The 50,059-nt window shown below is 63.5% G+C and carries 51 protein-coding genes; 25 read left to right on the forward strand and 26 right to left on the reverse strand.

Going from position 1 to position 50,059, the window contains the following annotated elements:
• Nucleotides 1–47 precede the first annotated feature (47 nt).
• The 3 genes from LB523_RS20010 to LB523_RS20020 all read left to right on the forward strand — a co-directional run bounded on the left by LB523_RS20010 (nt 48) and on the right by LB523_RS20020 (nt 2,118).
• Entirely contained in the window at nt 48–803 is a 756-nt protein-coding gene (locus LB523_RS20010) for a DUF899 family protein (RefSeq protein ID WP_224606228.1), read from the forward strand.
• A 114-nt stretch (nt 804–917) separates the two neighbouring features.
• Nucleotides 918–1,472: a DUF4142 domain-containing protein gene (locus LB523_RS20015; RefSeq protein WP_224606230.1), complete on the forward strand. Its 555-nt coding sequence runs from the start codon at nt 918–920 to the stop codon at nt 1,470–1,472.
• A 253-nt stretch (nt 1,473–1,725) separates the two neighbouring features.
• Nucleotides 1,726–2,118, forward strand: a complete 393-nt coding sequence (locus LB523_RS20020; protein WP_224606232.1) for a RidA family protein — start codon at nt 1,726–1,728, stop codon at nt 2,116–2,118.
• A gap of 69 nt (nt 2,119–2,187) precedes the next feature.
• On the opposite strand, the gene LB523_RS20025 is transcribed toward LB523_RS20020, so the two are convergent.
• The 6 genes from LB523_RS20025 to LB523_RS20050 all read right to left on the reverse strand — a co-directional run bounded on the left by LB523_RS20025 (nt 2,188) and on the right by LB523_RS20050 (nt 10,802).
• The gene (locus LB523_RS20025; protein ID WP_224606234.1) at nt 2,188–3,957 is read right to left on the reverse strand and encodes a hypothetical protein; all 1,770 of its coding nucleotides are present in this window, start codon (nt 3,955–3,957) and stop codon (nt 2,188–2,190) included.
• Nucleotides 3,941–4,897 (reverse strand): HTH domain-containing protein, encoded by a 957-nt coding sequence (locus LB523_RS20030; protein ID WP_224606237.1) that lies wholly within the window; start codon nt 4,895–4,897, stop codon nt 3,941–3,943. Before LB523_RS20030 ends, LB523_RS20025 begins: the two co-directional genes overlap by 17 nt.
• Before the next feature lie 99 nt (nt 4,898–4,996).
• Complete coding sequence (carB, locus tag LB523_RS20035; protein ID WP_224606238.1) at nt 4,997–8,500, reverse strand: carbamoyl-phosphate synthase large subunit; 3,504 nt, start codon at nt 8,498–8,500, stop codon at nt 4,997–4,999.
• Between the two features lie 296 nt (nt 8,501–8,796).
• Entirely contained in the window at nt 8,797–9,543 is a 747-nt protein-coding gene (locus LB523_RS20040; protein ID WP_224606241.1) for an SH3 domain-containing protein, read from the reverse strand.
• Between the two features lie 55 nt (nt 9,544–9,598).
• Nucleotides 9,599–10,408 carry a metallophosphoesterase family protein gene (locus LB523_RS20045; RefSeq protein ID WP_224606244.1) on the reverse strand — a complete coding sequence of 270 codons (810 nt, stop codon included), beginning with the start codon at nt 10,406–10,408 and terminating at the stop codon, nt 9,599–9,601.
• Between the two features lie 37 nt (nt 10,409–10,445).
• On the reverse strand, nt 10,446–10,802 hold the full coding sequence (locus LB523_RS20050; protein WP_095766606.1) for an ArsR/SmtB family transcription factor: 357 nt from the start codon (nt 10,800–10,802) through the stop codon (nt 10,446–10,448).
• 192 nt (nt 10,803–10,994) lie between these two features.
• On the opposite strand from LB523_RS20050, the gene LB523_RS20055 reads away from it, so the two are divergent.
• Complete coding sequence (locus LB523_RS20055) at nt 10,995–12,173, forward strand: MFS transporter (RefSeq protein ID WP_224543111.1); 1,179 nt, start codon at nt 10,995–10,997, stop codon at nt 12,171–12,173.
• Nucleotides 12,174–12,204: 31 nt separating this feature from the next.
• Here the strand turns inward: LB523_RS20055 and LB523_RS20060 are convergent, their stop codons facing one another.
• A complete protein-coding gene (locus LB523_RS20060) occupies nt 12,205–12,669 on the reverse strand; it encodes a MarR family winged helix-turn-helix transcriptional regulator (RefSeq protein ID WP_224606247.1) in 465 nt (154 codons plus the stop codon).
• Between the two features lie 188 nt (nt 12,670–12,857).
• On the opposite strand from LB523_RS20060, the gene LB523_RS20065 reads away from it, so the two are divergent.
• Nucleotides 12,858–13,652, forward strand: coding sequence for an SDR family NAD(P)-dependent oxidoreductase (locus LB523_RS20065; protein WP_224606250.1), 795 nt, complete (start codon nt 12,858–12,860; stop codon nt 13,650–13,652).
• 45 nt (nt 13,653–13,697) lie between these two features.
• Here the strand turns inward: LB523_RS20065 and LB523_RS20070 are convergent, their stop codons facing one another.
• Nucleotides 13,698–14,297: a LysE family translocator gene (locus tag LB523_RS20070; RefSeq protein WP_224530528.1), complete on the reverse strand. Its 600-nt coding sequence runs from the start codon at nt 14,295–14,297 to the stop codon at nt 13,698–13,700.
• Between the two features lie 99 nt (nt 14,298–14,396).
• Here LB523_RS20070 and LB523_RS20075 point away from each other — a divergent pair, with 99 nt between their 5' ends.
• Complete coding sequence (locus LB523_RS20075) at nt 14,397–15,263, forward strand: LysR family transcriptional regulator (RefSeq protein WP_224606253.1); 867 nt, start codon at nt 14,397–14,399, stop codon at nt 15,261–15,263.
• Nucleotides 15,264–15,270: 7 nt separating this feature from the next.
• Here LB523_RS20075 and LB523_RS20080 read toward each other — a convergent pair whose 3' ends face one another.
• The 4 genes from LB523_RS20080 to LB523_RS20095 all read right to left on the reverse strand — a co-directional run bounded on the left by LB523_RS20080 (nt 15,271) and on the right by LB523_RS20095 (nt 19,038).
• Entirely contained in the window at nt 15,271–15,918 is a 648-nt protein-coding gene (locus tag LB523_RS20080) for a glutathione S-transferase family protein (protein ID WP_224606256.1), read from the reverse strand.
• Nucleotides 15,919–15,997: 79 nt separating this feature from the next.
• Nucleotides 15,998–16,648, reverse strand: a complete 651-nt coding sequence (locus LB523_RS20085; RefSeq protein WP_140629975.1) for a dihydrofolate reductase family protein — start codon at nt 16,646–16,648, stop codon at nt 15,998–16,000.
• Nucleotides 16,649–16,800: 152 nt separating this feature from the next.
• Nucleotides 16,801–17,601 carry a protein-L-isoaspartate O-methyltransferase family protein gene (locus LB523_RS20090; RefSeq protein ID WP_411966484.1) on the reverse strand — a complete coding sequence of 267 codons (801 nt, stop codon included), beginning with the start codon at nt 17,599–17,601 and terminating at the stop codon, nt 16,801–16,803.
• Between the two features lie 78 nt (nt 17,602–17,679).
• On the reverse strand, nt 17,680–19,038 hold the full coding sequence (locus tag LB523_RS20095; protein ID WP_095766614.1) for an Nramp family divalent metal transporter: 1,359 nt from the start codon (nt 19,036–19,038) through the stop codon (nt 17,680–17,682).
• 224 nt (nt 19,039–19,262) lie between these two features.
• On the opposite strand from LB523_RS20095, the gene mntR reads away from it, so the two are divergent.
• The 3 genes from mntR to LB523_RS20110 all read left to right on the forward strand — a co-directional run bounded on the left by mntR (nt 19,263) and on the right by LB523_RS20110 (nt 22,227).
• Complete coding sequence (gene mntR, locus LB523_RS20100) at nt 19,263–19,718, forward strand: manganese-binding transcriptional regulator MntR (RefSeq protein WP_224543103.1); 456 nt, start codon at nt 19,263–19,265, stop codon at nt 19,716–19,718.
• 155 nt (nt 19,719–19,873) lie between these two features.
• On the forward strand, nt 19,874–20,794 hold the full coding sequence (locus LB523_RS20105; RefSeq protein ID WP_224606262.1) for a neutral zinc metallopeptidase: 921 nt from the start codon (nt 19,874–19,876) through the stop codon (nt 20,792–20,794).
• A gap of 164 nt (nt 20,795–20,958) precedes the next feature.
• On the forward strand, nt 20,959–22,227 hold the full coding sequence (locus tag LB523_RS20110; protein ID WP_224606266.1) for a TCR/Tet family MFS transporter: 1,269 nt from the start codon (nt 20,959–20,961) through the stop codon (nt 22,225–22,227).
• A gap of 14 nt (nt 22,228–22,241) precedes the next feature.
• On the opposite strand, the gene carA is transcribed toward LB523_RS20110, so the two are convergent.
• Nucleotides 22,242–23,447 carry a glutamine-hydrolyzing carbamoyl-phosphate synthase small subunit gene (carA, locus tag LB523_RS20115; RefSeq protein ID WP_224606269.1) on the reverse strand — a complete coding sequence of 402 codons (1,206 nt, stop codon included), beginning with the start codon at nt 23,445–23,447 and terminating at the stop codon, nt 22,242–22,244.
• Nucleotides 23,448–23,707: 260 nt separating this feature from the next.
• Between carA and LB523_RS20120 the strand changes: the two genes are divergently transcribed.
• On the forward strand, nt 23,708–24,157 hold the full coding sequence (locus LB523_RS20120) for a GatB/YqeY domain-containing protein (protein ID WP_224606272.1): 450 nt from the start codon (nt 23,708–23,710) through the stop codon (nt 24,155–24,157).
• 9 nt (nt 24,158–24,166) lie between these two features.
• Here the strand turns inward: LB523_RS20120 and LB523_RS20125 are convergent, their stop codons facing one another.
• Nucleotides 24,167–25,165 carry a murein L,D-transpeptidase catalytic domain family protein gene (locus tag LB523_RS20125; protein ID WP_224606275.1) on the reverse strand — a complete coding sequence of 333 codons (999 nt, stop codon included), beginning with the start codon at nt 25,163–25,165 and terminating at the stop codon, nt 24,167–24,169.
• Nucleotides 25,166–25,448: 283 nt separating this feature from the next.
• Here LB523_RS20125 and LB523_RS20130 point away from each other — a divergent pair, with 283 nt between their 5' ends.
• Both LB523_RS20130 and LB523_RS20135 read left to right on the forward strand, forming a co-directional pair.
• On the forward strand, nt 25,449–26,159 hold the full coding sequence (locus tag LB523_RS20130) for a DNA helicase (RefSeq protein WP_224543098.1): 711 nt from the start codon (nt 25,449–25,451) through the stop codon (nt 26,157–26,159).
• A gap of 47 nt (nt 26,160–26,206) precedes the next feature.
• Nucleotides 26,207–26,764, forward strand: a complete 558-nt coding sequence (locus LB523_RS20135; RefSeq protein ID WP_224543097.1) for a GNAT family N-acetyltransferase — start codon at nt 26,207–26,209, stop codon at nt 26,762–26,764.
• Nucleotides 26,765–26,869: 105 nt separating this feature from the next.
• Here LB523_RS20135 and LB523_RS20140 read toward each other — a convergent pair whose 3' ends face one another.
• The 3 genes from LB523_RS20140 to LB523_RS20150 all read right to left on the reverse strand — a co-directional run bounded on the left by LB523_RS20140 (nt 26,870) and on the right by LB523_RS20150 (nt 30,146).
• Nucleotides 26,870–28,051 (reverse strand): MFS transporter, encoded by a 1,182-nt coding sequence (locus tag LB523_RS20140; RefSeq protein WP_224606326.1) that lies wholly within the window; start codon nt 28,049–28,051, stop codon nt 26,870–26,872.
• 126 nt (nt 28,052–28,177) lie between these two features.
• A complete protein-coding gene (locus LB523_RS20145; protein ID WP_095766624.1) occupies nt 28,178–28,387 on the reverse strand; it encodes a DUF2061 domain-containing protein in 210 nt (69 codons plus the stop codon).
• Nucleotides 28,388–28,481: 94 nt separating this feature from the next.
• Nucleotides 28,482–30,146, reverse strand: a complete 1,665-nt coding sequence (locus LB523_RS20150) for a Na/Pi cotransporter family protein (RefSeq protein ID WP_224543096.1) — start codon at nt 30,144–30,146, stop codon at nt 28,482–28,484.
• A 352-nt stretch (nt 30,147–30,498) separates the two neighbouring features.
• On the opposite strand from LB523_RS20150, the gene LB523_RS20155 reads away from it, so the two are divergent.
• The 6 genes from LB523_RS20155 (at nt 30,499) to LB523_RS20180 (ending at nt 37,126) form a co-directional block, all read left to right on the forward strand.
• Nucleotides 30,499–30,861, forward strand: coding sequence for an RcnB family protein (locus LB523_RS20155; RefSeq protein ID WP_224606278.1), 363 nt, complete (start codon nt 30,499–30,501; stop codon nt 30,859–30,861).
• A 137-nt stretch (nt 30,862–30,998) separates the two neighbouring features.
• Nucleotides 30,999–32,939 (forward strand): DNA primase, encoded by a 1,941-nt coding sequence (gene dnaG, locus LB523_RS20160; protein WP_224606281.1) that lies wholly within the window; start codon nt 30,999–31,001, stop codon nt 32,937–32,939.
• A gap of 424 nt (nt 32,940–33,363) precedes the next feature.
• Nucleotides 33,364–35,391 (forward strand): RNA polymerase sigma factor RpoD, encoded by a 2,028-nt coding sequence (rpoD, locus tag LB523_RS20165; RefSeq protein WP_224606283.1) that lies wholly within the window; start codon nt 33,364–33,366, stop codon nt 35,389–35,391.
• A gap of 207 nt (nt 35,392–35,598) precedes the next feature.
• Complete coding sequence (locus LB523_RS20170; RefSeq protein ID WP_095766734.1) at nt 35,599–35,892, forward strand: GYD domain-containing protein; 294 nt, start codon at nt 35,599–35,601, stop codon at nt 35,890–35,892.
• 61 nt (nt 35,893–35,953) lie between these two features.
• Nucleotides 35,954–36,334, forward strand: coding sequence for a thiol-disulfide oxidoreductase DCC family protein (locus tag LB523_RS20175; RefSeq protein ID WP_224606285.1), 381 nt, complete (start codon nt 35,954–35,956; stop codon nt 36,332–36,334).
• Between the two features lie 135 nt (nt 36,335–36,469).
• Nucleotides 36,470–37,126 carry a PadR family transcriptional regulator gene (locus LB523_RS20180; protein ID WP_224606287.1) on the forward strand — a complete coding sequence of 219 codons (657 nt, stop codon included), beginning with the start codon at nt 36,470–36,472 and terminating at the stop codon, nt 37,124–37,126.
• A gap of 78 nt (nt 37,127–37,204) precedes the next feature.
• On the opposite strand, the gene LB523_RS20185 is transcribed toward LB523_RS20180, so the two are convergent.
• Nucleotides 37,205–37,465, reverse strand: coding sequence for a YiaA/YiaB family inner membrane protein (locus LB523_RS20185; protein WP_095766630.1), 261 nt, complete (start codon nt 37,463–37,465; stop codon nt 37,205–37,207).
• 42 nt (nt 37,466–37,507) lie between these two features.
• Nucleotides 37,508–38,185: a PspA/IM30 family protein gene (locus LB523_RS20190; RefSeq protein ID WP_224606289.1), complete on the reverse strand. Its 678-nt coding sequence runs from the start codon at nt 38,183–38,185 to the stop codon at nt 37,508–37,510.
• 178 nt (nt 38,186–38,363) lie between these two features.
• Here LB523_RS20190 and LB523_RS20195 point away from each other — a divergent pair, with 178 nt between their 5' ends.
• Both LB523_RS20195 and LB523_RS20200 read left to right on the forward strand, forming a co-directional pair.
• Complete coding sequence (locus LB523_RS20195; protein WP_140838490.1) at nt 38,364–39,005, forward strand: TetR/AcrR family transcriptional regulator; 642 nt, start codon at nt 38,364–38,366, stop codon at nt 39,003–39,005.
• Between the two features lie 51 nt (nt 39,006–39,056).
• On the forward strand, nt 39,057–39,347 hold the full coding sequence (locus LB523_RS20200; protein ID WP_095766632.1) for an HlyU family transcriptional regulator: 291 nt from the start codon (nt 39,057–39,059) through the stop codon (nt 39,345–39,347).
• A gap of 35 nt (nt 39,348–39,382) precedes the next feature.
• On the opposite strand, the gene LB523_RS20205 is transcribed toward LB523_RS20200, so the two are convergent.
• The 3 genes from LB523_RS20205 to LB523_RS20215 all read right to left on the reverse strand — a co-directional run bounded on the left by LB523_RS20205 (nt 39,383) and on the right by LB523_RS20215 (nt 41,389).
• Nucleotides 39,383–40,315: a 3-keto-5-aminohexanoate cleavage protein gene (locus LB523_RS20205; RefSeq protein WP_224517565.1), complete on the reverse strand. Its 933-nt coding sequence runs from the start codon at nt 40,313–40,315 to the stop codon at nt 39,383–39,385.
• Nucleotides 40,316–40,352: 37 nt separating this feature from the next.
• Nucleotides 40,353–40,655, reverse strand: a complete 303-nt coding sequence (locus LB523_RS20210; protein ID WP_224606291.1) for a hypothetical protein — start codon at nt 40,653–40,655, stop codon at nt 40,353–40,355.
• Nucleotides 40,656–40,750: 95 nt separating this feature from the next.
• On the reverse strand, nt 40,751–41,389 hold the full coding sequence (locus tag LB523_RS20215; RefSeq protein ID WP_224606293.1) for an FMN-dependent NADH-azoreductase: 639 nt from the start codon (nt 41,387–41,389) through the stop codon (nt 40,751–40,753).
• Nucleotides 41,390–41,502: 113 nt separating this feature from the next.
• Between LB523_RS20215 and LB523_RS20220 the strand changes: the two genes are divergently transcribed.
• A complete protein-coding gene (locus LB523_RS20220; protein ID WP_095766737.1) occupies nt 41,503–42,450 on the forward strand; it encodes a LysR family transcriptional regulator in 948 nt (315 codons plus the stop codon).
• On the opposite strand, the gene LB523_RS20225 is transcribed toward LB523_RS20220, so the two are convergent.
• Nucleotides 42,392–43,018 (reverse strand): TetR/AcrR family transcriptional regulator, encoded by a 627-nt coding sequence (locus LB523_RS20225; RefSeq protein ID WP_224606296.1) that lies wholly within the window; start codon nt 43,016–43,018, stop codon nt 42,392–42,394. The genes LB523_RS20220 and LB523_RS20225 overlap by 59 nt on opposite strands.
• Nucleotides 43,019–43,084: 66 nt before the next feature.
• Between LB523_RS20225 and LB523_RS20230 the strand changes: the two genes are divergently transcribed.
• Nucleotides 43,085–43,510 carry a VOC family protein gene (locus LB523_RS20230; protein WP_224606299.1) on the forward strand — a complete coding sequence of 142 codons (426 nt, stop codon included), beginning with the start codon at nt 43,085–43,087 and terminating at the stop codon, nt 43,508–43,510.
• Between the two features lie 15 nt (nt 43,511–43,525).
• Here LB523_RS20230 and LB523_RS20235 read toward each other — a convergent pair whose 3' ends face one another.
• Nucleotides 43,526–44,473, reverse strand: a complete 948-nt coding sequence (locus tag LB523_RS20235; protein WP_224606302.1) for a S1C family serine protease — start codon at nt 44,471–44,473, stop codon at nt 43,526–43,528.
• 160 nt (nt 44,474–44,633) lie between these two features.
• On the opposite strand from LB523_RS20235, the gene LB523_RS20240 reads away from it, so the two are divergent.
• The 3 genes from LB523_RS20240 (at nt 44,634) to LB523_RS20250 (ending at nt 47,134) form a co-directional block, all read left to right on the forward strand.
• Complete coding sequence (locus tag LB523_RS20240) at nt 44,634–45,509, forward strand: S1C family serine protease (RefSeq protein ID WP_224606305.1); 876 nt, start codon at nt 44,634–44,636, stop codon at nt 45,507–45,509.
• Between the two features lie 8 nt (nt 45,510–45,517).
• A complete protein-coding gene (locus LB523_RS20245) occupies nt 45,518–46,162 on the forward strand; it encodes a helix-turn-helix transcriptional regulator (protein WP_224606308.1) in 645 nt (214 codons plus the stop codon).
• 105 nt (nt 46,163–46,267) lie between these two features.
• On the forward strand, nt 46,268–47,134 hold the full coding sequence (locus tag LB523_RS20250) for an SDR family oxidoreductase (RefSeq protein WP_224606311.1): 867 nt from the start codon (nt 46,268–46,270) through the stop codon (nt 47,132–47,134).
• Here the strand turns inward: LB523_RS20250 and LB523_RS20255 are convergent.
• Together LB523_RS20255 and LB523_RS20260 are read right to left on the reverse strand one after the other, a co-directional pair.
• Nucleotides 47,128–47,667, reverse strand: coding sequence for a TIGR00645 family protein (locus tag LB523_RS20255; protein WP_095766641.1), 540 nt, complete (start codon nt 47,665–47,667; stop codon nt 47,128–47,130). The genes LB523_RS20250 and LB523_RS20255 overlap by 7 nt on opposite strands.
• Nucleotides 47,668–48,088: 421 nt before the next feature.
• A partial coding sequence (locus LB523_RS20260; protein WP_224606314.1) for an OmpA family protein occupies nt 48,089–50,059 on the reverse strand: 1,971 nt, incomplete at its 5' end.

The raw sequence follows: 50,059 nt of genomic DNA on the forward strand, positions 1-50,059 counted from the left end.
GGATCGTAGAGCAACCCGCGCCGGGACGCCGGCGCCAGGAGACGATCATGATCACCTTTCCCAATGAATCCGCCAAATATCGCACCGCGCGCGAAAAATTGCTGCGCAAGGAAATCGAGCTGCGCCGCGCCATGGAAGCGGTGGCGGAGGCAAGGCGCGCTTTGCCGCCGGGTGGTTTGGTACCGCAGGACTATGTGTTCGACGCCCTGGACGACCAGGGCCAGACGGCGAAAGTCAAGCTGTCGGACCTGTTCGCGCCGGGCAAGGATACGCTGATCCTCTATCAGATGATGTTCCCGCGCCATCCGCAGGAGACGCGCGAGGTGGCGGCGAGCGGCGAGACGGCGAAGCTTGCCCGGCAGGACCAGCCATGCCCGTCCTGCACGGCCCTGCTCGACCAGTTCGACGGCGCGATCGGCCATCTCGAAGCGGCGGGCTTCAACTTTGCCGTGGTGGCGAAGACCGCGCTCGACAATCTGGTAGCGCTCGGCCGCGACCGCGGCTGGAAAAACATGCGGCTCGTCTCGTCGGCCGGCAACGCTTTCAAGCGCGACTACAACTCCGAAACCGCCGAGGGCGCGCAGATACCGCTGCTTTCGGTGTTCCACCGCGATGGTGACGGCATCCGGCATTTCTGGTCGTCGGAGCTAGACTTCGCGCCATCGGACCCGGGACAGGACCCGCGCGGCATCGGCACCTGCGAGATCCTGTGGAACCTGATGGATTTCACGCCCGAAGGCCGGCCGAACTGGCACGAGCAGCTGCAATATGCCGGGCACGCCGCCGGCGCGCACTGCCACTGATGGCGATGCGGGCGCTCGGCCCGCGCGCTTCTTTTCGAGGCAACCTCTTAGGCAACCCTGGGGCCGGTGCCGCGTTGGGGAAGGCGGAGGGGCTGTTTCGGATCGGAGATCGAGATGAAAACGCTGCTGCCCCTGGTTGCCGTCGCGCTTCTTGCCGGCGCGCCCGCCGCGTTCGCCCAGTCGGACAATTCAGATGCCGTGGGACCGATGGTGACCGAGAACAAGGTCGACACCCAGACCTTCGTCACGACGGTGCCGAATGCCAACATGTTCGAGATCGAGTCGAGCAAGCTGGCGCAAGAGAAGTCGGCGTCCGCCGATGTCAAGGCTTTCGCCGCGCAGATGATCAAGGATCACAGCAAGGCGGCCGAGGATTTCAAGACGGCGCTGAGCCAGGGCCAGACCACGGCGTCGATCAAGCCGGCCGGCCCCGCCCTGCAGCCGAAGGAACAGCAGTTGCTCGACGAGTTGAAGGGAGCGAGCGGCAAGGAATTCGACGCCAAATACATCAAGATGCAGGCCGACGCGCATAAGGACGCGGTGGCGCTGTTTTCCACCTATGCCAATTCCGGCGACGACCCGGCGATGAAGGAATTCGCCAAGAAGACGCTGCCGGTGCTGAAGATGCACGAGAAGCATGTGAAGGAACTGGCGGTCGCGCATCAGTGAGGCCGCCCTTGCCTTCTCCCCTTGTGGGAGAAGGTGGCCGCGAAGCGGCCGGATGAGGGGTGTTCCAGCGGAGTGAGACGCTGGCAATAAGCCATACGGTCACGGTTGGACGAGCGGTTTTGCCAGGCTGGAACACCCCTCATCCGTCTCGGCGCTGCGCGCCGATCCACCTTCCCCCACAAGGGGGGAAGGGAAACCGCTGGCGTTCCCTCGCTGCCGCGATAAGCTCGCGCGCAACAAAGGGCGGGCCGCCATGGACAAGGAAGTCATCGAAGTACCCGTGATGTCGGCAAAAGTGCGCTCGCTCGGCCTGCCGTGCTCGACGGCGGTGCGGGCCAACGGCTTCGTGTTCATCTCGGCGACGCCGCCGGTCGACATGGCGACCGGCGAGATGGTGCGCGGCGACATCGAGACCCAGACCGAAGCGTCGCTGAAGGCGCTGAAACATTGCCTGGAAGCGGCCGGCAGCTCGCTGGACAAGGTGGTGATGGTGCGCATCTACGCCGTCAATTCCGGCTTCTACAACGCCATCAACCGGGTCTATGCGAAGTACTTCAGCGTCAATCCGCCGGCACGAAGTTTTGTGCCGGTGGCATCGTGGCCGATGGAGTTCGATATTGAGATCGAGTGTGTGGCGGTGGCGTGAAATTGGCGCCGCCACACCGCGACGTGATCAGGACCGAGTTGGATGGAAAGGGCTAGGAATCTTACGTGTCTATTTCTTTGACCAACGCGAACCGATCATTCCGATCGCGAGGCGGGACGCGTTTTTAGCCGCAAGCTCTTGATATTTATCCTCTTTTGCTTCTGCGAAATCGCAAATGCCCTTGAACATTACGAAAGGAACTTTTCTGTCCATAGATGTGGCGGCTAGGCCAGCACATTCCATTTCCCCACCAATCGCTTTTGGAAAGAGCGACGTTAATTTCTTTTTGAAATCCGGATCATCTACAAGCTTTTCGCCAGATAGGACTGGGCCAACGTGGATACCAAACTCACCACGGAATTGAGCACGCGCACTTCGAGCGTAAGTCACGCCCATGTTGTCAGAGGGGATTGGGATTCCCCTGGGCTGGAGTGTTCCACCTCGAGCAGCCGCTAGCTCATACGGCAGCACGCTCTCAGAGACAATCACGTCTCCAAACTTTTGTTTGGTGGCGTCGATTCCAAAACAAATACCCACCGATATTGCATAATTCAAATTTGGCATTGCGAGGAACTTGAGGGACGAAATAGTGCTCCCGTGAACTCCACCTGATCCGGCGCTCGTTCGAACGTGATAAATGTGTATTGTGTCATAGTAGGTGTAGATACTAAAAGCGACATCTTCAAAAAAGTCAGTTCCGCCCGGCTTATACCCGGCGGCCAACAATTCGGAATATACGACTTCGTCTTCAATGTCTGTTGCTGTAAATACAGCTATTCTGCTGCGCTCCATGCTTCTTAATCCATCTTTTCCGAGCGCCGCTGCAATTTCCTGGCTAGTCTCAGTGGCTTTAGACAGAGACGTTGTTATAATCTCCGCAAAACGTTCTGGTTCGAAGGAGGAGGCCCTCTCGGGTAAAATAAAGTTAAACCCCCTTATGAACTTTTTATAAGGCTCACAATGCCCGATGTCCTGCTTCCGCGTCTCCAAAAAATTGATCATTGTTTTGAAAAAAAGCCGCTTCATCTCACAGAAGGCGTAGTACTTTTTGTCGCTTATAAACCTTAGATAATCCCTCTCATAATGCTTGTGTAGTACAAGATTATCTAATCCAAGCTTTGACAAAAATGAAAAGTTAACATGCACATCAAAATGAGGGAAATAATCGAAATCCTCTATAAGACGATCGTTGTATATCCCTGTTGGTGAAACAAGACTGTGTTGGGTAGTGTAGTGATTGCAAAAAAGCCGCGTCGATATCTCTCCCATCACCCGCGCATCCTTATCTGTTCGAGTAAGAAGTATCTTCTCGTACACGGAAAACGTGGCGGCCACCTTTGGATCGGGGAGTTGATCTCGAAGAAAATTTTCGTTGTCTTTCAAGATAGCTCTCTCATCGGAGCTAATCAAATTTGAGCCGCTATATGGATTTAGAGCGTTTATCAATTGACCTTTGATGTGATCGGTAGTGTGTAACTTTTGCGACCGCTCATATACGCCTCCTAGCGGCTGACTCTTGGCAAAGTAATTTTGGTATTTTTGTCGGTCTATCGAATATAAATCGCGCCGTTTTTCCAAGAAGATATGAAAATCTGGCTCTGCATTTATGAGCTTTAGCTGGCCAATTCGTGAAAGCTCGCCAACTAAATGGCTAAATGTCCTTGAGTTATTACTTAGCTCATGGGCCTGGGCAAACGAAGCGTAAAGCTCCGCCTCGTTCATCATGGAGCATATCTTTATAAATTTTGTGTATTCATCTTCAGAAAGATCTCTCCTGCGTATAAACGCTAATTCTCTATTTAAAAACGATAAATAAATACTTTTACTTGTGTCGATCAAAGGAGTGCTCGTTCAGCATGCGAAAAACATACTGGGACCAAGGTTCAAATTTAAAAAAGCTGTTCGGAATCTCATCGTAGCACTTCCAGTGCATATTTTTGACTCCAAGCTTTATGTTATCAGTATCGAATTTTTCGGCGGTTTGCACCAAGGAAACAAGGGCTAATCGCATCTTCCGCTCATCAGAAAAATCATCATAGAGCACGCCCGCGTAGCGCACCGAGCTTATTAGCTTATGAGCGTCTTTGTATAAGAAATGGAAAAAGTCATAAAACTCCCGGGTGACGGCATTTTTGAACCCGATCCCGGTTTCATCAAATAAGTCCGCGTCGTCGTGGTAAAGATATCCAGTTATTCCTACTGTATCCTTATTTTTTATTCTTTCGTTATCCTGCATGTATGACGTTGGCTCAAAGCATAAAACTTGATTATCGTGAAGTATGGTTATGAACGTATTAATTACTATTACGCTCTGTTTCCTCAGAGCTTCTCGCCTAGGCATGTAGCGGAGGGGCAGGTGCTTAAAGAAGCGCAATGGAATATATTCAGCTTCTGAAAACCCTACGCTGGGTCGGAATTTTGTAGTCTCCAGGTCAATGGAACAAATCGCCGAATTGTCCAATTGGCGTGACCGGTTAAATCCAATGTAAATCCGCTTAGGTGCTGGATTGTATTTTCCTTGGTCGGAAAGTTGCCTTAGCGCAAATATTGCTGGAGCTGTTCGAAAAAAACGTGAATTAGGTCCGTTCTTCTTGATGTCTGTCGCTATCCTTGCTTGAATCGTCTTCTGCGGTGTGGCTCCAACTATCCGTGCCTCGAACTTGGGATTCGATTTCAGAAAGTGGCATATTTCAAGCGCGGACGCAGGTCGTTGAAGCTGCTTCAGAGCGTACGCAGCTGCATCGATGTACGTGCTGTCATTGGTGTGCTTCGCGGGCATTTTTGGAAAGCTATATCCGAACGCCAAGGAAAGAAAGAACGCTGTGAAATTTGCCACAGGAGGTAAGAGATTTGCTGAACGGCGTTCCGCCGGTCGCCCTCACCCAAAATACTCCTGCAGCGGCCGCACCTCGAGGTTCCCCGCACGCAGCGCCGCAATCGCTTCCGCCACCGCGGCCGCGCCCGACAGCGTCGTGTAATACGGCACCTTCTGCATCAGCGTTGCCCTGCGCAGCGACTTCGAGTCCGACACCGCCTTTTGGCCGTCGGTGGTGTTGAAGACGATCTGGACCTGGCGGTTGCGGATGGCGTCCTCGATGTGGGGGCGGCCTTCGAGCACCTTGTTGATCTTCTCGGCCACCACTCCGTTCTCGGCGAGGAAGCGGGCGGTGCCGGAGGTGGCGAGCACTTTAAAACCCTGGCCGGCGAGGCGTTTTACGGCCGGCAAGATGCCCTTCTTGTCCTCGTCGCGCACCGAGACGAACAGCGTGCCGGAGCGCGGCAGGTCGACGCCGGCGCCGAGCTGGCTCTTGGCGAAGGCGAGCGCAAAGTCGCGGTCGAGGCCCATCACCTCGCCGGTCGAGCGCATCTCCGGGCCGAGCAGGATGTCGACGCCGGGGAAGCGGGCGAAGGGGAAGACGGCTTCCTTGACCGCGATGTGGCCCGGGTTGCGCGCGTCGGGCATGGCGCCGTAATGGGCGAAGGCGTTTTCAAGCGTCTCGCCGGCCATGATCCGGGCGGCGATCTTGGCGATCGGACGCCCGATGGTCTTGGCGACGAAGGGCACGGTGCGCGAGGCGCGGGGGTTCACCTCCAGCACATAGACCGTGCCGTCCTTGATCGCATATTGCACGTTCATCAAGCCGCCGACATTGAGCGCGCGGGCCAAGGCCGCCGTCTGGCGCTCCAGCTCGTCGACGAGGTCGGAGGGCAGCGAGTGCACCGGCAGCGAGCAGGCCGAGTCGCCCGAATGGATGCCGGCTTCCTCGATGTGCTCCAGAATGCCGGAGACGAAGGTATCCTTGCCGTCGCACAGGCAATCGACATCGACTTCGATGGCGCCGGAGAGATAGGTGTCGAACAGCAGCGGGTTCTTGCCCAGCAGCGTGTTGATCTGGCCAGTCTTGTCGTTGGGGTATTTCTGCTTGATGTCCTCCGGCACCAGGCCGGGCACGGTGTCGAGCAGGTAGGTCTGCAGCATGCCTTCGTCATGGATGATCTGCATGGCGCGGCCGCCGAGCACATAGGACGGGCGCACCACCAGCGGGAAGCCGAGCTCGCCGGCGACGAGGCGGGCCTGCTCGACCGAATAGGCGATGCCGTTCTTCGGCTGGCTGAGGTTCAGCTTGTGCAAGAGCTTCTGGAAGCGGTCGCGGTCCTCCGCCAGGTCGATCATGTCGGGCGAGGTGCCGAGGATCGGGATGCCGGCCTTCTCCAGCGCGTCAGCCAGCTTCAGCGGCGTCTGGCCGCCGAACTGGACGATGACGCCGACGAGCTCGCCCGACGCCCGCTCGGCGCGCAGGATCTCCAGCACGTCCTCCGCCGTCAGCGGATCGAAATAGAGCCGGTCCGACGTGTCGTAGTCGGTCGAGACCGTCTCCGGGTTGCAGTTGATCATGATCGCTTCATAGCCGGCGTCGCGCAGGGCGAAGGCGGCGTGGCAGCAGCAATAGTCGAACTCGATGCCCTGGCCGATACGGTTCGGGCCGCCGCCGAGGATCACGACCTTCTTGCGCGACGACACGCGCGCCTCGTTGGCGGGCTCGCCGACGAAGGGCACTTCATAGGTCGAGTACATATAGGCGGTCGGCGAGGCGAATTCGGCCGCGCAGGTGTCGATGCGCTTGTAGACCGGATGAACGTCGAGCTTTTCTCGAGCCTTCTGAATCGCTTCCGCGTCGGTCTTCGTCAGCGAGGCGAGGCGGGCGTCGGAAAAGCCCATCGCCTTCAGCATACGCAGATTGACGGCATCCTGCGGCAGGCCGTGCTCGCGCACGCGCTCTTCCATGGCGATGATGCCGGCGATCTGCTCGAGGAACCACGGGTCGATCTTGCACATGGCGTGCACGTCTTCCAGCGAGGTGCCCATACGGATCGCCTGCGCCACCATGCGCAGCCGATCCGGCGTCGGCGTGCCGAGCGCGGCGCGGATCGCGTTTCGGTCGTCGGTGTGGCTGGCGGCGGTGCTCCCGTGGCCAAGGCCCGGAATCTCGATCTCATCCAATCCGGTGAGGCCGGTTTCCAGTCCGCGCAAAGCCTTCTGCAGCGATTCCTGAAAAGTGCGGCCGATGGCCATCACTTCGCCCACCGACTTCATGGCGGTGGTCAGCACCGGCTCGGCGCCGGGGAATTTCTCGAAGGCAAAGCGCGGGATCTTCGTCACCACATAGTCGATGGTCGGCTCGAACGAGGCGGGCGTCGCGCCGCCGGTGATGTCGTTCTCCAGCTCGTCCAGCGTGTAGCCGACGGCAAGCTTGGCCGCGACCTTGGCGATCGGGAAGCCGGTGGCCTTGGAGGCAAGCGCCGACGAGCGCGAGACGCGCGGGTTCATCTCGATGACCACCAGGCGGCCGTCGGCCGGGTTGACGGCGAACTGCACGTTGGAGCCGCCGGTCTCGACGCCGATCTCGCGCAGCACCGCGATCGAGGCGTTGCGCATCATCTGATATTCCTTGTCAGTCAGCGTCAGCGCCGGCGCGACGGTGATGGAATCGCCGGTATGCACGCCCATCGGATCGAGGTTCTCGATCGAGCAGATGATGATGCAGTTGTCCGCCCTGTCGCGGACGACCTCCATCTCGTACTCCTTCCAGCCGAGCACGCTCTCCTCGATCAGCACCTCGGTGGTGGGCGAGGCGTCGAGGCCGGACTGGACGATGTCGTAGAATTCGGCGCGGTTGTAGGCGATGCCGCCGCCGGTGCCGCCCATGGTGAAGGAGGGGCGGATGATGGCCGGCAGGCCGACATGGTCGAGCGCCTGGGCGGCGATCGCCATGGCGTGGCTGATATAGCGCTGCTTGCGGTCGCCTTCGCCGAGGTTCCAGCGGGTTTCCAGCGCATCGAGGGCGGCGTCGAGGTTTTCGGGATGTTCCGCCTTCAGCGCGGCGCGCTCGGCCTCATGCGTCTTGCGGTCGGCGTTCTTGACGTCGGTGGCGTTGGCCAGCATCGACTTCGGCGTTTCGAGGCCGATCTTGCTCATCGCCTCGCGGAACAGCGCGCGGTCCTCGGCCTTGTCGATGGCGGCCGCGTCGGCGCCGATCATCTCCACTTGATAGCGCTCGAGCACGCCCATGCGGCGCAGCGACAGCGCGGTGTTGAGCGCGGTCTGGCCGCCCATGGTCGGCAGCAGCGCATCCGGCCGCTCCTTGGCGATGATCTTGGCCACCACTTCGGGCGTGATCGGCTCGATATAGGTGGCGTCGGCCAGCTCCGGATCGGTCATGATGGTGGCCGGATTGGAGTTGACCAGGATGACGCGGAAGCCCTCTTCCTTCAGCGCCTTGCAGGCCTGGGTGCCGGAATAGTCGAACTCGCAAGCCTGGCCGATGACGATGGGGCCGGCCCCGATGATCAGGATCGACTTGATGTCGGTGCGTCTTGGCATGTCTACGGGTTCCGTTCGGCGAGCAGCTTGCACGAAAAACCGGGCGGGAAGGACCCGGCCGGTTGTGCTTGCGATTCTGGTATCAGGCTAGGAGGGCCTTATAGGGAAGAGTTTTGGCGGATGTAACCCCGAAAATGAGGGGAGTAGGGGAGTAGGGGAGTAGGGCAGTAGGGCAGTAGGCAGTAGGGCAGTAGGGCAGTAGGGCAGTAGGGCAGTAGGGCAGTAGGGCAGTAGGGCAGTAGGGCAGTAGGGCAGTAGGGGGCCTCTCTTCCCTATTGCCTTACTGCCCCACTGCCTTATTCCCCTGTATCAGTACCCAACGCCACTGCGTCCGTGATCTCAAAGCGCTCGGACACGCCAATGCGGATCATGTTGAGGCTGCCTTCGCGGGTGAAGCGGAATTCGTCGGAGGAGTCGGAGCCGGCGGGCTTGCCGTCGTGGAAATTGATGAGGCGCGTGCCGCCGTCCGGCCAGGCCACGGTCACGACGCTGTCGCCGCCCTCATGCGCGACACTGATTTCGCAGCGGGTCATCGGCTGGCCGACATGGCGGGCGCAGGGGATGCCGGCGTCCGGGGTGTCGGACCCGGCGCTGGCCGAGGCCGCGAAGGCGAGGGCGTAGGCATCCCGCATGGCGATTGCGCTGATATCGATTGCCGTTGGCGGAGCGGCCGGCTCGCTGCGGCCCAGGCGCGCCGCAATGTCCGGCTGCGGTTCTTCGGAAGACTCGGGCGCATTGGCTTCCCGTGGCAGGTTTGCATCCGTCGCCGGCGCGGCGGCATCTTCAGGCGCCGGCGCAGGGTTGTTTGGGCTGAGATAGCGGGCGGGCGCCCAACCGACGATATGCGCGTCCTGCGTATCCTCGACCTTGCACCAGGGATAGCCGTTGACGACGTTGCAGCCGAAATTCTTGACGGCCGTGCCGTTGGGAAGCCGCGCCGCCACCTTTCCACTCGGCGAAGCGGTGACGCGGATGTTGAGGAGATCGTCCGGTGCCAGGCCGCCGATAATCGAAACGATCGGTCCCGGCGCATCCTGGGCCACGGCCGGCAGGGGCGCCGCCAGCAGTGGAGCGACGAAGAGCAGCGTGGATGGGAGCCTAACCCTGCGCTTCATGCATAGGCTCCGCTCGATCGGGATATGAACTCCGCTCAATCCTCATAAATCCGGTCCGCAGCGCGTGTGCCCATTCCGGCCGTTCCGCCTGTTCGGCCTGCTTTGCGGCGGCTTCATGGTCGTAGTCCACCGCGATCGCCTCGAAGCGGTCGGCGCGGCCGGGCACGTCCAGCTCGACGATGCCGTAGCGGGCATACGGCGAGCCTTGCTCGGAGACATGCGCCGGCGGCGTGTCATCGTCATAGGCGGGGCAGCCGACGCTGCCGGGGTTGAAGATGACCGGACCGTCGGGGATGCGGATCAGCTCGTTGCGATGGCTGTGGCCGCACAGCACGAGGCGGCAGGCCGGATCGAGCGGCTTCAGCCGGCGCCTGATCGCGGCGAGTGGCGCGCGCACCAACTGGCCGTCGACAATGGCGTCGGCGAGGTATTTTTCGTCATGGTCCGGCCGGGCGTGGAAGGCTATGACGCCGGGCACGATCTCCAATGTGAGCGGCAGGGCGAGCAACGCCGCGCGCTGCGGCGCGGTCAACCGCTCCTGGGCGTAGCGGTCGGACGGCCACATGGCTTCATCGGCCACGTCCTGGGCGACGCGGCGGTCGTGATTGCCGCGCACCGTCGGAAGATTGAGCGCCTGCAGCCGTTCCATCGTCTGGCGCGGCCAGAGCGGGCCAGACACGCAGTCGCCGAGATTGACGATGATGTCGGCGCCGCCTCGCTGGTTCAGATCGTCGAGCACAGCGTCCAAGGCGAGCACGTTGCCGTGGATGTCGGCCACTACGGCGATGCGCATGAGAGCTCCATGACAGGCAATTTCGTCAGCGCCGCAATCAGGCCTCGAGTTCCATCTCGGACGTGCCGACCGCCGGCAGATCCTTGTCGCCGTCAGCCGCGGCGATCACGCTGTCGAGCAGGCCGGGAAAGCGCTTGTCGAGGTCGTCGCGGCGCAGCGTGATCAACCGGCTGGTGCCGACCGCTTCGCTGCGGGTGACGCCCGCCTCGCGCAGCTTGGCGAGGTGGTAGCTGAGATTGGTCTTGGAGGCGAGGTCGAGGAACTTGCTGCAGTTCATCGGCACGCCTTCCTTGCGAGCCAGATAGCGGACAATGGCAAGCCGGGTCGGGTCGCCGAGCACGGCGAGCACGATCGGCAGGCTGATCTGGTCGGCGGTTGGATGGGGCAGGCTCATGGCCCAGAATTAAGCACAAACGGCACGAACTTCAACGCGGCTTCCTTTTCTGCCGACAGACATAGCCTCTTCCTTTCGGCCGTCCTGACACAGGGCTGTCAGCAGGGTTCAGCTATTTTCTCCCGGCTCGGTTGACATCATGCCCCGCTATGTCCAATTGTTCAATAACCTTTGAACTAAGGACATTTCCCCATGGACAAGCGGATCTTCTGGCTTGCGCTCGGATCGTTCGCGATCTCGACCGAAGGCTTCGTCATCTCCAGCCTTCTTCCCGATATCGCCACTGACGCCGGCATCTCCGTGCCGCTCGCCGGCTCGCTGATCACCGCCTTCGCGCTCGCCTATGCGTTCGGCGCGCCGGTGCTGGCGACTCTGACCGGCGAATGGGACCGGCGGCGCGTCATCTTGTGGACGCTGGTGTTCTTCGTCCTTGGTAATGTTGCTGCCGCGCTCAGTTCGTCATTCGAGGTGCTTTTGATCGCCCGCATCGTGATGGCGCTGTCGTCCGGCCTGTTCGCGGCGACCGCGCAAGGCACGGCGGTGGCGCTGGTCGACGACCACCACCGGGCGCGCGCCATCGCCGTCGTCGTCGGCGGCACCACTGTGGCGGTTGCCGTCGGCGCGCCGCTCGGCGCGCTGGTAGCGGCCATTGCCGGCTGGCGCGGCACTTTCTTCGCCATTGCCGGGCTCGGCGCGCTGGCCGGTGCGATCCTGTGGTACCGGTTGCCGCGCGGCATCGTCGGCACCAAGCTGCCGTTGAGGGCGCGGCTGGCGGCGGCAGTGCGGCCCGGCGTGATGCCGATCCTGCTGACCACGGTGCTGGCGCTGATCGGAGCCTTCACCGTCTTTGCCTTCATCGCGCCCTTGGCCATAGAAGGCGGCGGGCTCTCTCCGATCGCGCTGCCGGGCATGCTGCTCGCCTTCGGCGTCGGCGCCGTCATCGGCAACATCGCCGGCGGGCAGGCCGCCGACCGCTTCGGCGCCACCCGAACCGTCGCCTGGTCGCTGGCGCTCTCCGCCGCGATGCTCGCCACCTTCTCGGTGATCCCGACCTTCTTGCCGCATCATATCGCCGGGCCGGCGCTGATGGCCATGATGGTGCCATGGGGCATCGTCGGCTGGGCTTTTCCGCCGGCGCAGGCGAGCCGCATCATCAAGCTGGCGCCGGATGCCGCGCCCATCGTGCTGTCGCTCAACGCCTCGGCGCTCTATCTGGGCGTCGCGCTGGGCGCGGTGGTCGGCGCCGCAGTGCTGCGCTTCGGCGCCCCGGCCGATCTCGGCCTGATTGCGGCGGTGTTCCCGATCGTCGGGCTGGGCGTCGTGCTTGCCGGCCGGATGTTGGCCCGCCCAGTGGCGATGCCGGCCGAGTAACGGTTTCAAAGCCTGATCGGCGGCCGCTTCTTCAGAGTGAAGGAGCGACCGTCGGCATTTCCAGATCGAGATCAGCCACCGCGTCCAGCGCCGCACGCAGCTTTGCCGCCTGCTCCGCACCAACCTTTTTCTCGAACTGCCGCTGCGCGACGCTCCACAGCTTGAGCGCCTCGTCGAGCTTGGCCTGTCCTCGCGGCGTCAGCCGCACGCGCTTGACGCGGCGGTCGTCCTTGTCGGGGAAGGTCTCGACATAGCCGTCGCGGATCAGCGGCTTCAGCGTATGGCCGAGCGCGGACAGATCCATGATCAGCGCTTCGGCGATGGTGCCCATCGCCGGCTCGTCGCTGATGTGGATCTGAAAGAGCAGCCCGAACTGCGTGCTCTTCAGGCCCGAAGGCGCCAGCGCGTCGTCGTAGAAGCGGCCGAGACTGCGCGCGGCACGGCGCAGCGTGGCGTTGTTGCAGTCGCTGAATCCGGGCTTGTGAGCTTCGGTCATGATCACTCCTCGCCGGCGCGTCGACGCGCCAGCCTGCTGCAGAAATAGTTTTCGCCGCCGCCGTTGACAAGATAGTGGCATATACCTACTTCGCGAAAGTGGCATATGCCACTAAGTTGGATCAGAAGCCCGGCAGATGATCGGATGGTCGGCGCTGGGCCAAGCGAAGCAAACAAAGGAACAGGACAATGAGCACGAAGGACAATAAGGGCACGGCCGTCATCACTGGCGCCTCGTCGGGCATAGGCGCGGTCTATGCAGACCGGCTGGCAGAGCAGGGATACGATCTGGTGCTGGTGGCGCGGCGCGCCGACCGGCTGCGGGAGTTGGCGGACAAGCTGGCCTATGCCTATGGCCGCAAGGTCGAGACGATCATCGCCGACCTTGCGGTCGATGCCGATTTGCGCCGCGTCGAGCAGGCGGTGGCGGCGGATGACAGCGTGGCGCTGTTGGTCAACAATGCCGGCGTGGGTGGCCTGGAGACGATCGCCGACGCCGACGCCGACGCGGCCGAGCGCATGATCAAGGTCAATGTCGTGGCGCTGACCCGGCTGACCCGCGCGGTGCTGCCCGGCCTGCTTGCGCGCAATCGCGGCGGGATCATCAACATCGCCTCGGTCGTTGCCTATGGCATCGCCGTCGGCGGTATTTACAGCGGCACCAAGGCCTATGTCGCCAACTTCACGGAAGCGCTGCAGAAGGAAGTCGCCGGCACCAATGTGAAAGTCCAGTCCGTCGTGCCCGGACCGGTCCGCACCGAGTTGTGGGACGTCTCTGGTATCAGCCTTGACGGGATCAATCCGGACTGGATCATGAGCGCCGACGATCTGGTCGACGCCGCGCTTGCCGGGTTCGCCCAGGGCGAGACCCTCACCGCGCCCGGCCTTGCCGATGCGGCTGGGCTGGCCACCTATCTCGGTGCCCGGGACCAGTTCTTCGGGAGTCTGTTCTCCGGCAAGCCCGCGGCGCGCTACGCCGTCTGAGAACTAGGTTCCTCTCCCCCACCTTCGTGGGGGCGACGAACAGCACTACACCGGCCGCCACATCTGCAGGATCGAGGCGGCCAGCAACAGGCCGAGCACGATGTTGAGCGCGCGCCACTGGCGCTCCGTCTTGAGCAGACGGGCAAGCAGGGTTCCCGCCACGCACCACAGCGACAGCGAAAAGGCTGCGGTCAGCCCGAACACGGCGCCCAGCAGCAGCGCAAGCTGCAACGGACCATCCGCCAGTGCCGCGAAGGATGCGGCGGCGCCGAGCCCCATCGCCCAGCCTTTCGGATTCATCCACTGGATGCCGGCGCCGCCGAAAAAGCTGTTCGGCCTGGCCATGCTGATGTCGAGGTTGGGCGGGCCGCTGCGGCCGATCTTGATCGCCAGCCAGATCAGATAGAGAGAGCCTGCAATTTTCATGGCAAGCTGCAGGGATGGAATGGCGGCCAGAAGTCCAGCCAGGCCTGCCGCGCCCGCGGCGGCCACGGTAGCCAGCCCCGCGGCGCTGCCGGCCATCAGCGGCACCGAACGGCGAAAGCCGAATTGTGCGCCGGACGCGGTCGACAACGTCGTGGCGATGCCGGGCGTCGAGGTCGAGATCAGCGCGAACAGGACCAGGGGGATGATGGTGTCTGACATGCGGGCCTCCCAATCGGGGAGCAGACATACTTAGGCGCTTGGCAGCATCAGTAAATGCAATGTTTGGTATGGTTTGCATTAGCGATTATAATACCGGGCATGATCCGCGATCTCGACACGACCCTTATCCGCGCCTTCGTCACCACCGCCGACAAGGCCAGCATGACGGCGGCCGCCAATGCGCTTCACCTGACGCAAGGCGCCGTCAGCCAGCAGATCAAGCGGCTGGAGGAGGTGCTCGGCCAGAGCCTGTTCGAGCGCGACCGTCGCGGCCTGAGGCTGACGCGGGTGGGCGAGCGGCTGCTCGACAAAGCCCGCCGCCTGCTGCAGCTCAATGACGAGATCCTTGCCGAGATCAGGGGAAGGGCGGTTGCCGGACAGGTGCGGATCGGCGTACCTTACGACCTTGTCGGCACGCTGCTCGCGCCCGTGCTGAAGGCCTATGCGGAAGCCTATCCGCAGGTGGAGATTTCGCTGATCTGCGCGTCCTCGCCGGAACTCGCGGCGGCCCTGGCGGCGGGCACCATCGACCTTGCCGTCATCGAGGAGCGTGTCGGCCCGACCCTTGGCGAATGCCTGCTCGTCGACCGGCTGGTCTGGGTCGGCGCCAGAGGCGGGACGGCACGCCTGAAGCGGCCGCTGCCGGTTTCGATCGTCGCCGACACCTGCGCCTTCCGACCGGCGGTGCTGGCCGCACTTGGCGAACACGGGCTCGACTGGCGCACAGTATTCGAGAACGGCAACATCGATGCGACCACCGCGACAGTGCGCTCGGACCTTGCCGTGACCGCATGGCTTGCCTCGACGGTTCCGGCCGATCTCGACATATTGTCAGACGCCGGCCTTCCGGCGCTGCCGAATTTCTCCGTCAACCTGCATCTGCCGAAACATGCCGCCGCGCCGGCCGCAAAGGCTTTTGCCAGCCATATCCGCGAAGGTCTTTCCCGCTATCGGCAGGCGGCGTGACGCGGCGTCAGCCTTTCGCTGCCATGGCGACCGCCAATTGCGCGTCGAAAGCGCGCTTGAAGGCCGGCCGCGCCTCGCCGCGGGCGACATAGGCGGCAACGTTCGGGAATTCGTTCAGCAGTCCCGATCTTTGCAGCCGGCGCAGCACGCCCACCATGACAAGGTCACCGGCGCTGAAGGCGCCATCGAGCCAATCACTATCGCCGAGACGGCGGGCAAGATCGGCCAGCCGCTTGCGGATGCGGTCGTCAACCAAGGGCAGGCGCTGGTCGTGCCACGGTGCGTCGCGCTCCAGAATCACGGCCGTCGCGCGGTCCAGGATCGGCTGCTCGATGGTGCTGAAGGCTGCGAACATCCAGGCGACGGCGCGCGCCCGTGCGTTTGCGTCCTCCGGCAACAGGCCTGCGTGACGCACCGCGATGTGAAGGACGATCGCGCCTGACTCGAACAGGGTGAGATCGCCTTCTTCATAGGTCGGGATACTGCCGAAGGGATTGATCGCAAGGTGCGCGGGTTGCTTCATCGCATCGAACGAAACGAGGCGAATATCATAGGGCTGGCCGACTTCCTCGAGCGCCCAGCGCACGTGCATGTCGCGCGCGAGCCCCCTGCCGCCATCGGGCGATCGTTCAAAGGCGGTGATCGTGGGCATCATTGGCGGCTCCTGACCGTTCAATCGTCGTTCGAAAGAGAGGCAATGGCGGCGGGTCTGCCCGCCGCGCGACAGCCTTGTGCTACTTCCAATTTTTGCGCCGTTCGAGCTCGGCTTCCGAAGGCTCCTGCTGGGCAAACGAGCCCGTACGGATTTCGCCTCCGCGCTCATAGGTCGCCATGATGACGCCGGTGGTGGAAGCCTGCGATTTGACGAGCTTGAAGGCCGCAGGCATCGCGTTGTCGCCGAACAGCCGCTTACCCTTGCCCAGCAGCAGCGGGAAGGTCATCAGCCGGATCTCGTCGATCAGCCCGTTGGCGAGCAGGGTCTGGATCAGATTGCCCGATCCCTGGATGAGCAGGTCGGGTCCATCTTCCTGCTTGAGCTCCTTGAGCCTGGCAACGACATCCGGTCCGAGCGACTGCGTGTTCTGCCAGGTCAGCGTATCCGGCCGGTGCGTCGCCACATATTTGACCGCGGGGTTGAAGACAGCCGCGATCGGATCGTTCTGATACGGCCAGTATGCGGCGAAGATATCGTAGGTTCTGCGGCCGAGCAGCAGGTCGAACGGCTTGGAGAACATTTCCTCCATGGCCGCGCCTGCCACCTCGTCAAAATAATGGAAGGTCCAGCCGCCGAATTTGAAGCCGCCGACCGGATCCTCTTCCGGCCCGCCCGGCGCCTGCATGACGCCGTCGAGGCTAACGAATGTGGCGGCGATGATCTTGCGCATCAGTCTTCTCCCTTTCACGATCCGCGCCGTCGCGGCCGGATTTCTGCCTAAGGCATTCGACGCATTCCTGACGGAAAACCGCTTCGCACTTTTCCTGGAATTGCTCCAAGGACGAACGGCAAGGCTGATCTCCGACACAGCCCCGCGAATTTCTAGCGCGTGTCGTCGACGCGAATGGCGCGTGACGAGAACCAGACCTCGCCGAAGACGGCGGTGGCAGTGCGGTCGGGCGCCTTGTCTTTCCTCAGCCAGATCGAGCGGGTGCGCGCGGCGCGCTCACGTGTCGGTATTTTTGCGCCCGGCTCGGCAGTGGAGGCGCCGACGCAAGGGATGAACCAGGAGCCCATGAAAGGCCGGCAGGCAAAGCCGTTTTCCAGGCGCATTACGAGCACCGCGAGGCCGACGGTTTCGGAGGGACGCCACGGAAAGATCATGCGGCCGCCGGGCTTCAGCGCTTTCAGCCACGCGGCGGGCGGCGCGACGACGCCGGCATTGACATAGACGATGTCGGAGGGCGGCAAAGGGTTGGCGACGGCGTCGCCGTGGATCACCTCGATGTTGCGGTACCGGGCGAGGTTCGCCTTGGCGCGCGCGGCAAGATCGGCCTCGATCTCGAAGGCGGTGACGCCGCCCCCCGGCTCGACCAGCCTCGCCAGCAGCGCCGTGTAATAGCCTGTGCCGGCGCCGATATGGATAACGTGCTCGCCCGGCTTCGGCTCGACCTTGCCGAGCCACATCGCGTGCAGCATCGGCTCGCCATTGTTGATGCCCTTGTCGGCATCGAGCACGACGAGCACATTCTGGTAGATATAACCAGGATCGGCGCTTGGCGTCTGGAACCGGCCTTCGCCGGCAAAGACGGTCCATGGCCCCGGACCCAGGAAGGCCTCGCGCGGCACCGCGGCGAACACCTCCTCGATGCGTGGATCGGCCGACCGGGCGTGCGCAGCCATCAGCCTGGCGTAGAATCTGCGGGCTTCGTCCGGTTTGGCCATGGCGCGAAGATAGCGCGGCCGGCGCGAATGTCGCGGTCAGCCGGCGAAGGTGTCGTAGAGGAGCTTGAAGTTGAGAACGAGGATGACGGCGGCAACCACCCAGGCCAACGCTGCAACGCCGCGCGGTATGGCGAAATTGCCCATCTTCTTCTTGTCCGACACGAACTGCACCAGCGGCACCACCGCGAAAGGCAGCTGCATCGACAGGATCACCTGGCTGAAGACGAGCAACTGGCCGGTTCCCTTCTCGCCATAGAGTGCTGTGACGACCACCACGGGGACGATGGCAATGCCGCGCGTTACCAGGCGCCGCGCCCATTGCGGGATGCGCAGGCGCAGGAAGCCTTCCATCACGATCTGGCCGGCGAGCGTCGCGGTGACGGTCGAGTTGAGGCCCGAGGCAAGCAGTGCGACGGCAAACAGGATCGAGGCGATGCCCAGGCCGAGCAGCGGCGACAGCAGCTCGAAGGCCTGGCCGATCTCGGCGACGTGGTGATGGCCGGTATCGTGGAAGGCGACCGCCGCGACAATCAGGATCGACGCATTGACGAACAGCGCCAGGATCAGCGCGATGGTCGAATCCGTCGTCGCCCATTTGATGGCGTCGCGCTTGCCGGCATCGGTTCGCTCATAGGCGCGGGTCTGCACGATCGAGGAATGCAGATAGAGATTATGCGGCATGACTGTCGCGCCGATGATGCCGATGGCGATATAGAGCATCGCCGGATTGGTGACGATCTCCGGCGATGGCACGAACATCGAATGCAGGATCGTGCCGGCCGGCGGCGCGGCGACGAAGATCTGGATGGCAAAGCAGCCGAAGATGATGATCAGCAGCGCGACGACGAAGGCCTCGAGATAGCGGAAGCCCTTGTTCATCAGCAGCAGCACAAGGAAAGCATCGAGCGCGGTCAGCATGGCGCCGCCGATCAGCGGGATGCCGAACAGAAGCTGCAGGGCGATCGCCGTGCCGATCACCTCGGCCAGGTCGCAGGCGATGATGGCCAGTTCGCAGGCGATCCAGAGCAGCAGGTTGACCGGGCGCGGATAATAGGCGCGGCAGGCCTGGGCGAGGTCGCGGCCGGTGGCGATGCCGAGACGCGCGGCAAGCGCCTGCAGCAGGATCGCCATCAGGTTCGACAGCATGATGATGAAAAGCAGCGTATAGCCGAACTGGGCGCCACCGGCGAGGTCGGTCGCCCAGTTGCCTGGGTCCATATAGCCGACCGAGACCATGTAGCCCGGCCCCATGAAGGCGAACAGGCGGCGGAACCAGACGCCGGTCCGCGGCACCGCGATCGAGGCGTTCACCTCGCGCAGGCTCGGCTGCTCGTCGTCGGGCCTGTCGAATCGCCATGCGGGTCGGGCTACGGTTGCTGCATCGGCATCGGACATGGGATTTCCGCTGGAATTGTCGAACGTGCCTCTTATCTACGCCATGGCTCAACATTATGCAATATGCTATATTTCATTGATCGTGCTTTCGTGATGAACCGAGACAAGGCTGGCGGCGGGGCTGCCGCAAACGCCGGTTGCGCATGAGCGGGAATGCAAATAAACGGCCGGACCATCAGGGGTTCGTGCTATGGATGCGGTCCCGATTCAAGGAGGAGCGCGGATTGGCGCTGAGGAACAAACCGGTTCGACGCGAAGAGCCGCTTCCCGATGCCGAAATCCATTCGGCGGGTTTCCGGCAGACGCGCGAGGCGCGCCGTAGCGCGCTGGTCGAAGACTATGTCGAGCTGATCGCCGACCTGATCGAGGACGGCAATGAGGCGCGGCAGGTGGATATCGCGGCAAGGCTCGGCGTCGCGCAGCCGACGGTGGCAAAGATGCTGACCAGGCTGTGCGCCGACGGGCTGGTGTCGCGAAAGCCCTATCGGGGTGTGTTCCTGACCGAGGCCGGCCGCAGGGTCGCCGAGGAAAGCCGCATCCGCCACCAGACGGTCGAGGCCTTCCTGCGCTCTCTCGGCGTCAGCGCCGAGACGGCGCGCATCGACGCCGAGGGCATCGAGCACCATGTCAGCGCCGAAACGCTGGAAGCTTTCCGCCGGGCGATGACCTCCGCTCGTTGAGCTCGGGCTCGATACGAGAATAGCGCTGCAGGACGCAAAGTGTCGGTTTCGACCTCGCGAAAAATACTGACTTGACGTATTCGTTGCGATAATTGTCTGCAGGGGGGCGGTGGCATGCCGGTCCCTCCAGGACATTCCTGTCGCGAGGAGTTGCCATGCTTTGGAGAGGCCGTCGTCAGAGCGACAACATCGAAGACGAACGCAGCGACAGCGGCGGCGGGCCTGGCGGCGGATTGGGCGGCGGTGGCCAGTTCCGCATCCCCATCGGCGGCCGTACCGGTGGCGGCGGCAGCATCATCCTGGTTATCCTTGTCGTGCTCGCGGGATGGTATTTCGGCTTCGATCCATCGCAGATCCTGGGTGACGGCAGCGGCGGCCTGGTGCCGGGAGACGGCGGCCAGATCTCCGACACACAGGACAATGGCAACGCCCCCGCCAATGACGAGATGAAGCAGTTCGTCGCGACCGTGCTTGCCGATACCGAGGACACCTGGACCGGCATTTTCAAGTCCGAAGGGCTGACCTACCAGGATCCCAAGCTGGTGCTGTTCAGTGGCCAGGTCCGTTCGGCCTGTGGTTTCGCCTCGGCGGCGGCAGGGCCGTTCTACTGCCCAGGCGATCGCAAGGTCTATCTCGACATGACCTTCTTCCAGCAGCTCGACCAGCAGTTCGGCGCGTCCGGCGAATTCGCCCGTGCCTATGTGGTGGCGCATGAGGTCGGCCACCATGTGCAGAACCTCACCGGTATCATGGGCAAGTTCAACCAGATGCGGCAAGGCATGAGCGAGGCCGACGCCAACCAGCTGTCGGTGCGCGTCGAGCTTCAGGCCGATTGCTTTGCTGGTGTCTGGGCACATTACACGCAGCAGAAGGGCATCCTGGAGCAGGGCGATATCGAAAGCGCGCTGAACGCGGCCAAGCAGATCGGCGACGACACGCTGCAGAAGAGGATGCAGGGCTATGTCGTGCCGGAAAGCTTCAACCACGGCACCTCGCAGCAGCGGCAGACGTGGCTGGCGCGCGGCATAAAGAGCGGCAAGCTGTCCGACTGCAACACGATGGGCGGTCCGATCTGACGCGGCCCTGCCGCTTCTTTGGCGGCTAGGATCGGCGATCAACACGGCTGGCAAGTGATGTCAGGATGAGGCAATTGCCTTCGTTCGCGTATTGTTCCTGTCGGCGACGTCGCCTATAAGATGCCTCCCGCCTTTGCCCCGGGCGGCCTGAGGAGATTATCATCATGATCGACCCCAAAACCGCCAGGCGGGGCCTTGCGCTCGTTTTCACCACGCTGCTGCTCGACATCATCGGCTTCGGCATCATCATGCCTGTGCTGCCGGCCTATCTGGAGGAACTGAGCGGCGTCAGCGTCAGCCAGGCCGCGATCGAGGGCGGCTGGCTGTTCTTCGTCTATGCGGCGATGCAGTTCGTCTTCGCGCCGATCATGGGCGGCTTGAGCGACCGCTTCGGCCGGCGGCCGATCCTGCTTGCCTCGGTGCTGACTTTTTCCATCGACAACCTGATCTGCGCCATCGCCTGGTCCTATCCGATGCTGTTCATCGGCCGCGTGCTCGCCGGTGTTTCCGGCGCCAGCTATTCGACGACATCCGCCTTCATCGCCGACATCTCAAACGACGAGAACCGGGCGAAGAATTTCGGCCTACTCGGCATCGCCTTCGGCGTCGGCTTCGTCATCGGCCCGGTGCTGGGCGGTCTGCTCGGCACGTTCGGGCCGCGCGTGCCGTTCTATTTCGCGGCCGCGCTTGCCTTCGTGAATTTCCTGATCGCGATGTTCCTGCTACCGGAGACGCTGGACGAAAAGCATCGTCGCCGTTTCGAATGGAAGCGTGCCAATCCGGTCGGCACGCTCATGCAGATGCGCAATTATCCCGGCATCGGCTGGATCGGGCTGGTGTTCTTCCTGATGACGCTCGGCCATATGATGTATCCGGCGGTCTGGGCGTTCGTTTCAAACTACCGCTATGGCTGGAACCAGCAGCAGATCGGCTTCTCGCTCGGCGCCTTCGGCCTGTGCGGGGCGATCATCATGGCGACGGTGCTGCCGCGGATCATTCCCAAGCTCGGCGAGTGGAGGACGGCGGCGATCGGCCTGACCTTCACCGCGCTCAGCGCCTTCGGCTATGCGTTTTCGACGCAAGGCTGGATGATTTATGCGGTCATCGTGGCCGGCTGCCTGGAGGCGCTGGCCGATCCGCCGCTCAGAAGCCTCGCCGCCGCCAAGGTGCCGCCCTCGGCGCAGGGCGAATTGCAGGGCGCGATGACCTCGATCTTCTCGATCACCTCGATCATCACGCCGCTGCTCTACACCGCGATATTTTCCTGGTTCACGGGCCCGGCGGCGCCGGTCGTGTTCGGCGGCGCTCCCTATGTGCTCGGCGCAATTTTCCTGACGCTGGCGGTGATCGTCTTCGTGACGAAAGTTGCCAAGCCGACGCCGAAGGAAGTCGAGCGCATGCACACGCAGGAGCCGGTGACGGACGCTGCTTAGGCCGGCTGCTTGAGCTAGGCGCGTTCGGCCAGCGCTTCCTCGCCGCGGCGTTCGCGGATCAGATTGACGAAGCGCCGGAACAGGTAATGCGAATCCTGCGGGCCGGGCGAGGCCTCGGGATGATGCTGGACCGAGAACACTGGACGGCCGGTCAGGGCGATGCCGCAATTCGAGCCGTCGAAGAGCGAGACATGGGTTTCCTCGACGCCTTCGGGCAGAGAGTCGGCGTCGACGGCGAAACCGTGGTTCATTGACACGATCTCGACCTTGCCGGTGGTGTGGTCCTTGACCGGATGGTTGGCGCCGTGATGGCCCTGGTGCATCTTCTCGGTCTTGCCGCCGAGCGCCAGCGCCAGCATCTGATGGCCGAGGCAAATGCCGAACACCGGGATGTCGGTCTTCAAGAGATCCTGGATCACCGGCACGGCATATTCGCCGGTCGCTTCCGGATCGCCGGGGCCGTTCGACAGGAAGATGCCGTCCGGCTGCATGGCCATGATCTCCTCGGCGCCGGTCTTGGCCGGCACGACGGTGACCTTGGCGCCGAGACCCGCAAGCAGGCGCAGGATGTTGCGCTTGACGCCATAGTCGACGGCCACGACGTGCATGGAAGGCTCGCTCCGCTCGCCATAACCTTCGTTCCAGATCCAGGGCGTCTCGCGCCAGACCGAAGACTGGCCCGACGTGACCTCCTTGGCGAGATCGAGGCCGATCAGACCCGACCAGGCAGCCGCCTGCCGCTTCAAATCCTCGATGTCGAAGACGCCGTCGGGCGCATGCGCGATGACGGCATTGGGCATGCCCTTCTCGCGGATCAGCACAGTCAGCGCGCGGGTGTCGATGCCGGACAGCGCGACGATGCCGCGCCGCTTCAGCCACTGGTCGAGATGGCCGGCGGCGCGATAGTTGGACGGGTCGGTGACGTTGGCCTTGAAGATGGCGCCGACAGCGCCGGCGCGGGCGGCCGGATGCAAATCCTCGATGTCCTCGTCATTGGTGCCGACATTGCCGATATGCGGGAAGGTGAAGGTGACGATCTGGCCGGCGTAAGACGGATCGGTGAGGATTTCTTCATAACCGGTCAGGGCGGTGTTGAAGCACACTTCCGCAACCGCCGATCCCGTGGCGCCAAGGCCGCGGCCTTCGATCACCGTGCCGTCGGCGAGTACCAGAAGGGCGGTCGGCTTTTCGGTTGCCCACGGGGCGGTGGTCGTGGCCATGGCGGCACTCCTGTCAGGCGCGGCAATCGGTCGGGAGGACCATTTGCGCAGCAAGGCGCGAAGCTGGATTGCCCGGCTCCCACGCGTCAACTCATTGTCTCATGCAGGACCGAGTACATAGGCGAACGCGCCGGAGCGGTCAATGCGGCGCCCCCAGACCACGGCCGATTTGCTTTCGTCCAGCAATATCAGCGGCTTGGCGGGATTTGCGTTGGCCGTTCGGCAAAGCTATTGTCCGCCGCGTTCGAAGGAGAAGCACGATGCGCGAGAAAATCGCCGAATCCATGAAGAGCGCGATGAAGGCACAGGACAAGCACCGCCTGCCGACACTGCGGCTGATCCAGGCCGCCATCCACGACCGCGACATCGCCAATCGCGGCGCCGGAAAGCCGCCGGCGAGCGAGGAGGAGATCCTGCAGATTCTCGCCAAGATGGTGAAGCAGCGCGAGGAATCCGCCAAGGCCTTCGAGGACGGCAAGCGGCCGGAGCTGGCGGCACAGGAGCGCGGCGAGATGGCGATCATCCGCGAGTTCCTGCCGACGCAGCTCGACGACGCGGCGATCCAGGCTGCGGCGCGCGAGGCGATCGCGGCGACGGGCGCGGCCAGCCAGAAGGACATGGGCAAGGTGATCGGCGCGCTGAAGCAGAAATATGCCGGCCAGATGGACTTCGCCAAGGCGAGCGCCATCATCAAGGGGTTGCTGCAATAGACGACGGTGTCAGTCCTTGCAGATCGGCACCGGCTGCGGCGGTGGCGCCGGATGATCCTTCTTGTACTGGGCGATGATCGGCTCCAGCATCTTCTTCGGCCAGAATTTGGGAGTGCCGATCTCCTTCAGGCAGGAGGCGTTCCAATAGGTGCCCGCGCTTGAGAGCGCCTGGCCGGCAGCCTTGGCCCGGGCGACAGCGGCGATGTCGCGTGATTCCGGATAGATGTAGAGCGTCGTCGGGTTGTTCTTCACGAGGGGGATGATCTGCTCGGCGTCGGCGGGCGACCAGCTGGTGCAGCCATTGCTGCGGCCGCCGGCATAGTTCACCAGCTTGCCGAACGGAACGAGGCCGTCATGGTCGGCATAGGAGCTTTGCGGGCTCTTGCGCATGCACAGGCCCTTCAAGATCGCGGCCGGATGGCCGCCGATCACGCGCTGCCTGGCGTTCGCCGCCTCGCCTTCGCCGTCGAACTGGATGAAGCTGCGCATGAACACCGCGTTCTGCGCGCCGATACGATAGTAGCCCTTGAAGGACGTCTTGGTCTCGGCCGTCATATAGGCGCCGCCGGCCGTCAGCGCCGAGTCCATGGCGTTGCCGAAATTCTTGGCGCAGCGCCTGCCGTTGGAGAAATCGGCAACGCCTTTCAGGTTGCGTCCGCCGCCATGGCCCGAGGAAACCGCGCGGAAGAGCTGCTTGCTTTCACAAATGATGTAGTAGCGCTGGCCAGGCACGCTGTTGCCCAAATCCGCGGGACGCGTGGCATCCATGGCGAAGTAGCAGGGGTTGCTGACCGAACCTTCGCTGACCTTCTTCTGGTAGAGCGCGCGCGCCCGCTCCAGCACGACCTGCGAGATCTGGCCTTCGCCGTCGCCGACATGGCGCTGCAGCCAGTCGGGAACGGTCGACGGCCGCAAGGCCGCGAATGAGCTGACCGATGCCGTCAGGGCGGCCAGGATCGCGACAAGGCAGAAGATGGCCGCGCCCCGCGGAACAGATCTCAACCGCACCCTCTTGCCCCTCCCGTCGAAATGTCTCGTACCCGTGAATCAGCATGGACGATTATAGAAGGTCTCGCACGCATCGGCGAAACACTTCTAGTTTAGCGACGCCTTTTGGAGGTCGGATTTTCGGCACGCCTCGATTGGGCTATGATCTGATTCCGGCGCGCCCACGCCTCCTCCCTCCGTCGGGAAGCATCGTTCATGCAGGGCAGTTTATCACCGAACCAACTGTTCGAGCGCCAGGCATAAGGAGGGGTTGTCAAGATTGCTCGCGGCAGGAGGTTTTTCGATGCGGTTTTCCGCACCCGTCTATCATCTGAAGCGCCAGGCGAGGCTTCTGTCCCGCAGCGAAAATGTGCCCCTCCACCAGGCGCTCGACCGCGTTGCCGCCAAGCAAGGCTTCGGCAGTTGGAGCCTGCTTGCGGCCAAGGCCGCCGAGGCTGCGCCAGCCGGCGCCCTGTTGGCGCGGCTGATCCCCGGCGACATGGTCCTCGTGGCGGCGCGGCCGGGGCAGGGCAAGACGCTGATGAGCCTCGAACTTGCCGTGGCAGCCATGAAGCAAGGCAGTCGCGCCGTATTCTTCACCCTGGAATACATGCATGCCGATATCCTCGATCGGTTCCGTGACATCGGCGTCGACCCGGCCGATTTCAACCACCTCTTCGAGTTCGACAATTCCGACGCCATCAGCGCTACCTACATCATCGAGGCGTTGCGGGCGGCGCCGCGCGGCACGCTGGCGGTCATCGACTATCTGCAACTGCTCGACCAGAAGCGGGAGAATCCGGAACTCATGGTTCAGATCCGCGCCTTGAAATCGTTTGCCCGGGAACGCGGACTGGTGCTCATCTTCATCTCGCAGGTCGACAGGTCATATGATTGCGCCCGGAAAGCGTTCCCGGACATCGGCGATATCCGGCTGCCGAACCCGCTCGACCTGTCGCTGTTCGACAAAGCCTGTTTCCTGAACAAGGGCGAAATCCGGTTTCAGGCGACTTGAGAGCGATCCGTGTCGCTTTTAGGCCGGTCTCGACAGGGAAGCCAAGCATGATCGAAATCGTCAAACCCGCGCTCCAACATTTGCCATCCTACAAGGCGGCGCTCGAGCGCGGCTGGTCACCCGACAATGTGCGGCTCCTCGAAGCGACGCGCGAGCAACTCGAGGCGATCGAGAAGGATCCCGTTGAATTTCTCGCCGGCCTTGACGACCCCGAAGCGAAGGGGCCGCCCATCGTCTTGCCCGACGGCACCGAGGTCGCGCGGCTGCCTGGATTCCGGCGCTGGATCTGGGATGGCGAGGCCGCCGGCTCGATCGGCTTTCGCTGGCAGAAGGGCACGTCGGAGCTGCCCTCGCATGTGCTTGGCCATATCGGCTATGCGGTGGTGCCGTGGAAGCGCAACCGCGGCTACGCCACCGAAGCGCTGCGGCTGATGCTGGACGAGGCGAGAGCGGTCGGGCTCGACCATGTCGAGATCACCAGTGATCTCGACAATCCTGCCTCGCACAAAGTGGTGCTTGCCAATGGCGGCAGGCTGGTCGGGCGGTTTGCCAAACTTGCAGCCTATGGCGGCGCAGAGAGCCTGAGGTTCCGGATCGATCTTTAAAGCGCGTCGCGCTGAAACGGATTCAGGCGACGCGCTTTAAATCTTTGTTCTGATGCATGTCGTTGTCCCAGAACCGCTGCACACTTCTGGGCGACATGCATTAAATTATTCCGCGGCCGCCGGCAGCGGCGGCGTCGCGCGGCTGCGCCATTCCCAGGTCTGCGAGGCAAAAGCCACCACGACCGCCACCAGCATGGCGAGCACGCCGGCCAGCGGCAGGCTGCGATAGCCCAGGCCGGCATTGAGCATCGCCGCGCCCAGCGAGGCAGCCAGCGCGATGCCGACATTGAAGCCGGACGGGATCAGCGAGGAGGCGAGGTTGGAGGCATCGGCCGTCCAGGCGAGGATGCGCGTCTGGATCGGTGCGCCGATGGCGAAATTGAGACCGCCCCAGATGACGATTGCCGCGACCATCGGCACCGGATAGGGGCTGACGAGGTAGATGACGCCAAGCGTCATCGCCTGCAGGGCAAGCATGACGATCAGCGACGGCATCAGCTTCCAGTCGGCGAGCTTGCCGCCGACCAGGACGCCGATCGTGGCGCCGACGCCGTTGAGCAAAAGCACAAAGGGGATCAGGCTCTCGTCGAGGCCCGTGACCTCGAGCAGCATCGGCGTGATGTAGGTGAACAGCGCAAACTGGCCGATCATCAGCATCAGCATTAGGATCAGCGAGGTCCAGACCTGCTGGCGGCCGAGCACGCGAACTTCGCGCGCCAGCCCTGCTGGCCGGTTGGCGGCGCCCGCCGTGCGCGGCAGCAGCGCCAGCATGGCGAGGATCGCGACGAGGCCCAGCGCGCCCATCACCCAGAAGGTCGCGCGCCAGCCCCACAGGCTGCCGATCGCGGTGCCGGCGGGCACGCCAATGATATTGGAAACCGTCAGCCCCGAGAGAATGACCGCGACTGCCCGGCCGCGCTGGTCCTCGCGCACCAGGCTGACCGCAACCACCATGGCGACACCGAAATAACAGCCATGCGCCACGGCAGTCGCGACACGCAGCAGAAGCATCGAGGTGAAATCGGGCGCGAGCGCGCAAGCCGCCTGGCCAAGGGTGAAAGCGATCGTGAGCCCAATCAGCAGCGTCTTGCGCGAAACCTTGCCGGTGGCCAAAGCCAGCAGCGGGCCGCCGATGGCAATGCCGCAGGCATAGCCGGAGACGAGATAGCCGGCGGTCGGCACCGAAACGCCGAGGCCCTGCGCCACCTCCGGCAGCACGCCGGCGATGACGAATTCGGTGGTGCCGAAGGCGAAGGCGGCAAGGAAAAGGGCAATCAGCGGCAGCATGTTCAAAACATAGGCGAGGAATGCACGTCTCAAACCACGCCTGCGCGGGCGCGGCAATGCAGAAATTGGCGATGGCGCTTTAGCTTTTCTTGACGGGACGGATCAAAGCCGGCCTGTCGCTTGCTGCTACGCTGCCGTTTTGCGCCCGTAAGGGATCTTCAGCCAGGCCCGTTCGTGCAGGTAGTAAAGCAGCGACTTGGTGACGACCTCGGTGAGCCCGATCGTGGCGGCGAGCTTGATGCTGCCGGTGACCACCAGGGAGATGATCATCGTGTCGATCGTGCCGGTGGCGCGCCATGAAAGCGCCTTGGCGAAGCTGCGCGAATGCGTGTCCATCGACGGATCGTCCTCCCAACAGGTCCACTGGCGTTCCTTAGCCGACGGAAGCGAGGATGAGCAAAGACTAATTTTTTGGCAGGTCCCGATCGCCTCAGCTGGCCTTCAGCCGCGAACCGCCGAGCAGGCCGCGCTCCTCGAGCACCGGATAGGCGATCGAGGCGAGCAGCGAGTTGATCTGCTTCAAGTCGCGGATGGTGTCGAGGTGGATCGAGCTCGTCTCGACGCTCTTGGCGGTGCCTTCGCGCAGGCGCTGAAAATGGCTGGCGCTGGTTTCCTTCTCGCGTTCGCGCAAGAGATCCTTTTCCAGCACCAGCTGGCGCGCGGTTTCCGGATCGCGCGAGACCAGCACGTTGAAGGCGAGCCGCGCATTGGCGAGCACCGAGGAATGGAAGGCGCAGAGCTCCTGCCAGCCTTCCGGTGTGAATTCCAGGCCGCGCTCCAGCTTTTTCCTGACATGCACCAGCATGTTTCGCACGATGATGTCGCCGACCTGCTCCAGCTTGACGCAGGCGCCGATCAGCTCCTGACACCGCAATGCCTCATCCTCGGTCAGCGGGTTCCTGGTGATCTTGGCGAGATAGAGTTTTATCGCCGCGTGCTTCCTGTCGACGCGGTCGTCGAGCGCGGCCAGCGCCTTGATCTTGTCGGTGTCGGCGTTCTCATAAAGCTCGATGATGCGCTTCAACATGATCTCGACCGTCTCGCAGACCCGCACCACCTCGCGCGTCGCATTGGCCAGCGCCTGGCTCGGCGTGTCCAACGCGCTTTCATTGAGCGCCGACAGTTCGACGACATCCAGCGTGGCGATCGGCTCCGGCACGGCTCCGAGCGCAACGATCTTCTCCGAGACGCGGTAGACGAGGCCCGCGAGTGGCAGTCCGGCGAGCAGGATGATCACATTGAACAGGATGTGGGCGTTGACGATCTGGTCCGGAACAGTGGCGCCGAGGAAGCCGATGGGCGGCTTCAGCGTCATGAACAGGATCAGCATCACCAGCGAGCCCATGCCGCGCATCAAAAGGTTCCCGATCGGCACGACGCGGACGCCCGGATCGGCATTGCGGGTAAGCAGGGGCGCGATGATCGAGGAGCCGAGATTGACGCCGAGCACCAGCACGATGCCGAGCTCGGGAGGGATAAAGCCGCGCCCGGCCAGCGTCACCAGGAGCAGCACGGCGGCGATCGAGGAATGGAACAGCCAGGTAACCAGCGCGGCGAGCAGGTAAGCGGTGACATAGTCGCCGGAGAAATAGTTGACGATCAGCGGCATCAACTGACTGTTGCGCAGCGGTTCCGACGCCTGACCGATCATCTCCAGCGACAGGATCAGCAGGCCGACGCCAATCAGGATGCGGCCTATCTGCCGCCAATCGCGCCGCTCGGTGGCCATGAACATGACCGTGCCGGCGATCAGGCAGAGCGGCACCAGAAGCGTCAGGTCGAAGGTGAGCAGCTTGGCCACCAGCGCCGAACCGATCTCGGCGCCGCGCACTGCCAATTGCCCGGCGGCGCCCGAAACGATGCCGGCGCCGGCGAAGGAGCCGACCAGCAGCGTCACCGCGGTCGAGCTCTGCAGCGCGATCGCCAGCCCGCAGCCGGCCAGCACCGCCATGACCGGATTGCGCATGGTGGCGCGCAGCCGGTGGCGCAGCACGTCGCCATAGGCGCGCTCGACGCCCGTCTTCACCATGCGGGTGGCGAACAGCATCAGCGCCACCGCGCCGGCAAGGTGCAGGAGGACGACGGAGCCGCTCACAGCCGAACCCGTGAGGTGGCACCAGGGGTGCGGAGAGGGGTGCGAATCTTAGTCATTTCAACGAGTCGAAATATACCAGTTAAAATTAGCCGAATAATAGATTTTTCTGATGCGATGATCGTCTCGACTCGACGGCGCATGTCGGAAATGACTGCAGGAAGCATTGGTTGCATGCGCCTGGCGGCAGCGCTTCGCCTCATACCGCCCGACGCTCGGCCGCGTGATCCGAAGCGTTGCTCAAGCGGCCGGTGCAAGTCTTGGAAAACATTGCAGAATTGTAATTCTGGTGTTCAGTTTCGGTTCATCCATTGGCGGCTATTCCCCTGCCTATCGACAACAAGGAATACCGACCATGAAGCGTCTCATACTTTGCGCCGTCACCGCCTCGATGCTGGCCGCCTCGGCCTTCTCCGGCCAGGCCGCGCCGCTCGTCCAGCCGGGCACGCCGCAGTCGAGCTACACCCAGGTCGACTGGCAGAAGCCCGGCAGGCATGTCGACAAGCGGGTCATCGTAAAGAAGAAGGTGGTAAGGCGCAGCCATTGGCGCAACGGCCAAAGATATTCCAACTGGAAGCGTCACCAGCCAGTCCGCGACTGGAACCGCTACGGCCTGCGCCGCCCTGGTCCCGGCCAGGAATGGATCCGCGTCGGCAACGACTATTTGCTGGTCAGCATCCTCTCCGGCATCGTCTTCGGCGCGATCGCCGCGCGGTAATCCCCGACAATCGCGAAATTCGGAAGGCGGCCACCCCCGGCCGCCTTCTTTTCGTCTGTGAAAAGCGGGTACGATGGGCCGGATGGGGTCGCCGTGCCCGGGCGGGTTGATTATATGGAGGGCAAACGAGTTCCCCGATGCGCTTTCCGCCCGCCTTCCTCGACGAGATACGCGACCGCGTGCCGATTTCGCAGGTCATCGGCACGCGCGTCGCATGGGACAGGAAGAAGACCAACGCGTCGCGCGGCGACTACTGGGCCTGCTGTCCCTTCCACGGCGAGAAGAGCCCGTCCTTCCATTGCGAGGACAAGAAGGGCCGCTATCACTGCTTCGGTTGCTCGGTTTCGGGCGACCATTTCAAGTTCCTCACAGAGCTAGACGGATTAAGCTTCCCCGAAGCCGTCGAGAAGATCGCCGAGATGGCCGGCGTGCCGATGCCGGTGCGCGACGAACAGGAAGAGCGGCGCGAGAAGGAACGCGCCAGCCTGACCGACGTCATGGAAATGGCGACCGCCTTCTTCCAGGAGCGGCTGCAGAGCGCCGACGGCGCCAAAGCCCGCGCGTATCTGCGCGACCGCGGGCTGACGCCGGCAACGCAGCAATCCTTTCGTCTGGGCTATGCGCCCGACAGCCGCAACGCGCTCAAGGAACATCTTGCCGCCAAGGGCGTGCCGAAGGCCGATATCGAGGCCTGCGGCCTGGTGCGGCACGGCGACGACATCCCGGTCTCCTATGACTGGTTCCGCGACCGCATCATGTTTCCAATCCCGGATTCGCGCGGCAAGATCATCGCCTTCGGCGGGCGCGCGCTGGCGCCCGATGCGCTCGCCAAATACATGAATTCGCCGGAGACGGAGCTCTTCCACAAGGGCAACGTGCTCTACAATTTCGCGCGCGCCCGCAAGGCGTTGGCCAAAGGCGGCACGGTGATCGCCGTCGAAGGCTATATGGACGTAATCGCGCTGGCGCAGGCAGGCTTCGAGAATGCCGTGGCGCCGCTCGGCACTGCGCTCACCGAAAATCAGCTCGAGCTTCTGTGGCGCATGGCGCCCGAGCCGGTGCTTTGCTTCGACGGCGACCAGGCCGGGCTGAAGGCGGCATGGCGGGCGGCCGATCTCGCGCTCCCGTCGGCGCAGACCGACCGCCGGGCGCGCTTTGCCTTGTTGCCGGAAGGCAAGGATCCCGACGATTTGGTCAAGGCCGAAGGGCCGGACGCGTTCCGCGCCGTGCTTGCCGATGCGCGGCCGCTGGACGAACTGTTATGGATGCGCGAGACGGCAGGCGGTGTCTTCGATACGCCGGAGCGGCGAGCTGAGTTGCGGAAAAGGCTGCGGGAGTTGACCAGCCGCATCCGCGACGAGAGCGTGCGTTATTACTATCAGCAGACAATGGACGAGCGGGAGCGGAACTTCTTCGGCTCCCAGCGGAGCGTTCGGCAAGGCCGTCAGGATTGGAAGCCAGGGCAGGGCAAGTCGCCCGTGCCCGGCGGGCAGTTCGCGAAAGGTGGGCCGACCGGCGGGCGCGCCGCGATCACCGAGAGCCTGGGTCGCTCGGCGCTGGTCAAGCGGGCCGGCGAGGGGATGTCGGTGCGCGAGGCGACGATTATCGTGGCGCTGGTCAATCATCCGGCGCTGATCGACGAGAATTTCGCCCACGTCGAATTCCTCGACCTCGCCAATTCGGATTTGCGCAAGCTGCACGCGGCCATTCTCGACGCCATGGCGCATGAAGCGGCCGACGAGCGCGGCGCGGTCATCGCCACCATCGAGCGCGCCGGCTGCGGCGGCATCTGGGAGCGGGCTGTCGAGTTGATCAAGCGCGCGCGGCAATGGCCGGCGCTGGAAACGGCGGCGCTTGACGATGCCCGCGACGCCTTCAACCAGGCGCTGCACTTGCAGCGCAGCGCCCGCACATTACATAGAGAGCTGAAACAGGCGCAGGCGGCGCTCGATGCAGACCCTTCGGATGAAAACTTCCGGCATCTCGTCGAGATTCAAGCGCAATTCAACGATGTGCAGGCAACGGAAGCGCTGATCGAAGGATTCGGCGTCTCGTCGGGCAGGGTTGGCCGCGTTTAGGCCGAACACCACCCATTGGAAGTGAAGTGGAAATGCGGCGCGTCGAATCGACGCCTCTAAGTCGGGTAATTGATTCGCTTTTTTCATGCGAATCATGCCAGAGGCGCTTGACCTTCTGGCAGATTGGCGGAATCAGGACGATTCGAAACGTTAACCGTGCCACGGCATCGGCGGGAATTCGAGCGATGTGAGGCACCGGTGGCGACTGGACAGGCAAAGTGCCCGCTCCAGATATCAGGGTTAATCTGGACTTAATGCATGTCGCCCAAAAGTGGAAACCGGTTTGGGACAGAGACATGCACAAAACAAAAGAGATGACACGGTTGCTGGGCCGGTGAAAAGCGTTCCCGCGCGAGCGCGTCCAGCATAACCGGTACGGCAGTTTACGCGGCCTCGATATTCGGCCGCTTGGAGACGACAAAGAATGGCGACAAAGGAAAAGGAAGAGGTCGAGACCGAACGCGAAGGCGCCACTGATGGCCCCCTGCTCGACCTTTCCGACGATGCTGTCAAGAAGATGATCAAGGCCGCGAAGAAACGCGGCTATGTCACGCTCGACGAGCTCAACGCGGTGCTTCCCTCGGAAGAGACGGATCCGGACCGCATCGAAGATATCAATGCGATGCTCAGTGACATGGGCATCAACGTCGTCGAGGACGACGAGGTGGGCGAGGAGGCGGAAGCCGAGCCGGCCGCCGACGCCGAGGAAGACGCCAACGAGCTCGCCGAGCAGACCGGCACCGCTGTCGCCGCCACGACTACCAAGAAAGAGCCGACCGATCGCACCGACGACCCGGTGCGCATGTATCTGCGCGAGATGGGCTCGGTAGAGCTTCTGTCGCGCGAGGGCGAAATTGCGATCGCCAAGCGCATCGAGGCCGGCCGCGAAACGATGATCGCGGGGCTGTGCGAAAGCCCGCTGACGTTCCAGGCCATCATCATCTGGCGCGACGAGCTCAACGAATCGAAGATCCTGCTGCGCGAGATCATCGACCTCGAGGCGACCTATGCCGGCCCCGAAGCCAAGCAGGCGCCCGTCGTCGAACGCATCGAGGAAGCGCCCAAGTCCGAGGAGAAGCCGCGCGGCCGTTCGGCGGCACGCGAGGAAGAAGACGACATCACCAATGTCGGCGGCGACACGCGCGGGCTGGAGGAAGAGGAAGACGACGAGGACGAGGCGAGCCTGTCGCTGGCCGCGATGGAAGCGGAACTGCGCCCGCAGGTGATGGAGACGCTCGACGTCATCGCCGATACCTACAAGAAGCTGCGCAAGCTGCAGGACCAGCAGGTCGAGAACCGCCTGGCCGCGGCCGGCACGCTGTCGCCCAGCCAGGACCGCCGCCTGAAGGAGCTGAAGGACCAATTGATCAAGGCGGTGAAGTCGCTGTCGCTCAACGCCGCGCGCATCGAGGCGCTGGTCGAGCAGCTCTACGACATCAACAAGCGCCTGGTGCAGAACGAGGGCAAGCTTTTGCGCCTCGCCGAAAGCTATGGCGTGCGCCGCGAGGAATTCCTGCGGGAGTATCAGGGCTCGGAGCTCGATCCGAACTGGACGCGCTCGATCGCCAACCTGACGTCGCGCGGCTGGAAGGAGTTCACCAAGAACGAGAAGGATGCGATCAAGGAGCTGCGCGCCGAGATCCAGAACCTCGCCACCGAAACGGCGATCTCGATCCTGGAATTCCGCAAGATCGTCAACCAGGTGCAAAAGGGCGAGCGCGAGGCCGCGATCGCCAAGAAGGAAATGGTCGAGGCGAATCTTCGCCTGGTCATCTCCATCGCCAAGAAATACACCAACCGCGGCCTGCAGTTCCTGGATCTCATTCAGGAAGGCAATATCGGCCTGATGAAGGCGGTCGACAAGTTCGAGTACCGTCGCGGCTACAAGTTCTCGACCTACGCCACCTGGTGGATCCGGCAGGCCATCACCCGCTCGATCGCCGACCAGGCGCGCACCATCCGCATTCCGGTGCACATGATCGAGACGATCAACAAGATCGTGCGCACCTCGCGCCAGATGCTGCACGAGATCGGCCGCGAGCCGACGCCGGAGGAACTGGCGGAAAAGCTCGCCATGCCGCTGGAAAAAGTGCGCAAGGTGCTGAAGATCGCCAAAGAGCCGATCTCGCTCGAAACGCCTGTCGGCGACGAGGAGGATTCGCATCTCGGCGACTTCATCGAGGACAAGATGGCGATCCTGCCGATCGACGCGGCGATCCAGGCCAACCTGCGCGAGACGACGACGCGCGTGCTTGCCTCGCTGACGCCGCGCGAGGAGCGCGTGCTCAGAATGCGCTTCGGCATCGGCATGAACACCGATCATACGCTGGAAGAAGTCGGCCAGCAGTTCTCGGTGACGCGCGAGCGTATCCGCCAGATCGAGGCCAAGGCGCTGCGCAAGCTCAAGCATCCGAGCAGGTCGCGCAAGCTCAGAAGCTTCCTCGACAGCTGAGCGGGAATACAATCACACGAAATCGAAAGGGCGCCTCGAGCGCCCTTTTTGCTTTTCCGGCTACCCTCATGCCGCCTTGTCGGGTTTGTCCGACAGGAGGATAATCGGGCGTCGGATGCATTTATGGGCGACAAGCCGGATGCCCGCCCCGGCGCCGGTCGCAGCGGCCAGGCGTTGCGCTCCGTGGCTCCCGGTGGGAGGTGTGCCATGACAACCTACATCGTGCTTATCAACTGGACTGAGCTCGGCGCCAAGAATGTGCGGGAATCGCCGAAACGGCTCGATGCGGCCAAGAAGCTGCTGGGGGAAATGGGCGGATCGTTCAAGGCGTTCTATCTGACCATGGGCGAATGCGACATGGTCGCCATCGTCGAAGCGCCGGACGATGCGGTGCTCGCCCGCTTCGCGCTGATGTTGTCGTCGGGCGGCAATGTCAAGACGCGGACGATGAAGGCGTTTCCGGAATTCGCCTATCGCGAGATCATCAGTTCGCTCGGGTAAAGTAGCTGACGGGCGCAGCGCGGCTGTTGCGAAGCCGCGCCGCATTCCCGATAGTCGCGCCATGCCCGAGCCGTTGCTGACAGTCTGGTACAACACACGCTGTCCGGTGTGCGACGCCGGCATCAACCGGCAGAAGCGGCGGCTGGTCGAGGCCGTCAAGGCGGGCCGGGTCGAATTCCGCGACATCAATTTCGAACCTGAGGCGCTCTCCGCCTTCGGCGCCTCGCTGGAGGATATCCGCCGGCGCCTGCATGCGACCGACGCAAGCGGGCGGCTGCTGGTCGGCGCCGACGTGGCGATCGCGGTCTGGCGGATCACGCCGGGCGAGGGATGGCTTGCCAGCTTGTTCGGCAACCCCATCGCGCTGCCGTTGACGCGCTTTGCCTATGACCGTTTTGCGGACGTGCTCTACGGCTGGAACCGACGCAAGGGCCGTTGGTAGCGATCTGGCCGAGCCGTATGAGGACGTATGCGCGATCTTGGAACGGCCTAAGATACATCTTAAGATATATCTTGACTCCACAGGCGCCGCGTCTTACTTACGATGTATCGTAAGATATAGCTCAAGGAGCAATCCATGCACAGACACAACCACTTCGGCGAGCGCATGTTCATGCATATGGCCGGTAAATTTGGTGGAAGAGGGGGCGGCGGTTTCGGCCCGTTCGGCCATGGCGGCAGGGGCGGTGGACGCGGCGGCCCGGGCGACATGTTCCGCGCCGGGCGCATGCTGGCCGACGGCGATCTCAAGCTGATCACGCTGTCGCTGCTGGCCGACGCGCCGCGCCACGGCTACGACATCATCAAGGCTCTGGAAGAGCGCACCAGCGGCATCTACAGCCCGAGCCCGGGCGTGGTTTATCCGACGCTGACCTTCCTGGAGGAGGCGGGCTATGCGGTGTCCTCCAGCGAAGGCAACAAGAAGGTGTTTTCGATCACCGAGGCCGGCAAGGCGCATCTGGACGAGAACCGCGAGATGATCGACAACGTGCTAGACCATCTCGAGCGTTTCGGCCGCAAGATGGCCGCGGCGCGCGAATGGTTCGGCTGGGGTGACGACAAGGACGAGGGGCGCCGCGGCCGCTCCGAAACGCGTGACCGGTTCCGCTCGTTGCGACACCGGCTGCGCGCCGCGCTCGGCGACATCGCCGACGCGCCGGAAGACAAGCAGGCCGAGGCGATCAGCATCCTGGAAGACGCCGCAGAGGCGATCGAGGCCTTGGCTCGCCGCTAAGACATTCTCATAGGGAAGCCCAAAGCCCGGATCGCTCCGGGCTTTTGTATTCAGTCAGCGATCGGCAAGGGCAGGGGATTATTCCTTGCCGACATATTCGCTGATCAGCTTCTCGTTGCGCGCCTTCTCGATCTTGGCAGTGGTCTCGGCCGCAATCCGCTCGTCGGTGCGGTACTTGACCAGGTTCACCAGACTGCCGGTGAGCAGCAGCACGCCCATCGCCCAGTAGCCTTTGGTCGAGAGGTCGACGGGCGCCAGCCACAGCGACAGGCCGAGCATGAAATAGGCAGCGCCCACCGATATGGTGTTGAACAGGATATAGGTCTGATTGCCGTTCATCGTCGTGTTCCTTGGATTTGATCTGTCACGGGAATTGCGGGTTCAGTTCAGGGATTTGAGGCGTGCCAGAACATCCTCAGCACGCACCTTGGTGCACGGTCCATGGCCTGCTTCGGCGAGACGTTCGCGGATCGCCTCGTGGCGCAACTCGCCGTCGATCTCGTCGAGGATGCCGGCCTCCTCGAACGGGTCGGAGCTGTCCTTGATGCGGGCCAGCAATTCCTCCGCTTCGTTAATGCTTGCGGTGCGGCCGATCGAGCGGTTGAGGCGCGACTGCGCCTTGCGTTCGGCATCGATCGCCCGGGCTGAGATCATGCCTTGGTTGAGATCGATGATGCGGCGATGCGCCTGTTCCACGGACAAACGCATCCGCAAGGTCTTGTCGCCCAGGCTCTTGACCGTGGCGCGACGGACCTCGCGCTCGTTCTCGAGTTCGGCGATTGCGGAGGCGCCGCCTTCGGCAAGCGCCTGGTTGTTGGCGGAAAGCGCGCTGAGCGTGCGGGTTTCCAGGTCGGCGATGCGGCGGTCGAGCTGGTCGAGGCTGGTCTGCTCGGCGCGCTGGCGCACGATCAGCGAGGCGAGCGTCTGCTTGGCGGCGGCAAGGCCCGCCTCCGCGTCGCGGATGCGCTGGGCCAGAAGGTCGATCGCAAAACGATCCTTCAGATTGTCCTCGGCCCGCGCGCTGGCGCCGTCCAGCAATGTCTTGATCAGGCTAAGCATGGTCTTCTTCTCCCTGTTTTCGTGAACGTTGTTCACAAGCTCAACATAACAGGAAATGAACATTGTTCAAGAGTTATTTTGAACGCTGTTCATGAAGCGCCGGACATGGTAAATGCAAGCAACGGAATGAATTCCGGGCCGGGCTTGCCGACTTCGGACATAAGGACAAGAAAGAAGCATGGCGCTGGACAAGGAAGAGATGAGCGAGAAGGTGCTCGCCATTGCCGAGGCGCTGCTCAACGAGGGCGGCGCCGACAACCTGAAGGCGCGCACCATTGCCGAGCAGGCCGGCATCTCGGTCGGATCCGTCTATAACCTCTTTGCCGATCTCGACGAGGTGCACCGCGCCGTCAACATGCGGCTGCTCGACCGGCTCGGCGCGACAGGTCTGGCGGCGATGGCCGATCTCGAAAGGCAAGGGGTGACGGATGTCCAGCACCGCATCCTGGCGATGGCGGCGGCCTATGTGCGCTTCGTCGAGGCGCATCCCGGCAGTTGGCCGGCGGTGCTTGCCTTCAACCGCCGCCGCGCGACGCGGCCCGGCCCCGACGCCTATGACGCGCTGCTCGACGCACTCTTCGACATCGTCGCCGGCGTGCTCAAGGCAGGCGATTTCGGCCTCGACGACGACCGCCGCGCGCTTGCGGCGCGGACCTTGTGGTCAAGCGTGCATGGCATTGTGACCAGCGGCTATGTGGCGAATTCGGACAGCAGGCAGGCCGAGGAGATCTGGCATCAGATCGAGCTTCTGGTCGGCGTTTTCGTCAAGGGGCTGGAACACGGCGGCGCATTCGCGCATGCTGACGCAAAGCCTGCGTAACCAGGGGCGCCGCGAATCCTTGGTGCCCGCGTGAATAGGAGTTTTGAAAAAATGTCTTTTCTGAAGAAGCTTTTCGGCGGCGGCGGTGAGGCAACGGAGGCCGGCACCGCCAAGCCGGCAAAGCAGGTCGAGCACAAGGGGTTCCTGATCAGCGCCACGCCCTACAAGGCCGAGGGCCAATACCAGACCTGCGGCGTCGTCTCGAAGGAAGTGGACGGTGTGATGAAAGAGCACCGCTTCATCCGCGCCGACCGTTTCGCCGGGCTGGACGACGCCGTCGACATCTCGATCAAGAAGGGCATCCAGCTCGTCGACGAGCAGGGCGAGCGGATGTTCGGCTGAAGGTACTTCGGCTGCGCCGGCCAGCTTCTCCTTGATCAGAACGCGACCTTGTCGCCGCCCTTGAGCTGGAGGATCTGCCGCGCTTCGTCGGGTGTGGCGATCGAGGCGCCGAGGCCTTCGATGATCTGGCGCACTTTGGTCACCTGTTCGGCACTGGAGCGGGCGAGCTTGCCCTTGCCGATCCATAGCGAGTCCTCCAGGCCGACCCGCACATTGCCGCCCAACGCAATCGCCTGCGTGGCGATCGGTAGTTGGTGGCGGCCGGCGCCCAGCACCGACCAGTGATAGTCGTTGCCGAACAGGCGGTCGGCGGTGCGCTTCATATGGGCGACGTCTTCCGGGTGGGTGCCGATGCCGCCGAGGATGCCGAACACGCTCTGGACGAAGAACGGCGCCTTGACCAGGCCGCGCTCGACGAAATGCGCCAGCGTGTAGAGGTGGCCGATGTCGTAGCATTCGATCTCGAAGCGCGTGCCGTTGTCGGCGCAGGTGCGCAAGATGTGCTCGATGTCGCCAAAGGTGTTGCGGAAGATGCGGTCGCGCGAGGATTCCAGATAGGGCCGCTCCCAGTCATGCTCGAATGTCTTGAAGCGCTCCAGCATCGGGAACAGCGCGAAATTCATCGAGCCCATGTTGAGCGACGCGACTTCGGGCGCGAACATCTTGGCCGGCCTGACGCGCTCCTCCACGCTCATCGTCGCCGCACCCCCGGTGGTGATGTTAACCACGCAGTTGGAGCGCTGCTTGATGATCTGCAGGAACGGGGCGAAGGCCTCGGTCGACTGGTCTGGGCGCCCGTCGACCGGGTTGCGGGCGTGGAGGTGGACGATCGCCGCGCCTGCCTCGGCCGCCTCGATGGCCGCGGTCGCGATCTCTTGCGCCGTCACCGGCAGATGCGGCGACATTGACGGCGTATGGATCGAGCCTGTGACCGCGCAGGTGATGATGATCTTGTTCTGGTTCGCCACTTTTGGTGCCCTGACTTCGTTGTTGGACTGCGCCTATTTAACCGCGCCTTACTTTGATGCCGGAAATGAACTGCTTCGACAGCACGATGTCGAGCAAGCTAATCGGCGGTGCCGCCAGTGTCAGCCCGGTGAACAGCACCCCCCAGTCGGTGGTGAATTCGCCGACGAACACGGTCAGCCCTTGCGGCAGTGTCTTCAAATTGTCGGAGGTGATCAGGACCAGGGGGAAGAAAAAGTCGTTCCAGCTGTTTGCGCTGGCGGCGGGCGGATCGCTGTCGGCAGAGCAGGATATCGGATCGCGCTCGGCGCCGTGAGGCTGGTCCTGCGCGAGGACCGCCATCCAGCCGTGGTGCTGCCGCCGCCATAGGGGGCGAAAATGCAAAAAAGAGGCGGGCGCTGGCGGGCGCCTGCCTCTTTTATTTCCGGCATCGGCGGTCAGGCCGCGGCGGCGACCTGGTCAGCTGTGGCGGCGGCGATCGCGTCGACCTTGGCGGTGGCCTTGGCGAGCGCGGCGGTGACGGCGTCGGCGCCCATACCGACACCCTCGACGCGGATGATTTCGATATCAGTCATGCCGAGGAAGCCGAGCACGCTGCGCAGATAGGGAACGGCATGGTCCATCTGCACTGCGGCGCCTTCCGAATAGATGCCGCCGGACGCGAGCACGATATAGACCTTCTTGCCATTGACGAGGCCCTTCGGACCGCCTTCGCCATAAGCAAAGGTCTTGCCGGAGCGGGCGACGTGGTCGACCCAGGACTTCAGCGTCGAGGAGATGTTGAAGTTGATGAAGCCTGTCGCGAGGATCACGGTGTCGGCAGCGAAAAGCTCGTCGAGCACGGCGTCGGAAACACCGACGACCTCGGCCTGGCGCGGCGTGCGTGCTTCCGCCGGCGTGTAGATGCCGGTGGCGTAGTCAGGATCGATATGCGGCAGCGGGTTGGCGACGAGATCGCGCACGACGAGCGTGTTGGACGGATCGGCGGCAGCGAGCTTGTGGGCAAGATCGGTGGCGACGCGGGTCGAGTGCGAAGCGGCGCCGCGCGGGCTGGAGGTGACGAGAAGAATAGACATGGCGGTGTCCCCTTGGGGTTGGATTGAAACTTCCCCGCCAATATGGGATTGCTGCCTCATCAGGATAATGGGTATAATATGCATACAATCCATCAACAAAATGGATGGGAAGCATGCAGCCGAACCCGACATTGGATCAGCTCCAAATTCTAGTGGCGGTGGCCGACACCGGCAGCTTCTCTGCCGCGGGCCGCAAGCTCAACCGGGCGCAGTCGGTGGTAAGCTACGGCATCGCCAATCTCGAAGCGCAGCTCGGACTGAAATTGTTCGAACGCGAAGGCGTGCGCGAGCCGCAACTGACCGACGTCGGCAAGGCGATGCTGGAAGATGCGCGGCGCATGATCGGCGTGCTGCAGCGCATCCGTTCGCGTGCCGACGGCTACCGGCAAGGGCTGGAAGCGGAAGTGGCGATATCGGTCGACGTGGCGCTGCCCTCACCGGCGCTGGTGCGCGTGCTCAAAGCCTTCGAGGCGCAATTCCCGGCGGTCATGCTGCGGCTTTATATCGGCTCGCTCGGCCTCATTGTCGACCAGGTCGTCAACGGCCAGGCGGATCTCGGCTTCGGCGGCCTGCAAGGCGATGCCGATGTCAATCTGCTGCGCGTCGGCTTCATCTCGCTGGTGCCGGCTGCCGCACCCGATCATCCGCTGGCGAAACTGCCGAAGCCGGTCGGGATCGAGGATCTGCGCGAGCACATCCAGCTTGTCGTCACCGACCAGTCGGAGCGGACGCGCGGCCGCGACTATGGCGTGTTTGCCTATCGCACTTGGCGGCTTACGGACCTGCGCACCAAGCACGCGCTGATGCGCGAGGGACTTGGCTGGGGCGGCCTGCCGCGCTGGCTGATCGCCGACGACCTAGCCAGCGGACGGCTGGTCGAGCTCGATCTCGAGCCTTACCGCGAAGTCCGTTCGCCGATGTACGCCATGCACCGCAACGACCGTAGCCCCAAGCCGGCGGCATCCTGGCTGATCGACGAGTTCAAGCGGCAACTCGGCTGCTTCACCGAGACGGAGCCGGGCGTTTGGACGGAGGAGGAGCCGGAGACAAGCCGTCCATGAGCGCGATCAGCACCGCGCGGTAATCCTCGCTGGACGCGCCGGCCTCGATGGCTAATGCGGCTCGATCGAAGGCGGCCGCCAGCAGGACGGTCAACGCCTCGACCGGCAATCTGGTCATTGCTTGCGCGCGCATCGCCGCGACCAGGCCTTCGCGCAGCGAGCGGTTGCCGTGGCGGTTGTCGATCTCGTCCATGGCCGCGCGCCCGAGCACGGCCGGCCCGTCGAGCAGCAGAAGCCGCGTGCGGCCGGGCGCCTGCATTGCCTCGAGATAGGCGTCCGAGCCTGCGATCAGCGCGTCGCGCGCGGATAGCGACGGCGGGGAGGCTTGGTCGATCTCGGCCGCAACGGCCGCTGCTTCCTGCTTGACCACCGCCGCGAACAGCGCCTGCTTGTCGGCGAAGTGATGGTAGAGCGCGCCGCGCGTCACGCCGGCCTCGGCGACGATCTCCGGCGTGCCAGTCTCGGCATAGGACTTTTCCGTAAACAGCTTTCGCGCCGCGCGGATCAGATCGGCGCGCGTCGCCTCGGTGCGGTCGCGATTGGAGGGGCGTCCGGACTCTTGCTGCATACATGCAGCCTGTATGTTATTTGCATTTACATACAGACTGTATGTTGGATGAGAGGAGAAGGAAAGATGAGGACGACAAGCTATTATCCGGTGCTGATGACGGATGATGTCGCAGGCACTGCGGATTTTTATGTCGAGCATTTCCGCTTCGGGCCGCTGTTTGCGAGCGACTGGTATGTGCATCTGCGCTCCAGTGAGGACAGGCGCGTCAACCTTGGCATCGTCCAGGGCGACCATGAGACGATCCCGCAAGAGGGGCGGGGGCGAACGTCGGGGCTGCTGATCAATTTCGAGGTCCGCGATCCCGACGCGGTCTATGAGCGGATTGTCGCCGCTGGCCTGCCGATCCTGCGCAGCTTGCGCGACGAGCCCTTCGGCCAGCGCCATTTCATCACCAGGGACCCCAACGGCGTGCTGATCGACGTCATCAAGCCGATCCCGCCAAGCGAGGAGTTCCTGGCGCAATATGCCGAAGGCGCAGCCGGGAGTTAGACCGGCGCGGCAATCTCAGCTCGTCCGCGCCACCGGCGTCACCGTCACATGGCTGACGCCGGTGCGGCGCACGACCGTGCAGAGCGTCTCGCGGCCGATGCGCTCGGCGTCGAGCATGCGCACGAGGTCGTCGACGCCGGTGACCGGCCGTCCGTCGATAGCGGCGATGATGTCGCCTTCCTTCAGGCCGGCCTTGGCGGCGGGACCGTTCTTCTCGACGCTGCGCAGGCGCACCGCCGTGTTCGTGGTCACCTGCGACAGAAGTGCCGCACGGCGCGGCAGGTTGGTCGTGTCGGCGGAGACACCGATGAAGGCGCGACGCACGCGGCCGAAGCGGATGATTTCCGAGATGACGAAATTGGCGGTATTGGAGGCGACCGCGAAGGCGATGCCCTGCGCGCCGTGGATCATGGCGGTGTTGACGCCGATCACCTCGCCCGCCGACGATACCAGCGGTCCGCCCGAATTGCCGGGATTGAGCGCGGCATCGGTCTGGATGACGTCGTCGATCAGCCGGCCGGTCGAGGCGCGCATCGAGCGGCCGAGCGCCGAGACGACGCCGGCGGTGACGGTCCATTCGAAACCGAGCGGATTGCCGATCGCGATCGCGATCTGGCCGCGGCGCAGGCGCTTGGAATCGCCGAGCGGCGCGACGTCGGCGAAACTGCCGTCGGCGCGCACGAGCGCTATGTCGGTGTCGGGGTCGCGGCCAAGCACATGGCCTTCGCGCGAGGCACCGTCCGGCATGGTGACGCGCACGGCGCGCGCGTCGCCGACGACATGGAAATTGGTGACGACCAGCCCGTCCTGCGCGATGACGAAGCCGGAGCCGTGGCCGCCGGCGCCGATGCGTTCGATGCGGCAGACGGCTGGGCCGATCCGGTCGACGGCGTCGGCTACGGATGCCGAATAAGCATCGAGCAAGGTGTCGTCGGATGGAAGTATTTCGGCTGCGAAAGCCATCGGCGTGTTCCCTCGTAGAATGATGACTATATGTGCGGAGCAGCCGCAATTGCCGCGACCTGACCAGATGGCCAGTCCGGCCGGCGACTAGCCGTCAGGCGAGTACCCGCGGCGGTGTTACCGAGCGATATCTGGGTCACCGAACCCAGGAGACAGTCTTATGAGCGACTTCAACCTCAGTGCCTTTTCCGACGCGATCGCCGATGTCGCGGCCACCGCCGCCCCCGCGCTGGCGAGTTTCGTCACGCACCATCACCGCACCGCGAGCGCCTTCCATTGGCGCGACGGCTATTTTGTCACCGCCGAGGAAGCGGTCGAAGCCGGCGAGGAGATCGAATTGACGCTGGCTTCCGGCGAAACCGTCAAGGCCGAGCTCGTCGGACGCGATCCTTCGACGGGCGTTGCCCTGTTGAAGCCTGCTTCCGGCGCTGCCGGGTTGCCGCAACTGGCTCAGGCCGGCGCCGTGCGGCCCGGCCATATCGCGATTGCGGTCGGCAATAGCGACGGCGCCGCGCTTGCGGTGCTCGGCACAGTCGGCGAGGTCGGGCCGGCGTGGCGCTCGATGCGCGGCGGCGCGATCGACCGGCGTATCAACCTTGCCATCAACACCGGCGGGCGCTTCGAGGGCGGGCCGGTGCTCGACGCCAAGGGCGGCGTGATCGGCATGCTCTTGTTCGGGCCGCGCCGGCGGGCGCTGGTGATGCCCTACGAGACGATCGAGCGCGCGGTCGCGACGTTGCGCGAGAAGGGTCATGTCGCGCGCGGCTATCTCGGCGCCGGATTGCATCCGATCCGCAATGGCGACACGAAAGGCGCCATGGTGATGAGCCTCGACGATAACGGCCCGGCCAAGGCCGCCGGCCTGCATGTCGGCGACATCATCGTCGCCTGGAACGGCGAGGCGGTGCATGGTCCGCGCGAGCTTATCCGCAAGCTCGGGCCGGACAGCGCCGGCACCACCGTTACGCTCGGTGTTTCAAGCGGCGGCGCTGAGCGCGATGTCTCGATCACCATCGGCGAGAAGCCGCTGAGCTGAGAGGGTCTATGGCAAACAGCGCAGCACAAGCAGTCGCGAGACCGGAGCCGGCAATTCACCGGCTGACGGTGCTGGTCGCGCTCGCCGATGCCCAGCGCGCCGAGCAACTTGCCGATGCGCTGGCCGCGAGCGACGATCTGGCACCGGCCTTGGCTGGAAGCGGCGTCGGCCAAATGGCGGATGTCGCCATCGCCGATGAGGCCGGCCTGGAAGGCCGGGTCGTCAGTTCGGCCACCCCAATCGTCCTGCTTTCGCGGCGTGTGGGCAGCGAGCAGGTGACGGACAATGTGCTGGCCGTGCTGCCTGCCTCCGCAGATGGCCTGCTGATCGCCGCCGCAGCGCGGTTGGCGGCCTCAGGCTACCGCGTCGGCAGGGCGGCGCCGTCGGAGGCGCATGGCGATTTCCACGATGACGAGCCTGCCGAGGAAGAGACGCCTGACGACAACCAGCCTCGCCCGGCTTTGTCGCCCCGCGAGGCTGAGGTGCTGGCTCTGCTGGCCGAAGGCGCGCCGAACAAGGTCATCGCCCGGCGGCTCAACATTTCCGTCCACACGGCGAAGTTCCATGTCGCCGCCATCCTGATCAAGCTCGGCGCCGCCAACCGCACCGACGCCATCGCGATCGCCATGCGGCAAGGATTGGTATTGGTCTGACCCTGTCCGCACGACGTTGCGTAATCTCGGCCCGTCCCCTTCGGCTCTTGCGCCAAGTGTGTCGCCCGCGCAAGTTGCCTTCCCAATTGAAGAGGGAGGCAAAAAATGTCGCTCAACGGAAAGACGCTGTTCATCTCGGGCGGATCGCGCGGCATCGGGTTGGCGATCGCGTTGCGCGCAGCGCGCGACGGCGCCAATGTGACGATCGCTGCCAAGACCGCTGAGCCGCATCCGAAGTTGCCAGGCACCATTTACAGCGCGGCGGAAGAGATCGAGCGGGCCGGCGGCAAGGCGCTGCCGGTGCTTTGCGACATTCGCGACGAGGCGCAGGTCGCCGATGCGGTGGCAAGAACCGTCGAGCGGTTCGGCGGCATCGACATCTGCGTCAACAATGCCAGCGCCATCCAGCTCACCGGCACGCTGGAGACGGACATGAAGCGCTACGATCTGATGCACCAGATCAATACGCGCGGCACCTTCCTCGTCTCCAAAATGTGCATTCCCCACCTTAAGTTGGCAAACAATCCTCACATCCTGAATCTGGCGCCCCCGCTCGACATGAAGGCCAAGTGGTTCAAGAACCATGTCGCCTACACAATGGCCAAGTTCGGCATGTCGATGTGCACGCTGGGCATGAGCGCCGAATTCGCCAAGGACGGTATCGCGGTCAATTCGCTATGGCCGATCTCCACCGTCGATACCGCGGCCGTGCGCAATCTTCTGGGCGGTGCAACAGTGGCCGCGATGAGCCGCTCACCCGACATCATGGGCGACGCCGCGCATGCGATCTTCATGCGCCCGTCGCGCGAAGCGACTGGCAATTTCTACATCGACGAAGAGGTGCTGCGCGCCGAAGGCGTGACGGACTTTTCGATCTATGCGCCAGGCGCGGCCGATCAGCTGGCGGGCGACTTCTTCGTTCCCGACGAGGTGTTCGCGAACTCGCAGACGAAGGTAAAAAGGATCTACTGACGGACCGGGTCCGCCTCAATCCTCTCGGCCTTCTTGCCCTTGGCGAGCGCCATGACGCGGTCGATATAGGCCAGCATCAGCGCCGAGACGACGAAGGCGAGGTGGATGATGGTCAGCCACATCAGCTGGTCGGTCGTGTAGGACACCGAATTCAGGAACACCTGCAAAAGGTGGATGGAGGAGATGGCAACGATGGTCGAGGCGACCTTGACCTTCAGCGAGCCGACATCGATCGTTCCCAGCCAATGGACCTCGCCGTCCTGCTCGTCGAAGCGGCTGACGAAATTCTCGTAGCCCGAGATGATCACCATCACCACCAGCGAGGCGACAAGCGCCGCGTCGATCAGACCGAGCATCTTCAGGATCGTGTCGGTGTCGCCGAGCATGAAGGCGCTCATGACGAACTCATAGAGCTTCTTGCCGAAGGACAGCGCGTAGATCGCCAGCGCCACGCCGAGCCCGAGATAGAAGGCGACCAGCAGCCAGCGCGAGGCCAGGATGACGGATTCGATGGCGAGTTCGAGACGCTTCATGAAGGCTCCGGTCAATTGCGATAGAGCGTTTCACCGTTCACGGAAACGGCGAACCGCTCTATCTTTTGTTTTGACGCAAGTCCGGACGGAAGGCCACGGCGAAGGCGCCGAGCCTAACCGCTCACACTGTTCCTGGAATTGCTCTGGACGTATTTCGGCCAGGTGACACAGGTTTTCAAGGCAAAAAACCCCGCCGGGGAGGGGGCCCGGCGGGGCTCAACGTGTCCCGCTGGAGTCGGGACAGGGCAGGGAACGCCCTATCTGGAATCTGGGTGCCGCAATGCGGCGATTCAATGAGCAGGCCGGGCCAGGCAGGACAATTCTTTTTGAGCCGGTAAGGAAAAAAGGCCCGTCCGAAGCGGACGGGCCCGTCTTGCGCGCTGATTCTGCAGATCCGGGCAGGATCTTGAAATTCAAACGCTCATTGTTGCTCGCTGTTGCTCGCCACCGGCGCCACCAGCGAGGTGATGCGGCGGATGGCGACACGCCGGTTCTCGCGGTTCGGACCGGGCGTGTTCACCTTGAGATACTCCTCGCCATAGCCCTGCGTGGTGAGGTTCTCGGCCGGGATGCCAAAGGCGTTGGTGAGCGCCTCGGCCACCGCCTCGGCGCGCCGGTCCGACAAAGCGAGGTTCGCGTCCGGCGTGCCGACGGCGTCGGTGTGGCCTTCGATCAGGAAGGTCTCGGCCGGGTTCTTCTTCAGAAGCTTTTCCATGGCGGTGGCCACGCCTTCGAGCTTCTGCACTTCGGTGTCGGAGATGGTGGCCGAGCCGAAGTCGAAGTTCAGCGTGTCGAGGTCGATACGCCGGGCGATGTCGCGCACGCGGGCCGAGCGCTTGACCTCGTCGATCGAGTAGAGACGCTGCACCCTTTCCACAGGTGGCTGCTCGAGGAAGGTATAATATTCGTCCGGATCCTCGACTTCCTCCGAATCCAGGATGTAGTCCCGGCGCGGGATGTCGAGCCGCATCGGTGGCAGGTCGTCGCCGGGATCGCGCCACTCGTCGACGTCGTTATAGTAGCGCTCGTCGACATAGCTCAGCACGTATTCGCGGCCATCCGATGTAACGCGCGATCGCCGGATGACGTCGCCATTACGGTTGCGGATGGTGATGATCCTGACGCCGTTGTCGCGCTCCACGATTTCGCGGGTGCGGCCGCCCGAAAGATCCTCGTAGTAAACATCCCTGGCGCCGCGGGTGATGCGAGGAGCTTCGTTGCTTTCCACGAATGTCTGGTTGTTGAACTGAAGGATCACCCGGTCGCCGAACTGCTTCACCACGTCGGCACCCTGCGGCCGGCGGCGCTCACGGACAACCTGCTCGGGCGTAAGCTCGATCCGCTTGCCTTTCTCCTGGTCCACTGGGACGATCTTTTCGGGCTTGATCGCCTGCTGCGCCGACTTGTCGTCGGTGGGCGGCGGCCCCTGATCGACCGGAGCCGGCCTCTGCGCCTGCTCGCCACCTTGCTGCTGTCCGGCCTGATTGGCGTTCTGGCCGTTGCCGGCCTGGCCATTTTCGATTTGAGCGCCACCGGTCTGGGCCCCGCCGTTCTGGCCGTTGTCGTTGCGGCCCCGGTGCTTGCGTATGGCATCTTTCTGGCTGTCCAGGACGGGCGCCTCGTTCGGATTGGCGGTTTCGCCCTGCGCGGCGTTGCCATTGGCAGGCTGGTTGTTGTTCGCCGGCTGATTGCCATTGGCCGGCTGCTCGCCGGTTGCGGGTTGCTGCTCGCCGGTGAGGGGCTTGCGGCCGGTCTTCGTCTGCTCTCCGGTCTGTGGCTGTTCGCCGGTCGCGGGTTGTTCACCTGTCGCGGGCTGTTCCGCGTTCGGCTTCTTGCCACGCTTCTTGTTGTCCTGGGCCTGTTCGCCCTGGGCTGGCTGCTCGCCATTCTGCAGCGGCTCGGCCTGCGGCACGGGCTCACCGGCCGGCGCCCGCTTCTTGGCCGGCTCGTTGGTCTGCGTCTGCTCGGTCGGGGCGGTCTCACCCTGCTGGTTCTGCTTAAGCTTCTTCCTGAGCTGATTGCCGCCTTGCTGGTTGTCGTTGGCGGGAGCGGTCTGTTCGGTCGGGGCAACCTGCTCGCCGGCCTGGCCGGCGGGCGCCCCCTCGGTCTGCTGCTGGTCGTGCTTGCGCTTCTTGCGGCCCTGGTTGCCTTGCTGCTGGTCGCCGGCGGCAGGCGCGACCTGTTCCGCGGGCTGCTGGTCGGCTGGCGCCGCTTCGATCTGCTGCTGGTTGCGCTTCTTCTTGCGCGGCTGCTGCTCCTCGGCCGCGGGCTGGCCGCCCTGGTCGGCGGGTGCAGCCTCGATCTGCTGCTGGTCACGCTTCTTGCGCGGCTTGAATTGCTGCTCGTCGGCCGCAGGCTGGCCGCCCTGGTCGGCGGGTGCCGCCTCGATCTG

Source organism: Mesorhizobium sp. ESP-6-4 (assembly GCF_020164735.1).
Classification (GTDB): domain Bacteria; phylum Pseudomonadota; class Alphaproteobacteria; order Rhizobiales; family Rhizobiaceae; genus Mesorhizobium.

Coding starts and splice junctions, on each gene's coding strand:
- rpoD (WP_224606283.1), top strand. CDS start 33,364: ATGGCGACAAAGGAAAAGGAAGAGGTCGAGACCGAACGCGAAGGCGCC.
- LB523_RS20240 (WP_224606305.1), top strand. CDS start 44,634: ATGAGCGACTTCAACCTCAGTGCCTTTTCCGACGCGATCGCCGATGTC.
- LB523_RS20060 (WP_224606247.1), bottom strand. CDS start 12,669: ATGACCGAAGCTCACAAGCCCGGATTCAGCGACTGCAACAACGCCACG.
- LB523_RS20020 (WP_224606232.1), top strand. CDS start 1,726: ATGGACAAGGAAGTCATCGAAGTACCCGTGATGTCGGCAAAAGTGCGC.
- LB523_RS20145 (WP_095766624.1), bottom strand. CDS start 28,387: ATGGACACGCATTCGCGCAGCTTCGCCAAGGCGCTTTCATGGCGCGCC.
- LB523_RS20080 (WP_224606256.1), bottom strand. CDS start 15,918: ATGATGCCCACGATCACCGCCTTTGAACGATCGCCCGATGGCGGCAGG.
- LB523_RS20220 (WP_095766737.1), top strand. CDS start 41,503: ATGCAGCCGAACCCGACATTGGATCAGCTCCAAATTCTAGTGGCGGTG.
- LB523_RS20245 (WP_224606308.1), top strand. CDS start 45,518: ATGGCAAACAGCGCAGCACAAGCAGTCGCGAGACCGGAGCCGGCAATT.
- LB523_RS20010 (WP_224606228.1), top strand. CDS start 48: ATGATCACCTTTCCCAATGAATCCGCCAAATATCGCACCGCGCGCGAA.
- LB523_RS20175 (WP_224606285.1), top strand. CDS start 35,954: ATGCCCGAGCCGTTGCTGACAGTCTGGTACAACACACGCTGTCCGGTG.
- LB523_RS20215 (WP_224606293.1), bottom strand. CDS start 41,389: ATGTCTATTCTTCTCGTCACCTCCAGCCCGCGCGGCGCCGCTTCGCAC.
- LB523_RS20120 (WP_224606272.1), top strand. CDS start 23,708: ATGCGCGAGAAAATCGCCGAATCCATGAAGAGCGCGATGAAGGCACAG.
- LB523_RS20110 (WP_224606266.1), top strand. CDS start 20,959: ATGATCGACCCCAAAACCGCCAGGCGGGGCCTTGCGCTCGTTTTCACC.
- LB523_RS20090 (WP_411966484.1), bottom strand. CDS start 17,601: ATGGCTGCGCACGCCCGGTCGGCCGATCCACGCATCGAGGAGGTGTTC.
- LB523_RS20195 (WP_140838490.1), top strand. CDS start 38,364: ATGGCGCTGGACAAGGAAGAGATGAGCGAGAAGGTGCTCGCCATTGCC.
- LB523_RS20015 (WP_224606230.1), top strand. CDS start 918: ATGAAAACGCTGCTGCCCCTGGTTGCCGTCGCGCTTCTTGCCGGCGCG.
- LB523_RS20170 (WP_095766734.1), top strand. CDS start 35,599: ATGACAACCTACATCGTGCTTATCAACTGGACTGAGCTCGGCGCCAAG.
- LB523_RS20190 (WP_224606289.1), bottom strand. CDS start 38,185: ATGCTTAGCCTGATCAAGACATTGCTGGACGGCGCCAGCGCGCGGGCC.
- LB523_RS20105 (WP_224606262.1), top strand. CDS start 19,874: ATGCTTTGGAGAGGCCGTCGTCAGAGCGACAACATCGAAGACGAACGC.
- LB523_RS20235 (WP_224606302.1), bottom strand. CDS start 44,473: ATGGCTTTCGCAGCCGAAATACTTCCATCCGACGACACCTTGCTCGAT.
- LB523_RS20085 (WP_140629975.1), bottom strand. CDS start 16,648: ATGCGCAAGATCATCGCCGCCACATTCGTTAGCCTCGACGGCGTCATG.
- LB523_RS20075 (WP_224606253.1), top strand. CDS start 14,397: ATGATCCGCGATCTCGACACGACCCTTATCCGCGCCTTCGTCACCACC.
- LB523_RS20065 (WP_224606250.1), top strand. CDS start 12,858: ATGAGCACGAAGGACAATAAGGGCACGGCCGTCATCACTGGCGCCTCG.
- LB523_RS20095 (WP_095766614.1), bottom strand. CDS start 19,038: ATGTCCGATGCCGATGCAGCAACCGTAGCCCGACCCGCATGGCGATTC.
- LB523_RS20155 (WP_224606278.1), top strand. CDS start 30,499: ATGAAGCGTCTCATACTTTGCGCCGTCACCGCCTCGATGCTGGCCGCC.
- dnaG (WP_224606281.1), top strand. CDS start 30,999: ATGCGCTTTCCGCCCGCCTTCCTCGACGAGATACGCGACCGCGTGCCG.
- LB523_RS20030 (WP_224606237.1), bottom strand. CDS start 4,897: ATGCCCGCGAAGCACACCAATGACAGCACGTACATCGATGCAGCTGCG.
- LB523_RS20180 (WP_224606287.1), top strand. CDS start 36,470: ATGCACAGACACAACCACTTCGGCGAGCGCATGTTCATGCATATGGCC.
- LB523_RS20130 (WP_224543098.1), top strand. CDS start 25,449: ATGCGGTTTTCCGCACCCGTCTATCATCTGAAGCGCCAGGCGAGGCTT.
- LB523_RS20230 (WP_224606299.1), top strand. CDS start 43,085: ATGAGGACGACAAGCTATTATCCGGTGCTGATGACGGATGATGTCGCA.
- LB523_RS20055 (WP_224543111.1), top strand. CDS start 10,995: ATGGACAAGCGGATCTTCTGGCTTGCGCTCGGATCGTTCGCGATCTCG.
- LB523_RS20210 (WP_224606291.1), bottom strand. CDS start 40,655: ATGGCGGTCCTCGCGCAGGACCAGCCTCACGGCGCCGAGCGCGATCCG.
- LB523_RS20135 (WP_224543097.1), top strand. CDS start 26,207: ATGATCGAAATCGTCAAACCCGCGCTCCAACATTTGCCATCCTACAAG.
- carA (WP_224606269.1), bottom strand. CDS start 23,447: ATGGCCACGACCACCGCCCCGTGGGCAACCGAAAAGCCGACCGCCCTT.
- LB523_RS20050 (WP_095766606.1), bottom strand. CDS start 10,802: ATGAGCCTGCCCCATCCAACCGCCGACCAGATCAGCCTGCCGATCGTG.
- LB523_RS20140 (WP_224606326.1), bottom strand. CDS start 28,051: ATGCTGCCGCTGATTGCCCTTTTCCTTGCCGCCTTCGCCTTCGGCACC.
- LB523_RS20185 (WP_095766630.1), bottom strand. CDS start 37,465: ATGAACGGCAATCAGACCTATATCCTGTTCAACACCATATCGGTGGGC.
- LB523_RS20045 (WP_224606244.1), bottom strand. CDS start 10,408: ATGCGCATCGCCGTAGTGGCCGACATCCACGGCAACGTGCTCGCCTTG.
- LB523_RS20200 (WP_095766632.1), top strand. CDS start 39,057: ATGTCTTTTCTGAAGAAGCTTTTCGGCGGCGGCGGTGAGGCAACGGAG.
- LB523_RS20250 (WP_224606311.1), top strand. CDS start 46,268: ATGTCGCTCAACGGAAAGACGCTGTTCATCTCGGGCGGATCGCGCGGC.
- LB523_RS20255 (WP_095766641.1), bottom strand. CDS start 47,667: ATGAAGCGTCTCGAACTCGCCATCGAATCCGTCATCCTGGCCTCGCGC.
- LB523_RS20225 (WP_224606296.1), bottom strand. CDS start 43,018: ATGCAGCAAGAGTCCGGACGCCCCTCCAATCGCGACCGCACCGAGGCG.
- LB523_RS20070 (WP_224530528.1), bottom strand. CDS start 14,297: ATGTCAGACACCATCATCCCCCTGGTCCTGTTCGCGCTGATCTCGACC.
- carB (WP_224606238.1), bottom strand. CDS start 8,500: ATGCCAAGACGCACCGACATCAAGTCGATCCTGATCATCGGGGCCGGC.